Genomic DNA, 54848 nt, shown 5'->3' on the forward strand with positions numbered 1-54848 from the left:
ATGAGGCCCGCACCGTGGCCTCGCCCTTCGAGACGCACTCCTGCGGAGCGCTCCTCAGGACGAGGTCGGTCTCTATCGCCGTTGGTATGAGAGCAAAGGCGGCGCATGCGGCTCCTCCGGAAAGGGGCCGGCGGCGCGGCCGCCGGGCTGGCGGTTGTCGTCGGGCTGGGGCGCTCGGTCGGGCGCCGTGTCAGCGGTAATAGGCGCGCGGCTTCTTGCGCGACGTCTTCACCGGCGCCGGCGGCGGATAGGGGTTCGGGCTGCACGAGCCGCCGACCCCGCGCACCGTCGCGGTGCACTGGGCGAGGTTGGTGTAGACGCACTGCGTCTGCTCGGACAAGCCGTTGTTGAGATCGGCACACCAGGGATACCAGGTGGCCCAGGAGGGCGGCGACCAGATGCCCCACGGGTCGGCTTTCGCCGTCCCCGATCCGAGCCCGATGGCGACGGCCAGCGCTGCTCCGGCCATCACGGCCTTCAACGGCGCGGCGTTCGACGGCAATGCCCGCATGTCGGCTTCCTCACGACGATTCTTCGAACCTACTCCACTAACGCGGAAGGATCGAGAATTCGGTAACGCGCTGGTGCAAATCGACGTGTCACGCCTGATGTCGGGCTTGCCGCCGAAGCCGTACGTCGTCCGCCTCAGCTCTCCGTCGGCAGGCCGGCCGCCTTCCAGGCGAGCAGGCCGCCGGCGAGATGCGCGCCATAGGGCAGCCCCGCCGCCTGCGCCTTGCGCGAGGCGGTGACCGAGCGCACGCCGCTGCGGCAGGAAAAGACCACCTCGCGGCCGTGCGGATCGGGGATCTTTGCCGGGTCGAACTGCGACAGCGGCATCAGCACGGCGCCGGGGATTCGCTCCTGCGCGGTCTCGTTCGGCTCGCGCACGTCGACGAGCATGATCCTGTCGGCGGCGAGCTCGGCCGCCACCTCCTCGGCCTCGAGGTCCTTCACCGGCGTGCGCGAAAACAGCCCGAACATCGTGTTCTGTGCTCCTGATGAACGATCCGCCTCAGGTAGTGATTGTCGCGCGCTCGGCAAGGCGCCCGTCACACCACGTGGTCGGGGGCGAGCGGGCAGGTCGCGCCCTCGCGCTCGATTTGCAGCGTGACGTGGCCGATCGCGTGGTGCTCGCGCAACTCGTGGGCAATATGGCGCAGGAAGGCGTCGCCCGGATGCCCGCCGGGCATCACGAGGTGGGCGGTGAGGGCGATCTCGGTGGTGCTCATCGGCCAGATGTGCAGGTCGTGCACCGCGGCGACGCCCTCCTGCCGGCCGAGAAAGGCGCGCACCGCCTCCGGGTCGACGCCCGGCGGCACCGCGTCGAGCGACATCGCCACGCTGTCGCGCAGAAGGCCCCAGGTGCCGGCGACGATCACCGCGACGATGACGAGGCTCATCACCGGGTCGAGCCACAGCCAGCCGGTCAGCATGATCAGGAGGCCGGCCATCACCACGCCGACCGACACCGCGGCGTCGGCCGCCATGTGCAGATAGGCGCCCTTGATGTTGAGGTCGCCCTCGCGGCCGGAGAAAAAGAGCCAGGCGGTGATGCCGTTGATCACCACGCCGATGGCGGCGACGACGATGACGGTGAGGCTCGCGACCGGCTGCGGGTCGAGCAGGCGCAGCACCGATTCCCAGGCGATCGCGCCGACCGCGACCAGCAGAAACACCGCGTTGAACAGCGCCGCCATGATCGAGGAGCCGCGCAGGCCGTAGGTGTAGCGGGGCGAGGGCGGCCGCTTCGACAAGACCGCGGCGATCCAGGCGACGACGAGGCCCAGCACGTCGGAAAGATTGTGCCCGGCATCCGCCACCAGCGCGACCGAGTTCGACCAGAAGCCGAAGCCGCCCTCGATCAGCACGAAGGCGACATTGAGCGCGATGCCGATCGCGAACGCCTTTCCGAAATCCTTCGGGGCGTGGCTGTGGCCCGGCCCGTGGGCATGCGAATGGCCGTGGGAGTGGTCGTGCGCGTGGTGGTCGTGAGCGGAATCGTGCATGCGTCGGGTCCGGCTGGCGGGGGTTTTGCGGGGGGTGGCCGTGTCCGACTCGTGTGGCACGGGGCGCAATCGAAATCCACCGGCGGCGGCCGTTGCGATTCTTGAAGACCTCCAACGTCCTGCCGAAGACGTAATCGCTGCCGGTCGAATCCGTTCACCCGCCGGCTGCGATGGTGGCCTCCGCCGCGGCGAGCCGCTCCAACCCCTCCGGCGTCGAGACCTCCGGCCGCCAGCCGAGCGCGGCGAGCGCGGAGGTGTCGACCACCAAGGGCTCGGCGAGCCGGCGAAACGTCTCGGCGCGGCCGCCGAGGGCGAAGCCCGCCCGCAACAGCGGCGTCGGCACCGGAAACAGGCCGGGCGGGCGCGCAAAACCGCGGCGCAGCGCCGCCACCATCTCGCCGACCGTCAAGACCTCGCGGTCGGCGACCACGAAGGGCCGCCGCAGGGGGCCGGGCGCGGTGAGGACGGTCGCGACCGCCGCGGACAGATTGTCCAGCGCCAGCAGGGATCGCCGCGCCGCCAGCGCGCCGAGCGGCAACGGCCACGGCGAGCGCGCGAGTTTTACCAGCTCCGCCATGTTGCCGCGCACGCCGGGCCCGTAGACCAGCACCGGGCGCAGCGCCACCCAGTCGAGCGCGAGCCCATCCAGCCCCTGCTCGGCGGCGAGCTTGGAGCGCCCATAGGCGCTTTCCGGCGCTGCCGGCGCGTCTTCGGTCAGCACGGCCGCGGCCGAAGGCCCGGCCTGGGCGCGGATCGAGGAGAGAAACACGAAGCGCTTCGCCCCGGCCCGCTCGGCCGCCCGGGCGAGCGCCACCGTCGCCTCGGTGTTCATCACCCGGTAGTCGTCCTCCGGCGTGCCGGACAGAAGCCCCGGGGCGAGTGCTGCCGAATGCACCACCGCGTCGACGTCGGCGAGCGCCGCCGACATGTTCTGCGGCCGGGCGATGTCGCCGATCACCGCGCTCGCCGCGTCGAGCGGCACGCCAGCCGGCCGGCGCAGCAGCGCCCGCACCCGAAAGCCGCGCTTCGGCAAGTCCTGCAGCAGATACCGGCCGATGAAGCCGGTCGCGCCCGTCAGGGCGATCAGCGGCGCCATATCGTTCCTCGCCTTCTCGATCTCCGCCTCGCGTGATGCGAAACCCGAGGCCTCGACCATGCAATTTCTGTGGCCGACCCTTCCGTGCCGAGCGGCAAGTGCTAAACGAGAGCGTTTCCTGGTTCGCTCAAGCGGAGAGCTCCCCTTGTCCCTCGTCCATCCGTTCTGCGCGCTGCGCCCCGCGCCGGGCCGCGCCGCCGAGATTCTCGCTCCCCCCTACGACGTGCTGTCGAGCGCCGAGGCGCGGGTGCGCGCCGCCGGCAAGCCGTGGAGCTTTCTGCACGTCTCCAAGCCCGAGATCGACCTCGACCCCGGCATCGACCCCTACGACCCGGCGGTCTATGCCAAGGCCCGCGAAAACCTCGACCGGATGGTCGCCGAAGGCGTTCTGATTCGCGACACCGTGCCGAGCTACTACGTCTACCGCCTCACCTGGCGCGACCGGGTGCAGACCGGCCTCGCGGTGGCCGCCTCGGTCGCCGACTACGTCTCCAACCGCATCCGCAAGCACGAGCTGACCACCCTCGCCAAGGAGGACGACCGCGTCCGCCAGATCGAGGCGGTGAACGCCCAGACCGGCCCGGTGATGCTCGCCTATCCCGACCAGCCGGGGCTCGATGCGCTGCTCGCCCAGGTGACGGAGGGCGAGCGCGACGTCGACGTCACCGCCGACGACGGCGTGCGGCACGAGATGTGGGTGGTGAGCCGGGCCGAGACGGTCGCCCAGCTCACCCGGATGATCGACGCCTTGCCGGTGCTCTACATCGCCGACGGCCATCACCGCTCGGCGGCGGCCGCGCGGATCGCCGAGGCGCGCGGGGCGGGGGCGGCGGGCGGCGCCGGCGCGCACGACCGCTTTTTGGCGGTGATGTTCCCGCACCACCAGATGACCATCCTCGACTACAACCGCCTGATGAAAGACCTGAACGGCCGGTCGCCGGACGAGCTGCTGACGGCGCTCGCCGCCGCCGACTTCTCCGTCACGCCGAGCGAGACTGCGGTGCGGCCGGCGGCACCCAACGAGTTCGGCCTCTACGTCGCCGGGCGCTGGCACGCGCTGACGCTGAACCCCGGCAAAATCCCGGACGACCCGGTCGGCCGGCTGCCGATCACGCTGCTCACCAAGCACGCGATCGAGCCCTTGTTCGGCATCACCGACCAGCGGCGCGACAAGCGGATCGACTTCGTCGGCGGTGGCCGCGGCCTCGACGAGCTGGCCCGCCGGGTCTCCTCCGGCGAGGCGGCGGCGGCCTTCTCGCTGTTTCCGACCCGGCTCGAGGATTTGATGGCGGTCGCCGACGCCGGCGAGATCATGCCGCCGAAATCGACCTGGTTCGAGCCGAAGCTCGCCGACGGGCTGGTCAGCCACGTGCTCGACTGACCGGCTGTCTCGGAACCGACATGACCCACCCTTCCTCGACCTCCGCCGCCTCGACCTCCGGGCCGGCGACCCACGTCGCCACCGTGATCACCAGCCCGGACGATCCGGTGCTCGACGGCCGGGCCGCTGCGGCCGCCCGGCTGGTGCTGCCGCGCGGCGGCGTGCCGGACTGGCTCGCCGACGGCATCGCCGTCGACCTGCCGTTCACTCCGTCGGGCCCGCTCGACGAGCACGCGATCGCCGAATCGGTGCGGTCCGCGGTCGGCGGGCTTCCGGTCGACGTGGTGGTCCAGCCGCTCGCCGGGCGGCGGAAAAAACTTCTCCTGGCCGACATGGACTCCACCATGATCCGCCAGGAGTGCATCGACGAGATCGCCGACCTGATCGGCCGCAAGGCGCACATCGCCGCCATCACCGAGCGGGCGATGCGTGGCGAGATCGCCTTCGAGCCGGCGCTCGCCGAGCGGGTCGGGCTGCTCGCCGGCCTGCCGGTGGAGAAGATCGACGAGGTGATCGCCCACCGCATCACGCTGACGCGCGGCGGGCCGACGCTGGTGCGCACGATGGCGGCGAGCGGCGCCCACACCTGCCTGGTCTCGGGCGGCTTCACGCTGTTCACGGAGAAGATCGCCCGGGCGATCGGCTTTCACGAGCATGTCGGCAACACGCTCGAGATCGGCGCCGACGGCCGCCTGACCGGCCGGCTGGTGCCGCCGATCGTCGGCCGCGAGGCCAAGCGCATGACGCTGCACCGGCTGCGCGACGCGCGCGGCCTCGCCCAGGCCGAGACGCTGGTGGTCGGCGACGGGGCGAACGACCTCGCGATGATCGACGAGGCCGGGCTCGGTGTCGCCTTCCGGGCAAAGCCCGCGGTCGCCTCGGCGGCCGATGCGCGCATCGACCACGGCGACCTCACCGCGCTGCTCTACGCGCAGGGCTATCGGCAGAGCGAGTTCGTCACCGGCTGACCGGCGGGGCTGCGGCTGCCGCGGCAGTCGCAGCGGCCGTCCTCACTGCACGGCGGAGCGGATGTCGGCGGGCGGGGTGACGTGGCCGCCCGACAGGGCGCTCGGGAACTCGAAGAATTTTCGCAGCACGCCCGGCGCCACCGCCGAGATCGGGTTGACCCGCAGCATCGGCGCGCCGGGGGTGCCGACCACCTCGTAGGTCACGCCGACCAAGCCTTCCTTGTCGCCGCCGCCGAGGAAGAGGCCGACGATCGGGATTTGGCCGAACGCGTTGTTGAGCCCGTAGAGCGGCACGAAGGTGCCGCGCATCCGCACCGCGTTGGCGGCATAGTCGATCGTGCCTTCCAGGGTGGCGCCGATCACCGGCCCGCGCACCACGCCGTCGCGGATGGTGAGCCGCCCGGCCGACTTCATGAACTCCACCCGCATGCGGCTGAACTCGACCCCAGGATTGCCGGCGCCCGGCGCGCCCGCCGCCACCCGGTCGAGCGAGGGCTCGCCGCGCACCGCGAAGTCGCGCACGTTCAACAGGCCTTCCTTCGGCTTGGTGTCGGCGTTCGGCGGGTCCATCGCCACCCACATCTGGCCGCCGAACATGCGGGCATAGGTGTCGGTGAAGCGGAACAGGGCGCCGGCGTCGTTGCTCTCGAGATAGATCACCTGGCCGCCGCCGCCGACCCGCCCGCGCAGGTCGCCGGTCAGCGTCTGGTCGACGCCGATCTTGGCGGCGAGCTTGAACGCCTCGACCCGGCCGCGGCGCCGCACGATGTCGAGATCGACCGCGCGCAACGCCTCGCCGTTGAAGCCGGCGAGCGCGCCGATCTTCAGGTCGAGCGAGACGTCGGTCGCCGCCTCGCGCTGCTTGTGGCCGGTCGAGGAGCCGCCCATCACCGACTTGATCAGCGCCCGCCCGTCATAGACGTCACCGCGGACCGCGACGGTGAGCATGCCGTCCTGGGCGCGGTCGACCTTGAGCGTCGCCTTGTCGCCGTCGGACAGGCCGAACACCGGAAAGTTCGCCGCGGCGAGGTCGCCCTCGCCGTCGAGCTCGACGGTGCCCTTGACCGCGGCGCCCGAGCCCTCGATCGCCACGTCCTCGAAGCGGGCGGCCTTGCCGCGGCCGACATAGGTGAAGCCGACCCGGGCCGGCTTGCCGGCGGGCTTCACCCAGCTCGGCAGCAGGTTGTCGATCTTCGCGTGGGTCAGGTCGGCCTCGACGGCGAAGCGGCTGTCCTCGCCGTCGCCGACCGGCATGCGGCCGGCGACCCGCACCGGCACCGGGCCGGACAGGCCGCCGTCGGCGGCGAAGCCGAGCTTGTTGCGGGCGGCGTCGTCGATGGTGGCGGTGAGGCGCACCTCGGCGGCATTCTGGTCGGCGGCCTTGTGGTACTCGACCGCGGCCGGCACCCCGGCGATCCGCACGTTGCCGTCGAGCTGCCAGCCCTGCTTGTCGGCGGTGACCCGCAGCGTCTGCGCCTCGACCTTCTGCGACATCGCGAACTTGTCCGCGGAGAAGTTGGTGAGGTCGGCGGTCACCTCGTAGCCGAATTTTTCCGGCGGCGGGTCGGACTCGAGCGTGGTCGAGACCTGCACCTGGGCGCTGACGGTGCCGCGCACCTGGGTCGGGTCGAGCGGCGCGCCGGCGGTCTCGCGGATGCCCTCGAGGCCGAGGAACTCGGCGGCGGCCGCGGCCGGGCCGTCGACTTTTGCCCGCACCGTCGCGGCCGGCGGCTTGCCCTGCGAATCCGGCACCTCGAACACGCCGTTCGACACCGTCATGCGCCGCCCGGACGGCAGCTCGGCGACGCCGTGGCCGAGCCCGACGGTGATCCGCCGCCCGCGCACCCGCAGGAGCAGGTCGGACTCGCGGACCTCGGGCAGCATGTCGACCAGCCGCACCCGCGTGCCGGTGGTCGCCACCTCGATCGACAGGCCATCGTCAGGCACCGGCGGGCCGCCGTCGCGCAGCGTCGACATCGGCGCATTGGTGGCGATCTCGATGCGGTCGATCGACCCGCCCGCCATGTTCTTCATCACCCATTCGCGCACCGGCGGGTTCACGAAGGGCGGCCACATCCGCTTGAAGGAGGTCGCCGACAGGTTGCGGGCGGCCATGCCGACCGCGAGCTTGGGATCGGCGGTCGCGAAGTCGACGAAGCCGGACATCGCCACGTTGACGTCGCCGCCGGACGCCTCGCCGTGCTCGATGTCGAGCCGCCGGGTGGTCGGGTCGAACGCGCCGCGAATCAGCACGCGATTGATCAGCAGCGGCTTGGCGTCCTTGTGCCCGGCGCCGAGCACCACGCTGCCGCCGCGCACGCCGAGCCGCCACGGTGCGCCCGGCTCGCTCGGCACCTCGGCCTGGGCGATCAGCGTCATCCGGGTCGAGCCGGACACCAGCTGGAACGGCGACAGCACGATGCCGCGCGCGGCGTCCCATTCGAGCGTCGCCTCGAAGCGGTCGACCGCGATGCGGTTGCGCGGGTCGGCGGTGTCGACGATCTCGCCGGGGCCGACCAGCACTCGGCCGCCGGCCACCTGCGGCGTGCCGTCGGTGCCGATGTCGGCGCGCAGGCTGGCGGAGACCGGCAGGTCGGTGCGCATCGTCCCCGAATCGGCGCGCGCCGCCATCAAGAGGTCGTGCAGCGCGACCTTGCGCGCCTCGATCCGCACCGTGCGGGTGCCGTCCGGGGCGGGCTTCACCGCGCCGACCACCACCCACGGCCGCTTCGGGTCCTGCGAGCCGAGCGTCACCGACAATTCGCCCGGATGCGGGCGGGTCATGCTGAGATGGATGTTCTCGAAGCGCGAATGGCGGCCGCTGCGGGCGTCGTCGACCACCAGGTTGCCGCTCTTGAGGCCGACCTCGGCGAGCGCGCCGCCGTCCAGCCCGAGCGTGCCGAGGCTGTCGATCCAGGCGAGCAGGGCGGCGACGTTCTCGCCGACCGTGCGGGCGTGGGTGGCGGCGGTCGCCGGCGCGCCGGCCGGTGCGGCGCCGAGGGGGGGCGCGGCGGAGGAGGGGGCGCCGGAAGGGGAGGCCGAAGAGGGGGCGGAGGAGGCGGGGGCGGCGGCGTCCGGTGGCAGCGCCACCGCGGTGTCGGTGTCGGCCGAGGCGATCACCGGGGAGGTCGCGATCGGCCGCTTGTCGGCGCCGGCGAAGACGCGGACGGTGCCGTCGGTCTCCACCCGCAGCGCGATCTCGGCGCCGACCAGGTTGATGCTTTCCGCCCGCGGGTGGCCGGTCAGGAGCGAGAAGGCGGTGAAGCCCGCCTCCGCCTTCGGCGCGGTGGCGACCACCGTGCCGTCGGTGTCGCGCACCACCACGTCGCGCACCCGCACCGCCATGCGGCGGTTCTCGTCGAGCTCGATCACGGTGCCGCCGACCTCGACCTTGTAGCGGTCGCCGAGATTGTCGGCGATCGCCGCGGTCAGCCAGGGGGTGGCGATGTCGAGCGGGATCGGTCCGCTGCCGAGCCGTAGCCACAGGCCGCCGGCGATCGCCAGCACCGTCAGCGCGGTGCCGCCGCTCGCGAGGAGCCCGATGCGGACCGAGCGCCGGCGCAGGAGCCGGGCGGTGGCGCCGTGCAGCCGGAGGGCGCCGACCGCGGCGGTGCGAACGACACGATGGAGACGGGGCTTTCGAGAAGACGTCGCCGCACCGGCGGGGGCGCGCTCGCGGGCCGACGCGGCCCGCGCCGCCTCGGCGCAGCGGTGCAGATGGAGGCTCGCTTCCAGGCTCCGCAGGCCCGCGAGCTTCGGACAGTCTTCCTTGTCCCGCATGCGATCTGGACGGCCCCGTTCCCTGCCCGCACAATGCCTCGACGCACGATCCGGCGGAGCGGGCGCAGGCCCGCGTACATCACTCGATCGATCAGAGGCTTGATCCCGGTGTCCCGACTTGGAGAGAGCGCTGCGAAAGCGTCGAAAGGAAGGCATATGGCCGTGAAACCCCGCCCGGGCGAGCCCGCTCCGGACTTCCGCTTACCCCGCGACGACGGTAGCGAGGTCGCCCTCTCGGACTTCGCCGGGCGGGCGCTGGTGGTCTATTTCTACCCCAAGGCCGACACCCCCGGCTGCACCCGCGAGGCGCGCGCCTTCTCGCTGCTGAAGGACGAATTCGACGCCGCCGGCGCCGCCGTGCTCGGCGTCTCGGCCGACCCGCCGAAGAAGCAGGACGCGTTTCGCAGGAAGCACGAGCTGACCGTGCCGCTCGCCTCCGACGAGACCCATGCGATGCTCGAGGCGTATGGCGTGTGGGGCGAGAAGGCGATGTACGGCAAGACGTTTCAGGGGATCACCCGGAGCACGGTGCTGATCGGGCCGGACGGCCGGATCGCCCGGGTGTGGGACAAGGTGAAGGTCGACGGCCACGCCGACGAGGTTTTGGCGGCGGTGCGGGCCTCGTAGGCGCCCCGCGACGCCCGGACGACGGCTAGTGGTCGGATGGCGTCACGAAAACCGCGCTCGGCCACCGGCGAGCCGGCACGACAGGCGAGCGGTGCAAAAAATTTTCGCTCGGCCGTTTGCCGATTCTTTACCATGCGGCGCCTTCAATCCGTCCCCGTGCATGCCGGAGGTGTCTCCGGGCCGCCGGGGAATGGGAATGTCGCATCGGCCGAATTACGAGCCTGTCAGCCGCGAGACGCCGATCCGCGAGCATCCGCTGGCCGCCGCCGTGCAGGCCGCCGCGGCGCGGCTGCAGTCCACGCAACTATCCGCCGCCGGCGCACCGGCCGTCCGCGCCGAGGCGGCGCCGAGCCGCGCCGCGCCCGTCCGAGCTGCTCCGGCCCGTGTCGCGGCCGTGCGATCCGAGCCCGTGCGATCCGAGCCGCTCTGTCGTGAGCCGCTCCAGCCCGCCCCGGTCCGGCCTTCCATCGTCCAGCCGGCCCCCGTACGGCCCGCGCCGGTGCGGCCGGTGCACGCCCAGGCGGCCCCGTCCCGCGTCGCCCCGCACGCCGCCCCGCCTCCGGTCCGGCACGCCGCCTCGGCCGCGGCATCGGCCGCCGCCCCGCCGAGTGCCGCGTCGCGCGCCGCGGGCCATGCGGCGGTTCAGCATGTCGCGCCCCTCCATGCGGCGCCGCGCGGACCCGCCCCGCATGCCGTGGCTGCCGCCTGGCCCGAGGCACCGCAGTCCGCTGCCCCGTCCGAGGTGCAGTGCGCCGCCGAGCCGCCCGCCCCATCACGTGCAGCCGAGCCTCGTGCCGCCGCAAATCCTCGTGCCGCAGCAAGTCCCCGCACGTCCGAGCCGCCCGCCCGTCGGGCCGAGCCGCCGGCCCAGCGGGCGCCCGCACCGCCCAAACCGGCGCCGCGCAAGAAGGCCCCGGCGAGCGCCGCCCTGCCGCGCAAGGCGCTGACGCTCGCTTATGCCGGCCGCCAGCTCCGGGTCGGGCCGATCGCCTTCTGGACCGTGGTCGGCACCTTGGTGGTCATGGCCGGCTGGTCGGTCGTCACCGCGAGCTATTTCGCCTTCCACGACGACGTCGTGACCCGGATGATCGCCCGCCAGGCCGAGGTCGAGGCGGCCTATCAGGACCGCATCGCCGAGATGCGCGCAAAGGTCGACCGGGTGACCACCCGCCAGCTGCTCGACCAGGAGCAGTTCGAGCAAAAGCTCGAGCAGGTGATCCGCCGGCAGAACATGCTCGACGGCCGGGCCGGCGCGATCCGCGGCATCGACGACGACGGCCCGGCGACCACCGGCTCGGTGCCGACCCGGGTGCCGCGCCGCTCCTCCTCGCTCGAGCCGCGGGCCGAGGAGCCGGGCGACGGCTTGCCGAAGCCGACGCCGGTCGGCGACACCGTGGTGTTTCGCGCGCCCTCCGACCGCGAGGCGCGGCTCGAGTCGCGCCGTCCGGCGCGCATGATGGCGGCCCCCGGCCGCGACATCCGGCCCGGCCTCGAGGGCAAGATCGCCCGTCTCGAAACCGCGCTCGACCGGCTCGAGCAGCGCCAGGCGCATCGGCTCGGCTCGATCGAGGAGAGCTACGACGGCAAGGTGCGCCGGGTGCGCGCGGTGCTCGCCGATCTCGGGCTCGACCACGCGCTGCCGCCCGAGCGGCAGATCGGCGGGCCGTTCGTGCCGGTCAAGCTCGCCGGCCCCGCCGCCTTCGAGCGCCGCCTGCAGCGGGTGCGGCTCGCCCGCGCCCAGGCCGACCGGCTGACCAAGACGCTGTCGGTGATCCCGATCCGCAAGCCGATCACCGGCGAGGTCGATTTCAGCTCCACCTTCGGCGTGCGGCTCGATCCGTTTCTCGGCCGTCCGGCGATGCACACCGGCGTCGATTTCCGCGGCCATACCGGCGATCCGGTGCGGGTGACCGCCAACGGCACCGTCACCTCGGCCGGCTGGGCCGGCGGCTACGGCCGCATGGTCGAGGTCGACCACGGCAACGGCCTCGTCACCCGCTACGGCCACATGTCGGAAATTCTGGTGCGGGTCGGGCAGGGGGTGAAGATCGGCCAGGTGGTCGGCCGGGTCGGCTCGACCGGCCGCTCGACCGGGCCGCACCTGCACTACGAGACGCGGGTGGACGGCGAGCCGGTCGACCCGCAGAAATTCTTGCGCGCCGGCCTGCGGATCGGCTCGCTGTGAGCGGGCACTGGTCGCGGTGAGGCCGCGACCGTCTCGCGGCACCCGGTTCGAACGAAGAAAAAGGCCGGGCGAGTGTCCGGCCTTTTTCGTGTCGCGAGGGTGGTGCGACGCGAGTTACGCCTGGACCGACATGCTGCCGGTCGGCGCGCTCGCGAGCGCGTTCTGCATGGTCTGCAACAGCGTGCGCAGGCTGCTCGCCATCTCGGACACCGAGATTTGGTCGTCGCCGTCGCTGTCGAGCGACGAGAGGATCGCGCTCGCATCGTCGCTGGTGCCGCCGTTCGACGTGGCGAACGAGTCGAGCTCGCTGCTCGAGATCGAACCGTCACCGTCGCTGTCGACCGCGGAGACCAGGCTCGAGGCCATGTCGTCGATCGACGGCGGCGGGGGCGGCGGCGCACCCCCGCCGATCGCCGACACGCCGGACGTTTCGGAGGCGCCGCTGCTCGTGCTCTCGGTGCCGCTGCCGCCCGATGCCTGCTGCATCGTCATCAAGAGCGCCATCATGTCGGAGGCGAGGCTGCCGCTTCCGCCGCTGCCGCGCGCCTGCCGCTCGCCGCCGTCGTCGTCGTCCGGCGGCGGGGGCGGCATGAAGGCGTCCGCGGCGCTGGTGCTCGACGAGCTGCTCGTGCTGCTCGACTGCAGAAGCTGCATCAGCGACCAGACGCTCGACAGGTCGCTCGAACCGACACTGGAGACCATGTTTTCCCCCGAAAGAAAGCCACGCGCCGACGGTGCCGCCGTGACGGCGGCGCGGCGCGAGACGCCACGCTCCGGCGTCGTCTGTAGTACGGCCGAGGGTGGGGGAAACGGGCGCAGGAATGGCGGGGGAAGGCAGGGCAGACGTTCAGTCGGCGGCTCCCGGCATCGATGCCGGGTCGCGCGCCGCGTGCCGCACGGCGTGGATGACGATCGTGTCGGACGTGATCTCGTAAAGACGAGATAGGGAAAAGGCGCCGCCGTGAGCCGGCGGATGGCCGGATCGTCGGTCCGGCTTCCGATCCGGGGATGGCGCGCCACGAGGCCGATCACGGCGCGAAGGCGTGCTTTGACCCGCTTCGTGCCCTGCGGCGAATGGTGATCGATGTGTGCGAGGGCCGCTTCGAGATCGGCGAGTGCGGGGCGGGTGTAGCGAACCCTCAGAGGCCGTGTCGTCGCCACAGCCGCTCGACCTCGTCGTCGGTCGCGAAGTCACCTGCCGCGGCCGCCTGCTTCGAGCGCTCGACCGGCGCCTTTTCATCCTCGGAAAGCACGACCGCCTCGTCGTCGCCGGAGAAGGCGAGCACGATCCGGGCAATGTCGTCCTGCGCGTCGGGCGGCAGGGTGCGGGCGACGGCGAGAGCTCGATCCAACAGCTCGGTCATGCCGCGAGCCTATCCTCGACCCGCGAGGGGAACAACGGAGACGTGTTTCGTGGCGGCACGGCGCGGCCGAGCGCACGCGCCTCCGCGACCCATGCCTCGATCGCGTCCCGCACCCTGGCGAGCGCGTCCGGTCGGCGGGCTGCAGCGCACGCCGCGCTCGCCGCAGAGCGCCTCGATGGCGGCGATCGTCCAGTCTCCGCCGGGCTGGATCGCATGCGATCCAGCCGCCCGCGCGTCACTCCACGTCCTCGATCTCGGCCGGGCCGCCGCCGAACGCCTTTTGCGCCAGCGTCGCCTCCATGAACGGGTCGAGATCGCCGTCCAGCACGCCGCCGGTGTCGGAGGTCTGCACGCCGGTGCGCAGATCCTTCACCATCTGGTACGGCTGCAGCACGTAGGACCGGATCTGGTGGCCCCAGCCGATATCGGTCTTGGCCTCGAACTCGGCGGTGGCGGCGGCTTCGCGCTTCTTCAGCTCGATCTCGTAGAGGCGGGCGCGCAGCATGTTCCAGGCGGTGGCGCGGTTCTTGTGCTGCGAGCGCTCCGCCTGGCACACCACCGCGACGCCGCTCGGGATGTGGGTCAGCCGCACCGCCGATTCGGTCTTGTTGACGTGCTGGCCGCCGGCGCCGCCCGACCGCATGGTGTCGGTGCGCACGTCCGACTCCTTGATGTCGATGACGATGCGGTCGTCGACCACCGGATAGACGTCGACGCTGGCGAACGAGGTCTGGCGCCTGGCGTTCGAATCGAACGGCGAGATGCGCACCAGCCGGTGCACGCCGCGCTCGGTCTTCAGCCAGCCATAGGCGTTGTGGCCCTTGATCTGGATGGTGGCCGACTTGATGCCGGCCTCCTCGCCCTCGGTCTCTTCGAGATACTCGATCTTGTAGCCGTGCTGCTCGGCCCAGCGGGTGTACATCCGCAGGAGCATCGCGGCCCAGTCCTGGCTCTCGGTGCCGCCGGCGCCGGCATGCACCTCGAGGAAGGTGTCGTTGGGATCGGCCTCGCCGGAGAGCAGCGCCTCGAGCTGGCGACGGGCGACCTCGGCCTTCAGCTTGTCGAGCGAGGCTTCCGCCTCGGCGACCACCGACGCGTCGTTCTCCGCCTCGCCGAGCTCGATCAGCCCGACATTGTCGTCGAGATCCTGCTCGATCCGGCCGATCGCCTCCAGGCTGTCCTCGAGGCCGGTGCGCTCCTGCATCAGGCGCTGGGCCTGCTGCGGGTCGTTCCACAGCTCGGGGTCCTCGGCGAGCTTGTTCAGCTCCGCCAGGCGTGCACGGGCCCGATCGAAGTCAAAGATGCCTCCTCAGCAGCCCGACCGACTGCTTGATCTCTTCGACGACCGACTGAGTTTCGGCGCGCATGATTCCTCGACCCGTGATTCTGCGGGATTTTCCGTCTCCCGACCGGCCGCATGTAGCGGCCCGCGCCGGCCGGCGCAACCATCGTGGCGCCGCAGCCGTGGAAAAGGCCACGGGGGGCTGCCGCCGCTGGGCGGGGCGCCGCAGAGCCGGCCCTCGCTCAGCAGCGCAGGACGGGAGAGGGTCCTTCGCCATTTAAAAGGAATCGCGGGTCATTTCATGGCCGGGTTCGGCGGTCGCCTTTGTTGCTACACAGCGTCCCGACCGTCGTCGTCTAAGTTAAAAGGGGTGAATTCGAACGTACACGACTTTTCGGAAATCGGCTATTTTTACGTGAGTGAAGCGCAGAACTTCGCTTCATGGCTGCTGATACGCCTATATTTTCCAAAAATTCATCGATCGGCGTCCGAAGAAGTGGGTTTTTTCCGCCGCGACATCAATCATATTGAGCCCAACGGACATCGCCGAACGGCACCGACCCGAATTCGTCCGACCGAACCGATACGAAAGAGTGAACAATGTCTCGCAACGCTTCGATGAATCGCGACTCCCGTCCGCTCGGCGCGCGCGCCCGTCTGCAGAGCGCCATCGCCTCCTTCCGTGACACCATGCGGAACGTCCGCCGGCTGCAGGAAGAGGCCAAGCAGAAGTACCCCTATCTTCCTTCGCTCGACATGTGAGGCGACGGAGCTTCGATCGGCTTCGAGACCCTGCGGAAACACGTGTCCCGACCCGTCGCCCGTCGGCCCGAGCATTTCGGACCGGCGGGCGTCGGCGTTTTCGTCCCCTCTCTCGTCGGTTTGCGCTCCAGGCGGTGTCTTGCGCCCGCCGCCCGCCGCTCGTAGGCGAGGCCGACCGGCGCTCCGACCGGTCGAAGCGCCGGGATAGGGAGCCGAGCTCGTGACCTGGAGCCGGTGAGCCATGCATATGATGCGGGGCTCGACGACGACGGTCTGGTCCGGCGGGGCAACAATCGGTGTCTCAGTTGGTCCCTAATGTCGTGAGCGCCCGCACCCATATCGAGCGCGAGGACGAAATATCGGTCCCCGGACGGCCTCGCCCCCGGGAGGACAGAAGGAGGAGAGCCATGGTTCGAGCCACGACACCGATCGGCGCCGACGATCGCCACGCGCGGACCGGCATGCGCAGCGGTTTTGCCCGTGCCGTCGAGACGATGCGCGACATCGTCGGCGAGGTGGGACGGATGCGCCGCGAGGCGCGCCGGCGATTTCCGCACCTCGATCTGTGATCCGGTCGCCTGCCGGCGACACTTTTGCGGCGCAACGCCCCGGCCTCGGCCGGGGCGTTCTTCGTTGCGTGCAGTGCACCCGGCCCGCCCGCCGGATTTCAGCCGGGGGATGTTCTTTCCAGGCCGTGCGCGCGGCGCAATTTTCTTCTTGTGATAATTATTCACCAATGCCGATCCTGGCGCCCCGTTTTTCGCATGGCCCCGGAGGGTCATATTCGGTTCATCGAAACGTTCACCGGCATCCGCGCCGCGACACCGGTCACCGACCGGGTTTTCGACGGACGCTGCGGAGCCGAAGGGGAGTTGAAACAATGATTCGCACCTTGACCGCCGATCTCGCGCACGACGTCACCGGCTCGACCGAGCCGAACATCCTGGTCCGCGTCGTCCACGGCGTCGCCGACACGATCCGTCAGGTCCGCCGGATGCGCGAGGATGCACGCCGCCGGTTCCCGGAGCTCGACATCTGATCTTCTGATTCACTGGTTCCCGCTCGTTCCGGGGCGCCTCGCACCGGTCTCCCCGACTCCCGACGGGGCGACCGCAAGGGCTCGGCGAAGCCCGTGCCGGACGCCTAGTCACCGTCCATCGCTGGTGCCCCGGAACGACGGGAGGCTCTTTCCCGAAACCGCCTCCACCCGCAAGCAGTCGCCACCCCGTGGCGGCGCGGCGTGGCTCGGCCGATATTCATCGCGTCGTCCCCGACCGACATCAGCGGCGCGATCGACGAAGAGCCCCGGCCCGGCGGCCGGGGCTTTTTCGTGTCCGTGTCCGGTGGCCGATGAACGGCGCGGCCGTTCGGCGTCAGTGCTCGGTCGAGCCGATCCGGCGGGCGCCGAGGCCGGCGAGCGCGAGATGCGTCAGCCGCTCCGCCAGCCGGTCGATCATTGCCGCGTCGTAGCGCAGGTCGAACGGCGGCCCCGACAGGGTCTCCCGCCCCCGCACGAACGGCGTCGCCTGATTGATCAGCCAGACGGTGGTGATCGAGACGTCCTCGGGGCTGGTGTCGGGCGGCAGCAGCCGGCGGACGATGGTCGCCGCGGTCGACAGCACCGGCACCTGCTCGGCCGCGAGAAAATCGCGAAAGGTTCGCGTGGGCGACAAGTCCTCCCAGGCGAACAGGCGGAGATAGCGGCCGATCCGGTTGCGGCGGAGCACCGGCAGCAGCTGGTGGCGGATCATCCGGTGCAGCATCGCCTCCGGCGTCGCGTCGTCGTCGGCGATCGCCCGCAGCTCGGCGGTGTCGAACGCCGCGCCGGCCGAGCGCAGCACCTCGTGATAGAGCCCTTCCTTGCTGCCGAAATAGTACTTGATCGCCGCCGGGTTGGCGCGCGCCCGCTGGCAGATGCGGCGGACCGAGGAGCCGGCGAAGCCGCGCTCGGCGAACACTGCGAGGGCGGCGCGCAGCAGCCGCTCGCGGGTCATCGCGTCGCGACGGCGGGGAATCGTCCAGGTGTCGTCGTGCCGCGCTTTTTCCACGTCCATGATGTCACCGTCCGGTCGGGGCCCGCACGAGGCGCGGGCCCGATGGTCGATCCGCGGAGGCGGCGAGGTCCGCCGCCCTCCGCCCGCGATGGCGCATGGACCCGCGCTCCGGCCAAGACCGGGGCGGGCGACGGGTGCAGCATCGCGAAGGGTCGGGGATCGATCGGCCGCCGCCGCGGATACGCCACGGCAGGGCGGACACCGGAGCGCGACGCCGCGGAAGGCGGCATCGCGAAGACGGACGTGGTGGCGTCCGAACGGTGCGGCGGCGCATGGGCCGCCACGAGCCGAAGGACCGCTGGTCCTTCTCCCATTCCCGCTCCCCCCGAAAAATCCCCAGGAGACTGCAACAGCCGTTCGTGGCGGAGTTTGGGCTCGGGAGCGTCCGGGAGGCCCGGCGCGGAAGCTCCAGCGGATTGACGAAGCAGGCGAATTTTTCGCTCTTTTGGCGTGCGAAAGCGCACCGAAGCGGTTATCTCCGTGACGTTTTCCGGACGGATCGCAACGCGATAAAGTCGCCGGCCGGGAAAAATGTTTTTTGTCGACGGCTCGGGCAGCGAGTGGGCGAGCGAGGTCCGCGTGGCGTCACGTCTTACGGTCACCTACCGGGTTCGCGCCGAGCCCGCCGCCATCGAGGCGCGCGCCGTTGCGCTCGCGGTCGAGCAGAGCGTCGAGATGCCGGTTTCGGCGATCGACGATCCGTCGGTGCGGGACGGCATCGTCGGGCGGGTCGAGGCGATCTCGCCGATCGACGAGGCGCTGTTCGAGGTGCGGATCGGGCTCGCCGGGGCGACGGTCGGCAACGACGCCGGCCAGCTTCTCTCGATGCTGTTCGGCAACTCCTCGCTGCACGACGACGTGGTGCTCGCCGATGTCGAGCTGCCGGAGGAGGTCGCGACGGCATTCGGCGGGCCGCATCACGGAATTGCCGGGCTGCGCACGCGCCTCTCGGCGTTCGGGCGGGCGCTCACCTGCACCGCGCTCAAGCCGCAGGGCTTGCGGCCGAAGGCGCTCGCAAATCTCGCGAAACAATTCGCCGAGGGCGGGGTCGACATCGTCAAGGACGACCACGGCCTCGCCGATCAAGCCTATTCGCCGTTCGCGGAGCGGGTCGCGGCGGTCGCCGAGGCCTTGCAGGAGGTGGCGGCGCGCCGTGGCCGACACATCCTCTATGCGCCGAGCCTGTCGGGCGATCTCGACCGCTTGCGCACGCAGGTCGCGTGCGCCCGGAAGGCCGGGCTCACGACCGTGATGGTGGCGCCGATGGTGCTCGGCGTCGCCAATGTCCACACGCTGGTCGCGGAAAACCCGGACATCGCCGTGCTCGCCCATCCGAGCCTGGGCGGGGCCGCGCGGATCGCGCCGCCGCTGCTGTTCGGCAAGCTGTTTCGCCTGTTCGGTGCCGATGCGGTGGTGTTTCCGAACGCTGGTGGCCGGTTCGGCTATTCGCGCGAGACGTGCCTCGAATTGGCCGATGCGGCGCGGGGGCCGTGGCAAGACCTCAGGCCGAGCTTTCCGGTGCCGGCCGGCGGCATGACGCAGGCGCGGGTGCCGGAGCTGCTCGACACTTATGGCGCCGATGTCGTGCTGCTGATCGGCGGAGCCTTGCTCGCGGCCGGGCCGCGGCTGGTCGCGGAGACCGAAGCCTTCGTGGCGCGGGTGCACGGCCATCACTATAAAGGTGTGCCGTAAAGGTGAGCCATGAGCGAACACGACACTTCGAAAAGCCCGTCTGCCTTCCGCACGGCCGAGCCGGATTACCGGTGGCAGGGCGTCGAATGCCGTCCCTACAAGGAGGACGACCGCGCGCTGTTCAAGGCGGTCACGCGGCAGGTGCTGTTCTCCGACCAGAACCTCGCCGGCGAGCTGCGCTATTTCGAGGTGGCGCCGGGCGGCTTCTCGACGCTCGAGCGGCACGCGCACGTGCACGGGGTGATGATCTTTCGCGGCGCCGGGCACTGCCTGGTGGGCGACGAGGTGCGGGCGGTCGGCGAGCGCGATCTCGTGTCGATCCCGCCGATGACCTGGCACCAGTTCCGCGCGACCGGCGCCTCGCCGCTGGGCTTTCTCTGCCTGGTCGATGCCGTGCGCGATCGGCCGCAGCTGCCGACCGCCGACGATCTCGCGGCGCTCGAGGCCGATCCGGCGATCGCCGCTTTTCTGCGGGGCGCGCCGGCGCCGGCCGGCTGATCAGCGGCACACCGCGCGGGTGACGTGATATTCGGTGCCGCAGGCGCGGCTCGCCGAGCCGGTCGCGATCAGAGCTTGCGCCGAGCAGCTTCGGCTCGTCTCGGTGTCGACGCTGCTGCCGTCCTGGTAGCCCTTGGCCTTGCACAGGATCGTCGCGGCGGCCGCGCAGTCCGGCGCGCCGTTCGCGCCCGGCCGGCATTTCTCCCGCCCCTTCACCGTGGTGCCCGCCATCCGGCCCACCCCGATCGCCGACGCCGCGGAGCCGATCCCGTCGGCCAGCCCGGCGGCCGCCTCGAGCAGGCTTTTGCCCGGCGCCTCGGTTTTTTGCGGAGCTTGCTCGGGCACCGCCGCTGCGGTGCTTGCCGGATCGGGGACGGCGGGGGAGGGGGCTGCCGCCTCGCTCGCCGGTTCCGCCGGAGCGGGCGTCTCGCTCGCGGCGGAACGGCTCGGCCACGGCAGGCTCGGCAGAGCGAGGTTTGGCCAGGACAAAGACGGCGTCGGCAGGCTCGGTGACGGCAGGCCGTCGGTCGCGTCGCGCACCGCGTCCTGGGCGGCCCTGGTGCCGGCCTCGAGCGACTTCAGCCCGGAGCCGAACCAGCCGCCGACCTCGTCGAACAGGCCCGGCCGCCGGCTCGGCATCCCCTGCTGCGGCGCCTCTTGCGGCGGCGCCTCTTGCGGCGGCGCGGCGTAAGGCGCGGCGGGCTCGCTCGGTCCGCCGAGCGGCGCCGTCGCCGTCGCCGGCGGCACGCTTTGCGCGAAACCGCTGGTGGCGAGAGCGAGCGACGTCACCAGTCCTGCGAGGCTCGCAGTACCCGCACGGCCCGCCGGGTGGGCGATCGATCGGGCCGGCAGCAGCGCGGCGCCGGGTGGCAGAAGGCGAAAGGGCATGGAGCGGCCGTCGAGATGGTTTCGGTTCGGATGCGTTGCCGGACGTTTGGCGGCACTGTGCCCGCGGGATTTGGCGAAAACGCGATTCCCGCAAAAAACCCGTGCTCTTCCGAAGGGCGCGGCGTGCGCGCCGCGGCTCACATCACATAGAGCGCGGCGACCAGCCCGCCGATCGCCACCACGAGCAGCACCCCGAACCACAGGCCGAGCCGCTTCTCGATCGCCTCGCGCGCCTGCGGCCCGTAGCGGTTCAACAGGAACGCGCTGAGGAAGAAGCGGGCGCCGCGGGTGATGCAGGAGAACAGCAGGAACAGCCAGAAATTGTAGCCGGCGAAGCCCGAGGTGATCGTCACGATCTTGTAGGGGATCGGCGTCACGCCCTTGATCAAAATGATCAGGCTACCCCATTCGGCATAGGCTTCGCGGAACGCCTCGACCTTGTTGCCGTAGCCGTAGAGCGAGATCAGCCACAGCCCGACCGAGTCGTAGAGCAGCGCGCCGATCGCATAGCCGAGAATGCCGCCCGCGACCGAGGTGAGCGTGCAGACCAGCGCGTAGTGATACGCCCGGTCCGGCCGCGCCAGCGACATCGGGATCAGCATCGTGTCGGGGGGGATCGGGAAGAACGAGCTTTCCGCGAACGAGATTCCGCCGAGGAGCCAGGAGGCGTGGGGCTTGCCGGCCGCCTGAATGCACCAGTCGTAGGTTTTCCGCAGCATCGATGCCTGCTTTCCGGCCGCCGCCGGCCTCCCCGTGCCGTCCGCGCGCGACCCGCGGCCCCGCGCCCGAGCATCCTGCGGGAGCAGGTCCGGGCGGGCCATCGTCCAAGCCTCTCTTCGCCGAAAAAGTCGATGGCCGGCGAGCCCGGCCATCGAAAGGAAGAGTCGGTCGATTCCGTGGGGCTGCTCTTAGCCGCGCCGGGCCGGCTTGTCCATGCGGCGAATTTTTCGCACGAGGCGCCGCGTGTCGCCGGGGCGGGCGGATCAGCCGCGCCGGCTCTCGCGGGCGGCCTCGCGCGGATCGCGGTCGGCCCGGCCGTTGCGGCCGTTGCGCTTGCGGGTCGACTTCACCATCGCGTTCTTGGCGAGCTTTTCCGCGATCCCGTACAGCCGCTCGCGCCGCTCCATCTCGGCCCACACCTCGGCCGGCTTCACCCCGACCGACGCCCACAGGACGGTGAGGTTGTAGACGAGATCGGCGCTCTCGCGGACGATGTTGTCGTGATGATCGGTCATCGCCTCGATCACCACCTCGGCCGCCTCCTCGGCGACCTTCTTGGCGATCTTTCCACGCCCGGACCGAAGCAGCCGTGCGGTGCGCGATCCGGTCGGATCGGCGTCACGGGTTGCCAGCACGGCCTTGTGGAGGCGGTCGATCGAATCAGCCATGGCCCACCATACCGAACGATGCCGAGGTGAAAACCGTCGCGTGTTTCCGAAGGACGAAAAAACGTCGTCCCGGGCAGGATGCCCGACCTTCGTGAACGGACCGTCGCCGCGCCTCGTCACACGTGGCTTCACGGATGCCGGAGCGGCGTGCCGCCGGGTGGTGCCGCGACGTCGTGCCAAGTCGAGGCGAAAGGTCCTGCAATTCTGCCGACCGTCCATTCGCTCTTGGAGCTTGTAACGCCGCGGCGCTGCCTCGAATGTCGAGGCGGACAACAGCCGAGGAGTCTGGAATGCCTGCCTATTGGGTCGCCCGCTCGAAGATCAACGATCCTGTCGAATACAAGAAGTACACCGATCAGGTGCCGGGCATCATCGCGAAATTCGGCGGCAAGGTTCTCGCGCGCGGCGGGCGTTTCGAGATCATGGAGGGCCCGGACAAGTTCCAGCGGTTCGTGGTGATCGAGTTCCCGACCTTCGAGCAGGGCGTCGCCTGCTTCCGCTCGCCGGAATACGACGCCGCGGCGAAATTCCGCCGGCAGAACGGGGTGGGCGAGGTCGAGACGATCATGGTCGACGCCGGCGACGCCACCAAGTGATGCGCGCGAACGATGCGCCGATGGTCGGCTCCGGCCGTCGCCGGCCGCCCGGTCGCGCAAGAGCCCGCGTTCGCGCGGGCTTTTTCGTCCGTGCACGGGAGGCCGGCGGCACCAGGACGCGCGGCAGGACGCGACGCGCGGCGCCGAGAGGCCGTCACAATTTCGCGGCAGCCGTCATCGCGCGGTCATGACAGGATCATTGCGTTTTCGCGACACCGAACGCCGAGCCGTCGCACCGAGCCGTCGCACCAAGTCGTCGCATCGGGACGGCCGCGCCTGACGGTCGTGTGACCGTCACACGCGCCCGGCGCGGCGGGTGCGGGACTTGGGCGCCGCCGTCGCCGCCGCCGGCTCGTCTTGCCCTGCGGCCTCCGCCGCCGCCTTCTCCGCGCGGGCGGTGAAGCGCTTCATCGCGGCCAGCGTCTCGTCGCTGACATGGTGCTCGATCCCCTCCGAATCGAGCCGCGCCGTCTTCGGGCTCACGCCGAGCGCGCAGAGGAACGCCTCGACTACAGCGTGGCGCGCCCGCGAGCGGCGGGCCAGCGCCTCGCCGGCCGGGGTGAGAAACACGCCGCGATAGGGGCGCTGCTGCACCAAGCCCTCTTCCGCGAGGCGCTTCAGCATCTTGGCGACCGTCGGCTGGGCCACCCCGAGGCGCGCCGCGATGTCGACCTGGCGGGCCTCGCCGCCCCCGCGGATCAGGTCGCCGATCAGCTCGACATAGTCTTCCGACAGCTCGACCCGGCGCGCCCGGCGGGCCTGCTCGAACCCTTGCGCCCGCGCATCGGGAGAGGGGGTGGTCGTCATGCGAGGCCTCCGGACACGTCGTTCGCTCGCGGCAAAGGGGCCGGCGGCGGCGATGCCGCGCCAGGGCCCCGGGATTCGGTCGCCCGCATTCTAGTCGGTGACCGCGCCGACTTCACCCCGTGCCGGCCGATCCGCGAAAAATCGCGGAGCACCTCTGCACGGGCGGCGGTTCCGTCCCCATATAGCCACTGCTATAAAGTCGGGCATGGGGTAAATCACGCAGATGGCCATGAACCTGCCGCTCACCGAGACCTCCGCCACCGAGACCTCCGCCAAGGAGGACGCGCCGTCCGATCGGACCACCGAGGCGATCCGCAGGGTGCTGGCGGGCGGGCGCCGTGGGCGCTGGACCTTCTTGTTGTTCGCCGGGCCGGCGGTGATCTCCTCGATCGCCTACATGGACCCCGGCAACTTCGCCACCAACATTCAGGCGGGCTCGAAATACGGCTACACGCTGCTGTGGGTGGTGCTGCTCGCCAATCTGGTGGCGATGGTGTTCCAGGGCCTGTCGGCCAAGCTCGGCATCGTCACCAACCAGAACCTCGCCGAGGTGTGCCGCGACAACTTCCCGAAGCCCGTGGTGTGGGGCATGTGGGTGGTCGGCGAAATCTCCGCAATGGCCACCGACCTCGCCGAGTTTCTCGGCGGTGCGATCGGCCTGTCGATCCTGTTCGGCCTGCCGCTGATCGTCGGCATGGCGATCACCGCCGTCGTCACCTACGCCATTCTGCTGTTCGAGCGCGCCGGTTATCGCGCCATGGAGCTGATCATCGGCGCCATGGTGGGCATCATCGGCCTGTGCTACCTGATCGAGGTGTTCGTCGCGCCGGTCGACTGGAGCGCCGCCTTTCTCGGCATGATCACGCCGCGTCTGCCGGACGCCGAGGCGCTGACCATCTCGGTCGGCATCATCGGCGCGACGGTGATGCCGCACGCGATCTATCTCCATTCCGGCCTCACCCAGCACCGCGCCAGCGCCCGCAATGCCCGCGAGCGGCGCATCCTGCTGCGCTACTCGAACCGCGAGGTGGTGATCGCGCTCGCCGTCGCCGGCCTCGTCAACATGGCGATGGTGATGATGGCGTCGGCCGCCTTCCACCAGGGCCACAGCGACGTCGGCGAGATCGAGCAGGCCTACAAGACGCTGATCCCGCTGCTCGGGGTGGGCGCGGCGTGGGTGTTTCTGGTGTCGCTGATCGCGTCCGGCATCTCGAGCTCGGTGGTCGGCACCATGGCCGGCCAGCTGATCATGCAGGGCTTCGTCGGCTTCCGGATCCCGTTGTGGGTGCGGCGCGCCATCACCATGGTGCCGGCCTTCGCGGTGGTGGCGGTCGGCGCCAACGCGACCGAGGCCCTGGTGATCAGCCAGGTGATCCTCAGCCTCGCGCTGCCGGTGCCGATGATCGCGCTCGTGTGGTTCACCGGCCGGCGCGACATCATGGGCGAGCACGCCAACGGCAAGGTGCTGCAGAGCTTCGCGATCGCCGGCGCGGTGGTGGTCTCGGTGCTCAACGTCGTGCTGCTGATGCAGACCTTCGGCATGCTGAACGGCTGGGCGTGATTTTCTCGGTCGCCCCGCTCTCGGGCGGTCGCTGGAGAGCGGGGCCGGCCGTCAGATCCCGAGATAGAATTTCTTGATCAAATCGTTGTCGTTCAGCTCGGCCGCCGACCGTCCCTCGAAGGCGATGCGGCCGTGAACGATCACGTAGCCGCGGTCGGCGATGCGCAGCGCCTGCGGAAAGTTCTGCTCGGCCATCAGCACCGTCAGGCCGTAGCGCTCCTTCAGCTCGCCGATCTTGTCGATCGTCCGCCCGACCAGGATCGGCGCGAGCCCCACCGAAGGCTCGTCGACCAGCAGAATCTTCGGCGCCAGCATCAGCGCTCGGGCGAGCGCCAGCATCTGCTGCTCGCCGCCGCTCATCGAGCCGGCGAGCTGGCGGCGCCGCTCGGCGAGCCGCGGGAACGCCTCGTAGCAGAAGGCGAGGTTCTCCTTCATCGCCGCCCGCGCCTTCGGCCGGAAGGCGCCGAGCAGCAAGTTCTCCTCGACCGTGAGACGGGGAAACAGCCGCCGCCCCTCCGGCACCAGCGCGATCCCGAGATCGACGATGTCGACGGTGTCGCGGCCGCAGAGATCGTGCGCCTCGCCGTCGATCTCGGCGACGATGCGGCCGGCCCGCGGCGCCAGCAGCCCCATGATGCACTTGATCAGCGTGCTCTTGCCGTTGCCGTTGGTGCCGAGCAGCACCACGGTCTCGCCGGGCGCGACGGTGATCGACACCTGCTCCAGCACGCGCACCGACCCGTAGGCCGCGTCGACCTGCTCGATCCGGAGGCTACTGGCCAAGATACGCCCTCTCCACCTCGGGATTGCGCATCACCTCGACCGGGTCGCCGTCGGCGATCTTGCGGCCCGACACCAGCACCACGAGACGCTGCGAGAAGCGCATCACCGCGCTCATGATGTGCTCGATCAGGATGACGGTGATGCCCGCCTCGACCAGCCGGATCAGCAGCGCGACGATGTCGTCCACTTCCGATTGCGACAGGCCGGCCATCGCCTCGTCGGCGATCAGCAGGCGCGGCTCGGCGGCCAGCGCACGGGCGAGCTCGAGCTTGCGCATGTCGACCTGTGTCAGATCGCGCGGAAAACTTCTCGCACGCTCGGTGAGCGCCATGCTCTCCAGAACCGCGGCGACGCGCTCGCCGATCTCGCGCTCGGAGAGGCGCCGCCCGCGCCGCGACCCGGCGGCATAGAGCAGCGGCACGCGCACATTGTCGGCCACCGTCATGCTGGCGAACGGGCGCGGCAGCTGAAAGCTGCGGGCGAGGCCGAGCCGCGTGCGCTGGTGCGGGCCGAGGCCGGCGAGATCGCGGCCGGCGAAGCGCACCGTGCCGGTCTCGTGCACCAGCGTGCCGGAGAGGCAGTTCACCAGCGTGCTCTTGCCGGAGCCGTTCGGCCCGATCAGGCCGACCCGCTCGCCGGCGGCGATCGTCAGGCCGACCGCGTCGAGCGCGATGAATCCGCCGAACCGCTTGCCGACCTGGTCGACCTCGAGAAGCGTCTCCATCCCTGTCCGTCCCGACCGAAGAGCGATTGCCACAGGCCGACGATGCCGTTCGGGGCGACGATCACGAACCCGACCAGCAACAGGCCGACGATGAGGAGATTGACCGCCGAGGAGATGGTGACGGTCGCGATCTGCTGCAGCGAGCCGAGCAGCACGGCGCCGATCAGCGGCCCGGCCCAGTGGGTGGTGCCGCCGATCATCGGCATCGCGATGGCGTTGACGGCATAGGGCAGGCCGAACGCCGAGTGCGGCTCGATATAGCCGATGTAATAAGGAAACGGCGCGCCGGCCATGCCCATCAGGGCGCCCGACAGCGTGGTGGCGATCAGCTTGAGTCTCAGCGTCGGCACACCGACCGATTCGGCGGCGACCTCGTCGTCGCGGATCGCGGCGAGCCCGGTGCCGAGCTTGGAGCGCTCGATCGTCCGTGCGGCGATCAGCGCGCCGGCGGCCAGCACCAGCATCACCAGCACCAGATACTGAATGTAAGTGAGGCCGGGGATCGGCGCGAGCGCCGGGCGGATGATGTAGGCGCCGCGCGAACCGCCGAGAAAATGCCAGTTCACTACGACGGTCTGCAGCACCACGGCGAGCGCCAGCGTGGCGATCGAGAAGAAGGCGCCGCGCAGCCGCAACGTGAGATAGCCCATGCCGAGCCCGAGCAGCCCGGCGACCACCGCGGCGATCATCACCAGCACCGGGATCGGCAGCGGATAGGCCTTGTGAAAGAACACCGAGGTGTAGGCGCCGACCGCGAAGAACGCCGCACTGCCGAAATTCACGTAGCCGGTGTAGCCGCCGAGGATGTTCCAGGCGGTGGCGAGCACGACGAACTGCAGCACCGTGTAGCCGGCGAACAGGAGATAATCGCTGCCGGATGCCACCGCGAGTGCGAACAGCGCGGCTGCGACGGCGGCGACGAGCGTGACGAACAGCGAGGTGCGCATCGTCACCGTCCGAACAGGCCGGCGGGCCGCACGGCGAGCGTGATCAGCAACAGGCCGAAGGCGATCGCCGGCGCCCAGGAGGGACCGTAAAAGGTGGAGGTGAAGCTCTCGACGACGCCGAGCAGCACGGCGGCGGCGAGCGTGCCGGGCAGGCTGCCGAGCCCGCCGAGCACGCAGATCGCAAACACGCGGCCGATATATTCACGCCCGATCGACGGCTCGATCGGCTGGATCACGATGAGGAAGGCACCGGCCATCGCGCAGGTGGCGACCGACACCGCGAAGGCGATGCGGCGCACCCGCACCGGATCGATCGCCAACAGCTTCAACGCCAGCGGATCCTGCGCCACCGCCATCACCGCGCGGCCGAGAAAGGTGCGCGAGAGCAGGAGCTGAAGCGCGGCGAGCATGGCGAGCGAGACCAGGAACGGCACCAGCATGCGCAGCGGAAGCTGCACCGGCCCGAGATCGATCGAGCCTTCGCCATAGGCCGCGTCGACGGTGCGATAGTCGACGCCGAAGCCGAGGATCAGCCCGACCTCGGCGATGAACAAAAGGCCGAAGAAGAAGGCGAGGCCGCGCAGCGAATCCTCTCCGCGCCGCTCGAACGACGCATAATAGACCTGGTAGACGAGGGCGCCGAGCGCATAGAAGGCCGGCAGCACCAGCACGCCGGCGAGGATCGGGTCGAGGCCGAACGCGGTGTTGAGGGTGTAGGCGGCGTAGGAGCCGAGAATCACGAAGGCCGGGTGGGCGATGTTGACGATGTCGAGAATCCCGAACGAGATCGAGATGCCGGCCGTCACCGCGGCATAGAAGCCGCCGAGCAGCAGCCCGGCGGTCAGCGCGTTCAGGACCAGATCGAGCGACGGCATGCCCACCTCGCGGCGACGAGCGACGATCGCCGGGCGCACGACCGAGCGGTCGCGGCGCGGCGGACGTGATGCTGGCGAACGGATGTCGTGCCGGGCCGGTGTGCGGTCCGCCTCGCCTCTCCGAACGTTTCCTCGGGTCGCGCCGGCTTGTCAGGTCGGTCGCGACGTTATGATGTCCCCGCTCGTTATCGGCAGGGATTGTCGTATCGTGAGAAGGAGTGTGCAGGAACGGATGCGGCTTGGCTAGAGCAGATTTGCATGCAAGGCGACGTCGACGTGTTTGCGCGCCGCACGTCGCACGTCCCACCTCGCAAGTCGCTCGGCGCCGAGGGCCTCGCGGCTCGGCGACGGCCGTGTCAGGCCGCCGCTCCCTGGCGCGTCTCGGGCAGCGGCAGCGGCGGATTGGCGCTGCGCTTGCGCTCGATCGTGAGAAACACCAGATCGGCGTCGCCGATGTTCTGCAGGTCGTGCACCTTGGAGGCGCCGGCGGCATAGGTCTCGTGCCGCGTCTCGCCGGCCTCGTAGCCGTACTCCGCCGTGGTGCCGTCCATGATGTGCTGGCGTCCGTGGCCGCCGGTCACCGAGGTCCAGGAATAGTCGAGCACGTGGCGGTGGAAGCCGACCCGCTCGCCGGGCGCGAGCTTGATCATCCAGATGCGCAGCCCGTCGGTCTCGGCGAGCAGATACTGGCCGACCCGCCCGTCCGGCTGTCGCGCCTCCTGCTCGAACTCGCGCCGGATCGCGTCCGGCCACGGGCTGCGGTCGATCCGGTCGGTCGGCTTCTCGAGCATCGTCTGCCGGTCGTTCGCGTTGCTCGCATACGTTGTATTCACGGACGGCGTGTTCGTGGACGTCGTGTTCGCGGACGATGTGTTCATGGGCGACCTCCAGCGTCGAGCCGGTCCCCGTGCCCCATGGGTTCGATATAGGAACGAACGACGGAGAAAAAACGACGGCGCCGACCCGTCGGTTTTTTTCGCGACGGGCCGGCGCGGATGTCGTGCGGCGATGCAACGGGTGAAGCGCCCCACGGGCGCCGTTCGGACAGCCGTGCGGCGCTGCTGGAGAAAAGGCTCAGGCTTTCGCGGACTTGCGCCGACCCTTGCCGGCCGCTGTGCCGGACGATTTGGCTCCGGAAGTGCTTGCGGCGGACGATGTGGCAGCGGCCTTGCGGCCCTTGCGGGCGGCCGGCGTCCGCGTCACCCCCGCGAGCTTTTCGAGCACCGTGCACACCGCGGCGGTGTCCTGCAGGCCGAGCCCCATCGAGCGGGCGGCGGCATAGATCGGCAGGGTCGCGGTGAAGGTCGGGGCCGCCACGCCGAGCGTCTCGACGAACTGGCCGATCACGTCCATGTCCTTCTTGAAGAGCTGGATCTTCATGGTGGCCGGCTCGTAGCTGTCGGCCGCCATCATCGGCGCGCGCACCTCGAACATGCGCGACGTGCCGGCCCCGGCCTTGATCACGTCGCACACCATCTTCGGGTCGAGCCCGGCCTTCATGCCGAGCACCATCGCCTCCGCGCTCACCACGTTGTGCACCGCGACGAGCAGATTGGCGATGTACTTCATGCGGCTGCCGTTGCCGAACGCGCCGAGGTCGTACATCTCGCGGGCGAAGCCGAGAAACACCGGCTTCATCTTGGCGATCGCCTTGCTGTCGCCGGAGGCCAGCACGACCAGATCCTTCACCGCCGCCTGCGCGCCGGTGCCGCTCATCGGCGTGTCGAGCAGCGTGTGGCCGGCCTCGTGCAGCGCCGCTTCCGCCGCCGCCTTGTCCTCCAGCGTGAAGGTCGAGGCCTCGGCGATCACCCTCGGCGGCAGCTCGGCTGCGACGATCGCGGCGACCACGTCCTGCAGCGCCTTCGGGCTCGGCAGGCTGGTGATCAGCATCGGCGCGGCCTCCGCCACCGCGGCGATCTCGCTCACCGTGGTGACGCCGGCCCGCGCCAGCGCGCGCCGCCGGGCGGGATCGATGTCGAAGCCGACCACCTCGAAGCCGGAGCCGACCAAATTCTTGGCGAACGCGCCGCCCATGATGCCGAGGCCGATCACCCCGACCGCGCTTTTCGCCCGACCCGCCATGTGATGCTCCGTTGCTGCAGGATTTGCGACGAGATTGTGGTTCCTCGACGCTATACGGCGACTCGTCCGGCTTTCAAGGGTGCTTTCTATGCGTGAGGCGATCGCCTAACGTGCTGCATGCTCAAGGCACGGGAGAGGACACCATGACATCCGTCACGCTGGCGCAGGCGAGCATCATCGTCGACGCGGCTCTCGCCGAGGGACGCAGGACGAAGTGCGATCCGCTCACCGTCGTCGTGCTCGATGCGGGCGGCCACGTGGTGGCGGCCAAGCGCGAGGACGGTGCCGGCATCATGCGGTTCGAGGTGGCGTTCGGCAAGGCGTGGGGCGCGCTCGGCATGGGGTTCGGCTCGCGCGAATATCTGGAGCGGTCGAAGGTCAATCCGTCGTTCGTCGCGGCGCTGATGGCGGCGAGCGGCGGGCGGGTGGTGCCGGTGCCGTCCGGCGTGCTGATCCGCGACGCGGCGGGCGCGGTGATCGGCGCGGTCGGCATCTCGGGCGACACCTCCGATCGCGACGAGGCGTGCGCGATCCCGGCGGTGACGGCGGCCGGCCTGACGCCCGATCCGGGCGGCGCCCCGCGCTGACCGGCTCGCGCGAGCGCGAGCACGAACACGAGCGTGCGACGCTGCGCGTGCGGAGCTCCGGCGCCGCCGCGCACTTTCGCTTCTTCCTCTTCTTTGTCTCTTTATCTTCTTTGTCGCTTTTTTATCTGAAGGCGGGATCGCTGCGCCGCGGCATCCGCGGCGGCGCGGAAATCGTCGACAGTGCTGCTGCACCGTCGACATGCCCGCCTCCGCCCGCCTCCCCACCGCGTCGCCGGTACGGGGTGCACGATGCGGTTGCCGGTTGCCGCAGGGCGGTCTCCGGCCGGCATCGTCGCTGTGCAGTTGCGAAAGAAATCGAGCGGGGCCGGTCGGGCACCTCGTGCGGGGCGTTGCGTTTCGCAGGGGAGGCATATGCCGGAACGGGCCTTCAATTCACTTTGACGGGTGCTAGAGTTCCCCCGCTTCTCGCCGAGCGCGGCGGCTCGCTCCGGCCCGTCCGCATTGTCTCCGAAGTCCCTTCCCGGCGTCGTCGCCTTTGCAATGGAACATCGCATGCGCCCGCGGATCTTCGTCACACAACCCATCGCTCCGCACGGCCTCGACCGGATGCGTGCCGTCGCCGACGTGGAGGTTCATCCCGATGCCACCGCGCCGATCGCCAAGGCGTCGATGATCGAGGGGGTCAAGCGGGCGGACTATCTGGTCTGCCTGATGCACGACAAGGTGGATGCCGAGACGATCGCCGCCAACCCGAATCTCAAGGGCGTGATCAGCATGGCGATCCATCCGCAGCTGATCGACGTGAAGGCGCTGGAGGCGCGCAACATCCCGCTCACGGTGATCCCGCCGATGGTGAGCGAGGCGACCGCCGACATGGCGATGGCGCTGATCCTCGCCTGCGGGCGGCGCGTGCTGGAAGGCGACCGCTTGCTGCGCTCGGGCATCTATCCGGGCGGCCAGTCGAACTATCTCGCCGGCCTCGGCATCACCGGCAAGACGATCGGCCTGATCGGCGGCGGCGGCCGCATCGGCAAGCTGGTGGCCAAGCGCTGCAACGGCTTCGACATGAAGGTTTTGTACTCGACGCCGCGGCGGAAGTCGGAGGCCGAGGAGCGCGAGGCCGGCATCACCTACGCGACCATCGACGACCTGCTGCGCCAGTCCGACATCGTATCGATGCACTCGCCGCTGCGCGACGACACCTATCATCAGATCGGCGATCGCGAGTTCGGCCTGATGAAGCCGACCGCCTATTTCGTCAACACCTCGCGCGGTCCGATCGTCGACGAGACGGCGCTGGTGCGCGCGCTGCAGAACAAGACGATCGCCGGCGCCGGCCTCGACGTGTTCGAGCACGAGCCGAACGTGCCGCCGGCGCTGCTGGTGATGCCGAACGTCGTTCTGACGCCGCACCTCGGCAGCGCGGTGCTCGATCTGCGCATCGAGATGGCGGAAATCGTCGCGAGCAACGCGATCGCGCTGATCGAGGGCAGGACCCCGCCGAACCTGTTCGACTTCGCGGGGCCGGTCACCTGAGGCCGGCCCGGCCGGCCGCTCGGCACCCGCCGCGGCCGGTCTCCTGAAGCTCGAGACGCCCGGCTCGTGTCTTCCGGGCAAGCGGCCGAGCGGCCGTTCAATCCGGAGCCGATCTCATGAGCAAGACCCTGATCGTCGTCACCGACAGCCCGTTTCCCTCGCTCGATCCCGCCAAGGAGGCGCTCGCCCGCCTCGATGCCGAGGTCGTGCAGGCGAAAAGCCCGTCGGCCGAGGACATTCTCGCCGTCGCCCGCGACGCGGACGGCATCCTCGTGACCTATGCCAAGCTGACCGGCGACCTTTTGCGCCAGTGCAAGAAGCTGAAGGTGATCGGCCGGTTCGGCCTCGGCGTCGACAATATCGACACCGCGACGGCGAAGGAGCTCGGCATCGTCGTCACCTATGTGCCGGACTACTGCCTGCACGAGGTGTCCGACCACGCCGCCGCGCTGATGCTGACGCTCGCGCGAAAAATCCCGATCGCCAATGCGCGCGTGCAGTCCGGCCACTGGGAGATGCCGGTGGTGGTGCCGCTGCGCCGCTTCAACACGCAGACGGTCGGCTTGATCGGCTTCGGCGGCATTCCGCGCAACGTCGCGCCGAAGATGCAGGCGTTCGGCTTCGAGGTGATCGCCAACGATCCCTTCCTGCCGAAGGAGGTGTTCGAGAAGGCGAACGTCGAGAGCGTCTCGCTCGACGAGCTGTATGCCCGCGCCGACCTGATCTCGGTACACGCGCCGCTGCTGCCGGCGACCCGCGGTCTGGTCAACGACGACGCCTTCGCCAAGATGAAGGACGGCGTGATGATCGTGAACACCGCGCGTGGCCCGCTGATCGACGAGGCGGCGCTGGTGCGCGCGCTCGATTCCGGCAAGGTCGCGGCCGCCGGCCTCGACGTCGTCACCACCGAGCCGCTGCCGAAGGATTCGCCGCTGCTCGGCCGCCCGAACGTCGTGCTGACGCCGCACACCGGCTTCTATTCGGTCGAGGCGCTGCTCGAGCTCGAGACCAAGTGCGCCAAGGACGTCGCCTCGGTGCTCGCCGGCGAGAAGCCGGTCTATCCCGTCAAGATGTGAGTCCACCTCTCAGCCATGGGTGACTCCTCCCGCTCGTGCCCGGCCTCGCGCCGGGCACGATGCGTTTCGGGGGGACTCGTCCCCGAGGGACTCGTCCCTGCTTTTCGCGTACGGCGATGCGGATTCGCCGTGCGTTCGTCCGGCCTCATGGTGAGGTGCGAGCGCAGCGAGCCTCGAACCATGGGGACGCCAGGACCAGGACGAAACCGGATCAGTCCGCCGTCCAGCCGCCGTCGAGCATCAAGGCGGAGCCGGTCATCAGCGCCGAGGCGTCGGAGGCGAGAAACAGGATGGCGCCGGTCACGTCGTCGAGCGTGCCGATGCGGCGCAGCTTGATCTTTTTCAGCACCTCGTCACGAAAGGCGCCGTCGCTCCAGAACGATTCCGTCATCGGCGTCTCGAGAAAGGTCGGGCCGATCGAGTTGACGCGCACGCCGTGCGGACCGAGCTCGACCGCCATCGCCTTGGTGAAGCCCTCCACCGCGTGCTTGCTCGCGCAATAGACCGAGCGGCGCGCGGCGCCGACGTGACCCATCTGCGAGGAGAGGTTTATGATCGAGCCGCGCCGCTTCTCGGCGACCAGCCGCAGCCCGACCTCGCGGGCGAGGAAGAAGGCCGCGCGCACATTGAGCGAAAAAATCTGGTCGAAGTCCTCGACCGTGACGTCCTCGAGCAGCGCCGGCCGGTTCCTGCCGGCATTGTTGATCAGCACGTCGAACACCTCGCGCGCCGCGAGCGCGCGCTTCGTCGCGTCGAGGTCGGTGACGTCGAGCACCAGCGCCTCCGCCGATTGTCCGCGCTCGCAGATGGCGGCGGCCGCCGCCTCGATCTCGCCGGCGGTGCGGGCGACCAGCGTCACGTGGGCGCCGGCCTCGGCGAGCACCGAAGCGGCCGCGAGCCCGATGCCGCGCCCGGCGCCGGTGATCAGCGCGCGCTTGCCGTCGACGCGAAAGGAGGGAAGGGGAAGCAGCGGGAGGTCGGACGCGCGGGTCATGGTTTGTGGTTCGGATCGGTCGTTCGGGACGTTGTCGGTGCCGGGTTTCGGTGCCGGGTTTCGGTGCCGGATTTCGGCGCCGTGTCGGCCCGTCCGCGGACCGAACGGGCGCTTCGGCGGTGCCGTCGTCACGACGAAGCACACCACACCGGCACACCGCACGGGCCGGAGGGGCCGACCGCTCCAGGGGCTCGACGTTTGCCCGGAGCGGCCGCGATCGACGGCGCGCTCCGAGCTTCCATCATATGAAACGACGCAAGGCCCGCGGCAAGCGCGGGCACCACGGAGCAGGGTGGCGCTGCGCGCGTCTACTTGATCGCCTGCGGGTTGATCGGCGAGCCGGTGCCGCCGGTGATCACCAGTGGCGGGCCGCAGAAGAAGAACTCGTGCACGCCGTCGGCGGCGCAGTCGGCGGCGAGGTCCTTCAGGTAGAACATCTCGCCCATGGTCAGGCCCATCGCCGGGATCACCACCCAGTGCCACGGCTGGTTCGCTTCCGTCGTCTCGTTCGGCCGCACCTCGACGCCCCAGGTGTCCGAGCAGATCGCGGCGATCTGCCGGTCCTGGCACCAGTAGCAGTTCTCGAATTTCACCCCCGGCGCGTCGCCGCCGGCATAGCCGCCCCAGGCGCCCTGCGCCAGGCAGCGCTCCATCTGGCCGGTGCGGATCAGCACGAAGTCGCCGCGGCCGATCGTGACGTTCTGCGCCTTCGCGCAGGCATCGAGGTCGTCGTTGGAGATTGCCACCCCGTCGTCCAGCCAGTCGACGCCCTTGAAGCGGGCGACGTCGAGCAGCACGCCGCGGCCGACCATGCGGTTCTTGGTGTGCTCGATGCCGAGCAGGCCGACGCCGCCGGAATCGACGTTGCGGGCGTCGAAGCCGTTGTACATGCGGTCGCCGTAGAACACGTGGCCGAGCGAGTCCCAATGGGTCGCGCACTGCACCGGCATGTTGATGGCGTCGTCGGCGTAGCGGATGTTCGGCACCTCGTCCTGGCGCTCCGCCACCGCGTCGGTGCCGGTCGCGAGCATCGTGTGGATCGGGTTCCAGCGGCCGCCGAACAGTCCGGTTTGCGGGCCCGAGCGGTCGAGCGGAATGCCGAGCGCAAAAACCTTTCCGGTGCGCACCAGCGAGGCGGCGCGCACGATGTCCTCGGGCTGCACGTGATTGAGCGTGCCGATGCGGTCGTCCTTGCCCCACCGGCCCCAGTTGCCGAGCGTTCGCGAGGCCTCGGCGATCGCCTGCTTGCCGACCTTGATGTCCATTTGCGTGTCCTCGGTGTTCCTCCGGGCGGCGGCTCGTCGCGGCCACCGTCCCGTCTTCGGGCGCCGTCGGGGGAGGTGCGCCCGTTGTTGCGTCGCACACGGTTTTTCACGGGAGACGGGCGCGACGGGCGAGGAGCTTACACGTTTTTCTCACATGTCGAGACATGCGATGGTCGGACGGACTCACGGGCGGGGGATGTTCTCGAAGGGCACTCGTGCCGGGCACTCGAGCCGGGCGCGCGCGCCTATTCGGCGGCGCGATTGGTGAAGCGGGCATTGCCGAGCCCGGTGCCGATGGTGAACACGCCCCAGCGCTCGACCTCGGTGGTGAACGGCACCTGGCTCAAGCCCTGCACGACGGCGTCGTTGTGCATCACGATGGTCGTCTCGTAGGCGCCGATCTTGGGGATCTCGGCGACGATCGCGGCGGGCAGGTGAAAGCGCGAGCTCTCCCAGTTGCCCGGCAGGTTCTGCGCACCGCGCTCGATCGAGCCGTCCGGGGCGATCCGTCCCGGGCAGCCGATGCCGATGAACGGGGCGAGCCGCAGCCCGCCCTTCTCGGCGCGGGAAATCAGCTTGCGCAACATGGCGATCAGTCCTTCCACCGCCTCCTCGCGGCTCGGCCGGTCGTCGGCATGGCGCCACAGCTCGATCTTCCACACGTCGGCGCGGGCGAGGTCGGAGGCCTTGTCGAGCCTCGGCCGCACCACGCCGGCGCGGATGTTGGTGCCGCCGATGTCGACCGCGAGGATCGCGTCGTGGCCGTGAAAGATCCAGGCGGGCGCCAGATGCGCGGCGCCGATCAGCCCGGCGTCGTCCGGCGCGTGGCGGATCATCGCGATGTCGATCGCCACCTTCTCGGCCTTGAGGAGCACGGCGGCGCGGCCGATCGCCAGCTCGCCGACCCGGCTCTCGCGAAGGCCGCCGCCGATCACCAGCCGCTCGGTGTCGCGCCAGGCTTTTTGGGCGAGGAAGCGCTTCACCACGTCGGCCAGCGTGTGGGCGAACTCCTCCACCGCGCCCTGCACCACGCCGGCCGCCTCGGGATGGCCTTCGGCCATCAGCTCGTCGAGCGACTTCTTGCCGAGCTTGTCGCTCGGCTCGTCGCCGAACGGGTCGTCGCCGAGCGCCCGCAAGGGCTTGCGCCACTGCTCGATCAGCGCGCGGAAGGCGCCCTTGCTGGCGCGGTCGCCGAGGAAGCCGTCGCCGTCCGAAAGCTCGAGATTGTAGCTGTCGACCCGCACGCTCGGCAGAATCTCCGCGCCGTGCGCGGCGGGGGCGCTGCGCGCCGGCTCGTTCTTCGCGGGGCTCTTGGTCTTGGATTTGGTCTTGGTGTCTGCCGCCGTGGCCATGTTCGTCCTTCGCGCCGGCCGGCCGGCGGAAGCCGGGGAACCCGACGAGGCCCCCCGACAACCGGCCATGCGACGAAAGGTTTCATGCCCGACGCATGTGGAACGTGGCCTCAGCGCGCCGGCGCGGCCGAAATGGTTCGCACGATGTCGATCGCCCGCCGCAGCAGCTCCTCGGAGGCTTCGGGCGTGCGGAAGGCGGCATGCGCCGTCAGCGTCACGCCCTCGAGGCGGGCGAGCGGGTGATCGGCGCGCAGCGGCTCGGCGTGAAACACGTCGAGCGCCGCACGGATGCGGCCGTGCGTCAGCTCGGCGATCAGCGCCGCCTCGTCGACCAGCGCGGCGCGCGCGGTGTTGATCAGGAGCGCGCCGTCCTTCATCCGCGCGAGCTTTTCCGCCCCGATCATGCCGCGGGTGTCGTCGTTCAGCCCGAGATTGAGCGACACCACGTCGGCGGTGGAAAGCAGCGTGTCGAGATCGACCTCCGGCACGCCGGCGTCGGGCCGCGGCGTCCGGTTCCAGGCGACCACCCGCATGCCGAGCCCGGCGCCGAGCCGGGCCACCTCGCGGCCGATCCCGCCGAGCCCGACCACCCCCAAAACCTTGCCCTCGAGCTGCATCCCTTCGAGCGGCCGCCAGATGCCCGCGCGAATCGCCCGGTCCATCCGGGCGACGTCGCGCGCGCAGGCGACCATCAGCGCGATGGTGTGCTCGGCGACCGCCGTGTTCGCATAACCACGGATGGTGTGGACGGTGACGCCGAGCGCCTCCAGCGCCGAAATATCCATGTAGCTCGACGCGCCGGTGCCGAGAAACACCACGTGCCGCAGATCCGTGCAGGCGGCGATCTGCTCGGTCGGCAGGTAGGAATGGTCGTCGATGCACACCGCGCAGCCGGCCAAGAGGTGCGGCAGATCGGCGCTCGTGAACGGGGCGGCGTTCACCGCGATCGGCGGATCGTCCGGCCCGTGCACCCGCGCAAAAATCGGGGCGAGCTGGTGGTTGCAGTCGATGAACAGGGTTTTCATGCGGGCGACACCGGCGGTTTGGCGGGAGCGATCCCTCTGGATACCGCGAAACGCGAGAACGCCGAAGCGCCCCCGTCCGCCGCCGCTCGCCGGCCGAGCCCGCGTGTCGCAACCCGGACATGCCACCGCGACGCGGACCGGCCGGGGATAGCCGGGGCGGGGGGGAACCGCCAACCTTGCGCGGAGGCCACAGGCGGTGTTGTGTGCCTCCAATCGAATCGGGGGACGAGGGCATGCGACTTGCGAGCTATGTCACCCACGGCCGTGCCGGGTTCGGGGCGGTCGTCGGGACCGGGGTGGTCGACATGCGGCTGCGGATGGGGCCGCGCTTCCCGACCCTGCTCGACGTGTTGCGCGAAGGCGCGCTCGACGAGCTGCGGGAGAAGGCGACCGGTGTGCGCACCGACTACCCGCTGAGCGACATCACCTTCCTGCCGCCGGTGGTCGGCCCGGAGAAGATCATCGGGGTCGGCGTCAACTATGTCGGGCGGCCCGGCGAGTACAAGGACCCGGTCGAGGAGACCAAGTATCCGAGCCTGTTCTTCCGCGCGCCGGGGTCGCTGGTCGGCCACCTGCAGCCGCTGCTGGTGCCGCACGAATCCGAGCAGCTCGACTACGAGGGCGAGATCGCGCTGGTGATCGGCAAGAAGGGCCGCCGCATCCCGCGCGAGGCGGCGCTCGACCACCTCGCCGGCATGACCCTGTGCAACGACGGCACGGTGCGCGACTGGCTGCGCCACGGCGCGCGCAACGTCACCCAGGGCAAGAACTTCGACGCCTCCGGCAGCATCGGCCCGTGGATCGTCACGCTCGACGAGTTCGACGCGAGCGCGCCCTTGCGCCTCACCACCCGGGTGAACGGCGAGCTGCGGCAGGACGACACCACCGCCAACATGCTGTTCGGCTTCGCCGATCTGATCGCCTATATCAGCCTCTTCACCACCTTGACGCCGGGCGACGTGATCGTCACCGGAACGCCGGTCGGCGCCGGCGTGCGGTTCGAGCCGCCGCGCTGGCTGCGGCCGGGCGACGTCGTCGAGGTGGCCGTCCCCGAGCTCGGGGTTCTGTGCAACGAAGTGATCGAGGAGCCATGACCGACGCGGCTTCGGGCATGCGTGCCGCATGCGTCATCGGCTGGCCGGCCGCACATTCGCGGTCGCCGCTGATTCACCGCCACTGGCTGGAGGTTTACGAGATCGCCGGCGACTACCGCCTCGAGGCGGTGCCGCCGGCCGAGCTCGAGGCGTTCGTCGGCGATCTCGCCGGCCACGGCTATGTCGGCGCCAATGTCACGCTGCCCCACAAGGAGGCGGTGCTGGCGCTGACCGCGCCCGACGAGCGCGCCCGCGCGATCGGCGCCGCCAACACGCTGTGGCTGGAGAACGGCCGGCTGCGCTCGACCAACACCGACGCCGAGGGTTTCATCGCCAATCTCGACGCCTCCGCGCCGAAATGGGACCGCGGCATCGAGACCGCCCTGGTGCTCGGCGCCGGCGGGGCGGCGCGGGCAGTCGTCTACGGGCTGATCGAGCGCGGCGTGCCGCGCATCTATGTCGCCAACCGGACACCCGGCCGCGCCGAGACGATCGCCAACCGGTTCGGCTCGGCGGTGCATCCGATCCAGTGGGACGAGGCGCGCGGCCTGTTCGGCGCCACCCAGCTTCTCGTCAACACCACCACGCTCGGCATGTGCGGCCAGCCGCCGCTCGATTTCGGGCTCGGCCGCCTGCCCGCCAATGCGGTGGTGGCCGACATCGTCTACTCGCCGCTCGAGACCTGCCTGCTCGCCGCCGCCAAGGAGCGCGGCCTGCGCCGCGCCGACGGGCTCGGCATGCTGCTGCACCAGGCGGTGCGCGGCTTCGAGCTGTGGTTCGGGGTGAAGCCGGAGGTGACGCCGACGCTGCGCGCGCTGGTGGAGGCCGACCTCGCCTCCGGGGTCGCGGTGCCGGCGGTCGACGGCTCGGTGGCGTAAGAGCTCGCTGCCGGACGCTCGCGCCCCCGCTCTCGGCGGCCGCGGCGGGGACCCCGGAACCACCGGTTCCGGGCTCTCGCGGGCTCGGGCGTGGCGGCGTCCGGGTTGCGGAAGCGAATCCTTTTCGCCATCCTGGCTCCCCGCACCGAGGAGCCGCGAATGGCCGCATCGAAACGCGTCGGCCTGTTGGTGACCTGCCTGGTCGACCTGTTTCGGCCGAGCGTCGGCTTCGCCGCCGCGACGCTGTTGGAGGACGCCGGCTGCACCGTCGAGGTGCCGTCGCAGACCTGCTGCGGCCAGCCCGCCTTCAATTCCGGCGACCGGGCGACCGCGCGAGAGATCGCCGAGCAGGTGATCGCCGCCTTCGAGCCGTTCGACTATGTGGTGGCGCCGTCCGGCTCGTGCGCCGGGCAGGTGCGGGTGCATTATCCCGAGCTGTTCGCCGGCGATCCCGCCTGGCAGCCGCGCGCCGATGCGCTCGCCGCAAAGACCTACGAGCTGACACAGTTTCTGGTCGACGTGCTGGAGGTGAAAACGCTCGCCGCCCGCTGCGAGGCGACCACGACCTTCCACGACTCCTGCTCGTGCCTGCGCGAGCTCGGTGTACGGACTGCGCCGCGTGCGCTGCTCGCCTCGGTGGACGGCCTGACCCTCACCGAGATCGCCGACGGCGAGGCCTGCTGCGGGTTCGGCGGCACTTTTGCGATCAAGTATCCGGCGATCTCGAACGCGATGGTCGCCAAGAAAGCCGACGCGGTTTCCGCCACCGGCGCGAGCCTGCTGCTCTCCGCCGATCTCGGCTGCCTGATGAACATCGTCGGCAAGCTGCAGCGTGAAGGCCGGCCGGTCGCCGCGCGTCACGTCGCCGAGGTGTTGGCGGGCGCGCTCGACCAGCCGCCGATCGGCATGCCGGCAGCATCCGAAACGCCCTCCGACGCGAAGGCGGACGCCGAGCCGCCGGCGGAAAAGCCGCAGGCGGGCGGCGAGCGGGCCGACGTGAACACCGCCGAGGCGCAGCCGTGAGCCGGCCGCCGTCCTCGCCGACATTCAAGGAGAACGCCGCCGCGGCGCTCGCCGACCCGGCGCTGCAAGGCGCGCTGCATTTCGTCGAGACCAATTTTCCCGCCCGCCGCCGCGCGGCGGTGGAGGCGCTGCCCGAGTTCGACGCGCTGCGCGACTCCGCCCGCGCCATCAAGGACCACACGCTCGCGCATCTCGACCTCTATCTCGAGGCGTTCGAGCAGAAGGTGATCGAGAACGGCGGCCACGTGCATTTCGCGCCGACCGCGGCCGACGCCAACCGCATCGTCGTGGAGATCTGCCGCGCGAAGAATGCCCGCCTCGTCACCAAGGGAAAATCGATGGTGGGCGAGGAGATCGGCCTCAACGCCCATCTCGAGGCGGCCGGCATCCGCCCGGTCGAGACCGATCTCGGCGAGTACATCGTGCAGATCCGCGACGAGCTGCCGTCGCACATCATCATGCCGGCGGTGCATCTGAACAAGGCGCAGGTCGCCGACGATTTTCGCCGCGTCCACACCGATCTGCCGAGGGATCGCGACCTCTCCGAGCCGACCGCGCTGTTGGCCGAAGCCCGCGCGACGCTGCGCGAAAAATACTTCGAAGCCGATGTCGGCATCACCGGCGCCAATTTTCTGGTCGCCGAGACCGGCACGGCGGTGATCGTCACCAACGAGGGCAATGGCGATCTCACCGCGACGCTGCCGAAGGTGCACGTCGTGATCACGTCGATCGAGAAGCTGGTGCCGACCCTCGAGGATCTCTCTCAGCTCCTGCGCGTGCTGGCCCGCTCGGCGACCGCGCAGGAGATGTCGGTCTACACCACGCTGTTCACCGGCCCGCGCCGCAGCGACGATCCCGACGGGCCCGAAGAGTTTCACGTCGTGCTGCTCGACAACGGCCGCTCGGCGATGCTCGCCGGCGCGTTTCACGACATGCTCCGCTGCATCCGCTGCGGCGCCTGCCTCAATCACTGCCCGGTCTATCACGCGGTCGGTGGCCACGCTTATGGCTGGGTCTATCCGGGGCCGATGGGCGCGGTTCTGACGCCCGCGCTGATCGGCGTCGATCAGGCCGGGCATTTGCCGAACGCGTCGAGCTTTTGCGGGCGTTGCGAGGAGGTGTGTCCCGTCAAGATTCCGCTGCCGCGGCTGATGCGCACCTGGCGCGAGCGCGCTTTTTCACGGCACATTTCGCCGAAAACCGAGCGTGCCGGCCTCGGCCTGTGGGCGTTCTTCGCAAAACGTCCAAAACTTTACCGATTGGCGTTCGGCCTCGGCATGCGTCTGCTCGCCCGGCTCGGCCGCACGCGGGGGCGGTTCTCGTGGCTGCCGCTCGCGTCGGGCTGGACGGCGCATCGTGATCTCGCCGCGCCCCAGGGCGCGACCTTTCAGGCGCAATGGCGCAAGGCGAGGCGAAACGCATGAGCGCGCGCGAGCAAGTTTTCTCCGCGATCCGCCGCGGGCTCGGCGTCACCGGTGACGAGGCGCCGCGGCGAAAGATCGTCGCCGATCGGCTCGCCGATCATCCGACCGGCGTGGTGCCGTCGCGCGGAAAGCTCGAGGGCGACGAGCGCATCGGCCTGTTTCTGCGGATGATCGAGCGCGCCGCCGGCACCGCGATGCGGCTCGCCGGACCCGACGAGCTGCCGGGCGCGGTGCTCGACTATCTAAAGCGCGCAGGCCTGCCGCCCGCGCTCCGCCGCGGCGAGGACGCCTATCTCGCCGGCGTGCCGTGGAACCGGACGCCCGATCTCGTGATCACGATCGGGCCGTCGGACGGCCACGATCTGGTCGCGATCTCGCACGCGGTCGCCGGCATCGCCGAGACCGGCACCCTGATGCTGACGTCCGGCTCCGAGAACCCGACCACGCTGAATTTTTTGCCCGACCATCACCTCGTGGTGGTCGAGGCCGACACCGTGGTCGGCGACCTCGAGGCGGCGTTCGCGCGGCTGCGCGAGCGCGAAGGGGCCGAGCATGGGATGCCGCGCTCGGTCGATCTGATCACCGGCCCGTCGCGCTCCGCCGACATCGAGCAGACGCTGATTCTCGGCGCACACGGGCCGCGTCGGCTGCACGTGATCGTAATCGGCGATCCGCGCAAGCTGCGTGCTTCGCCCGCCGCCCGCAAGCGCCGCGCCAAGGCGGCCGCCGCCGCCGCGGAAACCTCTCCGCCCGTTGCGCGTTGAAGCGTGCGAACCCGGCCGTCCCCGGCCGGCGAGGGAGCCGTGCGCCATGGTTCCCTCGAGCTGCGAGCGGAGGTTTTCATGACGACCGAGACCAGGACCACCGAGCGGAAAGAAGGCGGCGAGACGGTCGAGAAGAAGACCGTAACGGTGAAGCATCAGGAGGCGACCAAGGAGGAGAAGCGCGAGCTCGATCAGAAGCTCGACGAGGCCTTGGAAGAAAGCTTTCCGGGCTCCGATCCGGTGTCGATCAGCCAGCCGACCCGGCACGAACCGAAGACGTGAGCATCTTGCCGAAGCAAAGCCCTGCAACCGCGAGGGGCATTTCGGTGTGCCAGTAACCCGGCATTAAGGTTAATGCCGGATCATCTCGACCGGTCGCGCAGTTCCCGCGCGACCCGGATCGAGGATGCGTCCCATGCGTTTCGCCGGATTTCGTTTTGCCGGTCTTTGCGGGCTGTGTGGATTGGTCGTCGCCCTCGCCACGCCCGCATTCGGCGCCGACATGCCGTTCCTGCGCGGCTCGCGGGGATTCCTTCCGAGCACGCCGCATTATTTCGACTGGGGCGGCGTGTATGTCGGCGGGCAGGGCGGCTACTCCTCCGGCAGCGCCGATTTCTCACAAGGCACCGGCGATCTGGTCTCCTACATCCTGCGCAACACGACCATCGAGAACGAGGCACAGGTGTCGTCCTGGACGACGCTGCCGACCAAGAACGGCATGACCAGCACGAGCTGGGGCGGCTTCGTCGGATTCAACGCGCAGTTCGACGATGCGGTGATCGGCATCGAGGCGAACTATAGCCGCGTCGACATGCAGGCCGTGGCGAGCGATTCCCTCGAACGTTCCTATCAGACGTCGGATCAGTATTTTTATAACGTCGCGCTCGGCAGCACCGCCGGCGTCAAGCTCTCCGATATCGGCACGTTGCGTGCGCGTGGTGGCTGGGCGGCGTCCTGGTACATGCCGTACGCGTTCGGTGGCCTCGCGGTCGCACGGGCCGACGTGGAGCGGTCGGCGACGGTGGAGCTGCAGGCGGTCGATCTGTCGGGCACCGGTCGACCGAATCTCGGGCTCGGCCCGGTGACGCGGATCGACAATCGCTCGGACGTCTACGCCTTCGGCTGGACGGTCGGCGCCGGTATCGACGTCGCGCTGATGGCCAATCTGTTTCTTCGCGCGGAGTACGAGTATGTGCGCTTCGGCGACATCGAAGGCACGGAAGTGTCGATCAACTCGGTGCGCGGCGGCCTCGGCCTGAAGTTCTGATACCAACGGCGGATGACTTTGATCCGTCATCCTTCGAGGCCCGGCTTCGCCGGGCGCCTCAGGGTGACGGGGAGAGTCGCTTTCAGCACCGTTGATATGATTTGTTTCCGCCGAACGCTCGGCCGGCGGTCCGGCTTTCGAACAAACAAACGGATGTCGCTTTCGACGTGATGGATGCGCGGGTCGAAGCCCGCGCATGACGGACGGAAGCCGCCCCGGCTCCGCCGGTCGCTCCCCGGTCGCCACCCGTCGCCGTGTCTGTTCCCGCCTCGTCCGCCACCCGTCATCCGAAAAATTTTCAGCGCTCATTGTCCACCGAGGGTTGACTCGGAACCCGCACTCTCATATTGCCGCGGACGGGACACCCCTCCCCACCGAGGGGCGCCTATCTGAAAGGGTAGATACAATGAGCGATATTCCCGCCGCGCGTCCGCGCGTGCCGCATTTTTCTTCCGGCCCCTGCGCCAAGCGCCCGGGCTGGACCCTCGAAAACCTGAAGGACGCGGCGCTCGGCCGCTCGCATCGCGCCAAGCTCGGCAAGGCCAAGCTGGAGCGGGCGATCACGCTCACGCGTGAGATCCTCCAAATCCCTGCCGACTATCGCATCGGCATCGTCCCGGCCTCCGATACCGGCGCGGTCGAGATGGCGATGTGGTCGCTGCTCGGCGCCCGCCCGGTCACCATGCTGGCCTGGGAGTCGTTCGGCGAAGGCTGGGTGACCGACGTCACCAAGCAGCTGAAGCTGCCGAACGTCACGGCGATGACCGCCGCCTATGGCGAGCTGCCCGATCTCACGAAGGTCGACTGGTCGAACGACGTGGTGTTCACCTGGAACGGCACGACCTCGGGCGTGCGCGTGCCGAACGCCGACTGGATCGCCGCCGACCGTGAAGGTCTTTCGATCTGCGACGCCACCTCGGCGGCGTTCGCGCAAGCGCTCGACTGGCAAAAGCTCGATGTCGTCACCTACTCCTGGCAGAAGGTGTTGGGCGGCGAGGCGGCGCACGGCATGCTGATCCTGTCGCCGCGCGCGGTCGAGCGCCTCGAGACCTACAAGCCGGCCTGGCCGCTGCCGAAGATCTTCCGGCTCACCAAGGGCGGCAAGCTGATCGAGGGCATCTTCAAGGGCGAGACGATCAACACCCCGTCGATGCTGTGCGTCGAGGATTACATCGACGCGCTCGAATGGGCGGGCTCGATCGGCGGGCTCGGCGCGCTGATGGCGCGGGCCGACGCCAATGCGGCGGCGATCGCCGAATGGGTGGCGCGCACGCCGTGGATCGATTTCCTCGCCGCCGATCCGGCGATCCGCTCCAACACCTCGGTGTGCCTGAAGGTGGTCGACTCCGACGTGACGGCGCTGCCGGCCGACCAGCAGGCGGCGTTCGCGAAAGCGCTCGCCTCGGCGGTCGAGAAGGAAGGCGCCGGCTACGACATCGGCTCGTATCGCGATGCCCCTCCGGGCCTGCGCATCTGGTGCGGCGCCACCGTCGATACCGAGGACGTCGTGCTGCTGACGCAGTGGCTCGACTGGGCGTTTGCAAAGGCCAAGGCGGCACTGCCCAAGGCGGCGTGAACCTCGCCCGCGGCATCGACCCGTCACCCTGAGGTGGCCGCCGTAGGCGGCCCTCGAAGGGCGACGGGCCCCGACCTCGATGGTTCGAGATCGTCGTAAAGATTCGTTTCAATCGGCAGACGCCGGCATCGGCCGTTCATCCTTCGAGGCTCGCTACGCTCGCACCTCAGGATGACGGTTCACCGTCACAGGACACTCACCATGGCTCCCCGCGTTCTCATTTCCGACGCGCTGTCTCCCGCCGCCGTGCAGATCTTCAAGGATCGCGGCATCGAGGTCGACTTCCAGCCGGCGCTCGGCAAGGACAAGGACAAGCTCGCCGAGATCATCGGCGACTATGACGGCCTCGCCATCCGCTCGGCCACCAAGGTGACGCCGAAGATCATCGAGAAGGCGAAGAACCTGAAGGTGATCGGCCGCGCCGGTATCGGCGTCGACAATGTCGACATTCCGGCCGCGACCGCCAAGGGCATCATCGTGATGAACACGCCCTTCGGCAACTCGATCACCACCGCCGAGCACGCGATCACCATGATGCTCTCGCTCGCGCGTGAAATCCCGCAGGCCGATGCCTCCACGCAAGCCGGCAAGTGGGAGAAGAACCGCTTCATGGGCGTCGAGATCACCGGCAAGACGCTCGGCATCATCGGCTGCGGCAATATCGGCTCGATCGTCGCCGACCGCGGCCACGGCCTGAAGATGAAGGTGATCGCCTTCGATCCGTTCCTCTCGCCGGATCGCGCGGTGGCGCTCGGGGTGGAGAAGGTCGAGCTGCCGGAGCTGTTTCGCCGCGCCGACTTCATCACGCTGCACACGCCGCTCACCGACAAGACGCGCAACATCGTCAATGCCGAGGCGATCGCCTCGATGAAGAAGGGCGTGCGCATCATCAACTGCGCGCGTGGCGGGCTGGTCGACGAGCAGGCGCTGCGGGCGGCGCTCGATTCCGGTCACGTCGCGGGCGCGGCGTTCGACGTGTTCACCGAGGAGCCGGCCACCAAGAACGTCTTGTTCGGCCATCCGCACGTGATCTGCACGCCGCATCTCGGCGCCTCCACCACGGAAGCGCAGGAGAACGTCGCGCTGCAGGTCGCCGAGCAGATGTCGGACTATCTGCTCGCGGGCGCCATCTCCAACGCGGTCAACTTCCCGTCGATCAGCGCCGAGGAGGCGCCTAAGCTCAAGCCGATGGTCGAGCTCGCGGAAAAGCTCGGCTCGTTCGCCGGCCAGCTGACCGAGACCGGGCTCGTGAAGGTGCAGCTGATCTACGAGGGTCAGGTCGCCAACATGAACACCAAGGCGCTCACCTCCGCCGCGGTCGCCGGCCTGCTGCGGCCGATGCTGCAGGACGTCAACTTCGTCTCGGCGCCGGTGATGGCCAAGGAACGCGGCATCGTCATCGAGGAGGTCACCCGCGAGGCGGAGACCGACTACGAGAGTTTGATCACCGTCACCGTGGTGACCGAGCGGCGCGAGCGCAGCGTGTCCGGCACGGTGTTCGCCGACGGCCGCCCGCGCATCGTCAACATCAAGGGCATGCGGGTCGACGCCGAGTTCGGCAAGTCGATGCTGTACGTGACGAACTTCGACAAGCCCGGCTTCATCGGCCGGTTCGCGTCGCTGCTCGGCGAGGCCGGCATCAACATCGCGACCTTCAATCTCGGCCGTGACGAGCTGGGCGGCAACGCCATCGCGCTGGTCGAGGTCGACGGCCCGGTGCCGCAGGATCTGCTCGACAAGGTGCAGGCGCTGCCGAACGTCCAGCAGGCGCGCCCGCTGAAGTTCTGAGGACGTCGCGAGCGCCGGTCCGGGGCCCCGTGCTTCGGGCCGGTGCGCCTCCGGCGCGGGGGGCCGGTGCGCCTCCGGCGCGGGGGGCCGGTGCGCCGGACGGCGAAGCAGGTGCGCCGGGCGGCGCGGGCATGCGCACTCGCGCTTACCGTTTTAGTCGCCGAAATTCACCATTCGAAAATTCATTGCGAATTATATCCGGTGGGGAAAGCTCTGCTTAAGCGTCCCCGGTCCGGAGAATATCAGATGTTTCCCTTCACCCGCTCGAGTGCGTCGGCCGCTACGCTCGCAGCGATCGATCGTTCGCACGCCGTCATCGAGTTTCAGATGGACGGCACGGTGATCACGGCCAACCAGAACTTTCTAAATCTGATGGGCTATGATCTGGCGGAGGTGAAGGGACGTCACCACCGCATGTTCGTCGATCCGGCCTTCGCCGAGAGCCCCGCCTATCGCGAGTTCTGGACGAAGCTCGCGGGCGGCGAGCCGCAGACCGGGCAGTTCGAGCGGATCGGCAAGGGCGGCCGCGAGGTGTGGCTCGAGGCCTCCTACGATCCGGTGCTCGGCGCCGGCGGCAAGCCGATGAAGGTGGTGAAGATCGCCACCGACATCACCGCGCCCAAGAGGGAGCATGCCGAGCTGCTCGCCAAGGTGAACGCCATCCAGCGCTCGCAGGCGACGATCGAGTTCGCCCTCGACGGCACGGTGATCACGGCCAACGAGAACTTCCTGAAGGTCCTGGGCTATTCGCTCGGCGAGATCGTCGGCAAGCACCATTCGATGTTCGTCGAGGAGGCCTATCGGGCGAGCGCGGACTACAGGGAGTTCTGGGCGGCGCTCAATCGCGGCGAGTACCGCGCGGCGCAGTATCTGCGGATCGGCAAGGGCGGCCGCGAGGTGTGGATCGAGGCGTCCTACAACCCGATCTTCGACACCAAGGGGCGGCCCTACAAGGTCGTCAAGTTCGCCACCGACCTGTCCGCCCGCAAGGCCGCCAACGCGAAACTCGCCGACGACTTCGAGACCGGCGTCAAGGCGCTGGTCGATCGCGTCGCGGCGGCCGCGAGCGGCATGCAGCAGGCGGCGCAATCGCTCGCCGCCTCCGCCGAGGAGACCAACGCGCAGTCCTCCACCATGGCGGCGGCGTCGGAGGAGCTGACCTGCTCGGTCGGCGAGATCTCGCGCCAGCTCGGCGAGGCGACGAAGATCATCGCCGTCGCGGTCGACGAGGCGTCGAAGTCCGATCGCACGGTCGGCGAGCTGGTGCAGGCGGCCGAGACGGTCGGCGAGGTGACCCAGACGATCGCCCAGATCGCCGCCCAGACCAACCTGCTGGCGTTGAACGCCACCATCGAGGCGGCCAGGGCCGGCGAGGCCGGCAAGGGGTTTGCCGTGGTGGCGCAGGAGGTGAAGCAGCTCGCCACCCAGACCGCGACCGCCACCGGCGAGATCGAGCAGCAGATCCACGGCATCCAGGATTCGAGCAAGACCACCGCCTCGGCGATCCAGGAGATCGCCCGCGTGATCGCCCGGATCAGCGAGGTGAACGGCTCGATCTCCGGCGCCATCCAGGAGCAGTCGTCGGCCACCCGCGAGGTCTCGGCGAACATCGGCGGCGTCCAGCAGGCGGCCGAGGAGACCGGGCGCTCGTCGGCCACGCTGCTCGAGGAATCGACCGTTCTGCGCACCCGCGCGGCCGAGCTCGGCGAGCGGGTGGACGATTTTCTGCACGCCGTCCGGGCGATGTAGCCGTCCCGGCGGTTCTCTTCCGGGTGGCGCCCCGGCTCACGGGTCGGGGCGGGGCCGGAAGGTGACCACCCGGTAGAGATAGAGGACGGCGAGGGCGGCGAGGACGGCGCTGGTGACCGGATCGAGCCAGGCCGCGACCGCCCCGTAGCGCGCGCCGAGCAGATAGCCGGCGGCGGCGAGCAGCGCCGACCACAGCCCGGTCCCGATCGCCGAGAAGGCGAGGAAGCGCGGCAGCGGCATCGCCGCGATGCCGGCCGGCACCGAGATCAGCGTCCGCACCGTCGGCACCAGCCGGCCGATCAGAACGGCCTGGCCGCAATGGCGGCGGAACCACCGGGTCGCCGCGTCGATCTCGTGCGGCGCCACCGTCAGCCATCGGCCGTGCCGGGCGGCGAGCCGCTTCAGCCGGTCCTCCCCGAGCCACCGCCCGGCAAAATACCAGACCAGCGCGCCGGCGACCGAGCCCACCGTGCCGGCCGCCACCACGCCGGCGAGGCCGAGCTCGCCGCGCGCCGCCGCAAAACCCGCGAGCGGCATGATCAGCTCGGACGGGATCGGCGGAAACACGTTCTCGAGCAGCATCAGCAGCGCGATGCCGAGATAGCCGGTGTCGCCCACGAAGGTCTCGATCCAGTCGAACACGGCGCACCTCCCGTCGTGTCCGGGAGCAACGCGCACGGCGGCCGAACGATCGAGGCGGCGCGAAAGCGCCGCAGGCGGCGGGATCGTGCGCGCGGGACGGGGAGGGCGCGGCGCGGGGCGCGGACCGCGAAAGGGACGGGCGGACGGGAAAGGCGCTCGCCCCCGCCCGTCATCCGGCCCGGACGGACCGCAGAAACGTCCCGACCTCGGTCTTGAGCCGGCTGCTTTCGCCCGACAGCGAGCGGGCGGCGTGGAGCACGTGGCTCGAGGCCGCGCCGGTGTCGCTGGCGCCGCGCTCGACCTCGGCGATGTTGCTGCTCACCTCGACGGTTCCGCGGGCGGCGCCCTGGACGTTGCGCGAAATCTCCATCGTCGCCGCGCTCTGCTGCTGCACCGCGGCGGCGATGCTCGACGAGATCTCCGACAGGCGGCCGATGGTGCCGACGATCGCCTTGATGGCGTCGACCGAGTCGCGGGTCGCCGCCTGCATGCCGGAGATCTGGGCGGCGATCTCGCCGGTCGCCTTGCCGGTCTGGGCGGCGAGCGCCTTCACCTCCTGCGCCACCACCGCAAAGCCCTTTCCCGCTTCCCCGGCCCTGGCCGCCTCGATGGTGGCGTTCAAGGCCAACAAGTTGGTCTGCTCGGCGACCGCGGTGATCAACTGCACGACGTCGCCGATCCGCTGGGCGGCGAGCGACAGCTCGGCGACCCGCGCATTGGTGCCGTGGGCCTGCTCGACCGCGCCTTCGGCGATGCGGGCGGACTCCTGCACCTGCCGGCCGATCTCGTCGATCGAGGAGGTCATCTCCTCGCTCGCCGAGGCGACCGACTGGACGTTGCCGGAGGCCCGCTCGGCGGCGGCCACCACCACCTTGGTGACGTCCTGCGACCGCTCGGCGGTTTCTGCGAGCGTGTGGGCGGCGGCCTCGAGCTCGGCTGCGGCGGCGGAGACGGTCTCGATCACCTCGCCGAGCGTGCCCTCGAAGTCGGTCGCGATCTTGTTCATCTCGCGCTTGCGCTGCTGGGTGACGCGGCGTTCCGTGTCCTCCTGCCGCTCCCGCTCGAAGCCGAGCTTCGACTGCATCGCCAGGATGTTGCGCAACGCTTGGCCGATCTCGTCGTCGCGCTTGATGACGATCCGTCCGGTCAAGTCGGCACGGGCGATCCGGTCCATCGCGGCGTTGAGGCGGGCGAGCGGGCGCAGCGTCGCCTGGATGGTGCGCAGGCCGAGCCAGCCACCATAGCCGAGGCCGGCGAGCAGCAGCACCACGACGGTGACGAGGGCGGCGCCGAATTCCTGCCGCGACGCGTCGTACTGGACCTTCGCCTCCTTCCTCTGGATCGCCACCAGCGTGTCGAGGTCCGTCTTGGCGGCGGCGAACAGCTCGGCCGCCGGGCTGGTCAGCAGCGCGGCGAGGTCGTCCCATCGCTTCGCATCCGCCAGAGCGAGGCCGGGCCTTATCGCCTGCTCGACATAGGCGGTGCGGCGCGCCGCGAAGGCGTCGGCGGTCGTCTTCTCCTCGGGGGTGAGATAAGTCAGCAGGTACTCGTTCCACACCGCGGTGATGCCGGCGATGTTGCCATCGATTCGCTCGCGCAACGACGACACCGGCTTGCCGGCGCGCCCGTCGGCGAGCGCCGTGTGGAGGGCGATCGCGCTGTCGCGCATACGGTCGTCGATCTCGTACAGCTGGCCGAGCGGCACCACCCGGTCCTCGAAGATCGACTTCATTCGAACATTGTTGGCCCAGCCGGCCCAGAGGGTGGTGGCGCCGACCATCAGGATGACGGTGGCCAGCATCACCACGAGCGTGGTGAGGCGCGCCTTCAGCGAGCGGGTGAAGAAGGAGAGCCGGTCGAACACCGAGCGCTCGCGCAGGATGCCGCCGGTCAGCGTGTAGCCGTGCGGCTCGCCGGCGTTCATTTTCGCATAGACGCGCTCCGCCTCCTCGCGCTGCTCGGCGGCGAGCCTGGTGCGGATCGACATGTAGCCGGTGATCTCGCCGTTCGCCCAGACCGGCGTCACGCTGGCGAGCACCCAATAATAGTCGCCGTTCTTGCGGCGGTTCTTCACCGCGCCGGCCCACGGCTTGCCGGCCTTCAGCGTGTCCCACAGATCGGCGAACGCCGCCGGCGGCATGTCGGGATGGCGCACGATGTTGTGCGGCTGGCCGGTCAGCTCCTCCTCGGAGAAGCCGGAGACCTCGACGAAAGTTTCGTTGAAATAGACGAGCTTGCCCTGGGTGTCGGTCCGCGAGACGATCAGCACGTCGTCGGCGATCGGGTACTCGATGGACGTCACCGGCAGATTCTTGCGCATGGTCGTTTCCGTCTGGCTTCGGGCACCTGTGGCCGGGGAGGGAGAGCGGCACGCGGTGGCCCGCCGGAACGCCGAGGCGGCGCCGGCTCGCTCGACTGTGCGGGGCGTCGCTGTCGTTTGCGTTAATTTGATTAAACGGCACGCGTAAGTAGTAACACCTCGGCGGGCGGTCGCCGCGCCATCGCGATACCGGCCGCGGCCGGGCGGTGTTTCCCGCGGCGCAAGCGCGCGCGAACGGGGCGCAAATCCGGGCCGTCCTTGCCTCCCACCGATTCCTCGAGTAAGCCGGAGGCCGATTGCCGATTGCGCCGATCCCCCGGGCGCCGAGACGTCGGCAGCGACCGTCGGACAAGGAATCTCATGGCGAACGTCGTGGTCGTCGGCTCCCAATGGGGCGACGAGGGAAAGGGAAAGATCGTCGACTGGCTGTCGGAGCAGGCCGATGTCGTGGTTCGGTTCCAGGGCGGGCACAATGCCGGCCACACGCTGGTGATCGACGGAACCACCTACAAGATGTCGCTCCTGCCCTCCGGCGTGGTGCGCGAGAAGCTGTCGGTGATCGGCAACGGCGTGGTGATGGACCCGGTGGCGCTGCTCGAGGAGATCGGCCGGCTGTCCGCCCAAGGGCTGAAGATCACCCCCGAGACGCTGCGGATCGCCGAGAACACCGTGCTGATCCTGCCGCTCCACCAGGAGCTCGACGCCAATCGCGAGGCGGCGGCGAGCGCCGAGGCGCGGATCGGCACCACCAAGCGCGGCATCGGCCCGGCCTACGAGGACAAGGTGGGGCGCCGCGCGATCCGCCTGATGGACCTCGCCGACCTCGAGACGCTGCCGGCCAAGATCGACCGCCTTCTGGTGCACCACAACGCGCTGCGCCGCGGCCTCGGCCTGCCGGAATACGAGCCGGGCCCGCTCTACGATCACCTCGCGGGCCTCGCCCCGAAGGTCTTGCCCTACATGGACTGCGTGTGGAACCTGCTCGACGCCAAGCGGCGCGAGGGAACCCGCATCCTGTTCGAGGGCGCCCAGGGCGCGCTGCTCGACATCGACCACGGCACCTATCCGTTCGTCACCTCGTCCAACACGGTGGCGGGGCAGGCGGCCACCGGCTCCGGCCTCGGCCCGTCGGCGGTCGATTACGTGCTCGGCATCTGCAAGGCCTACACGACGCGGGTGGGGGCGGGGCCGTTCCCGACCGAGCAGGACAACGAGATCGGCCGGCTGATCGGCGACCGCGGCCACGAGTTCGGCACCATCACCGGCCGGCGGCGGCGCTGCGGCTGGTTCGACGCGGTGCTGGTGCGCCAGACCGTGCGCACCTCCGGCATCAGCGGGCTGGCGCTGACCAAGCTCGACATCCTCGACGGGCTCGACGAGATCCGGGTGTGCACCGGCTATCGGTTCGACGGCCGCGACATCGACTATCTGCCGGCGGCCGAGCACGCCCAGGCCCGCGTCGAGGCGGTCTACGAGACCATCCCGGGCTGGCAGGAAAAGACCGCCGGCGCCCGGTCGTGGACCGAATTGCCGGCCCAGGCGGTGAAATACGTGCGCTGGATCGAGGAGCTGGTCGGCTGTCCGGTCGCCCTGCTCTCGACGAGCCCGGAGCGCGATGACACTATCCTGGTTCACAACCCGTTCGAGAGCTAGTGATCCGGGTCCGACATTCGCCTCCCGTCGCCGCCTTCTCGGGGGCGGATGTCGGCCTCGCAGGACCGCTGGCACCCGGAGAGTCCGAGTGGAGCTTCGAAGTCGACGGGCGAGATCTTCCGGGCGGCCGGCCAGAGCTCGACGGTCGAATTCGCTCGACGAGCGTGAGGGCGACGCGCGGCGCACTGACGGCGGGAGCCGATGGCTGATTATTACCCTCTGATCGCCAAGGCCGTCGACGGCCTCGAGAAGAACACGGGCGAAGCCCGGCGCACGCTCTACGAGCGCGCTCGCAACGCCCTGGTGACGCAGCTGCGCAGCGTCAGCCCGGCCTTGAGCGAATCCGACATCACCCGCGAGCGGCTGGCGCTCGAGGAGGCGATCCGCCGGGTCGAGGCGGATGCCGCCCGCAAGGCGCGCGCCGCCGCGCCGCCGTCGCGTCCGCCGCGACCCGAGCGGCCGAGCCTCGCCGGCCGGCTCGATCGGCCCGATCGTCCCGACCGGCCGGGGCCCCCGGGCCGGGCCCGC

The 54848-nt window shown here is 69.9% G+C and carries 50 protein-coding genes and 2 pseudogenes; 26 read left to right on the forward strand and 26 right to left on the reverse strand.

The window, feature by feature from the left end:
* Positions 1-190: 190 nt before the first annotated feature.
* The 4 genes from A33M_RS08415 to A33M_RS08430 all read right to left on the reverse strand — a co-directional run bounded on the left by A33M_RS08415 (position 191) and on the right by A33M_RS08430 (position 3162).
* Positions 191-511: a DUF3551 domain-containing protein gene (locus A33M_RS08415; RefSeq protein ID WP_008385750.1), complete on the reverse strand. Its 321-nt coding sequence runs from the start codon at positions 509-511 to the stop codon at positions 191-193.
* A 134-nt stretch (positions 512-645) separates the two neighbouring features.
* Positions 646-981, reverse strand: a complete 336-nt coding sequence (locus tag A33M_RS08420) for a rhodanese-like domain-containing protein (RefSeq protein WP_008385751.1) — start codon at positions 979-981, stop codon at positions 646-648.
* 68 nt (positions 982-1049) lie between these two features.
* Positions 1050-2006 carry a cation diffusion facilitator family transporter gene (locus A33M_RS08425; protein ID WP_008385752.1) on the reverse strand — a complete coding sequence of 319 codons (957 nt, stop codon included), beginning with the start codon at positions 2004-2006 and terminating at the stop codon, positions 1050-1052.
* A gap of 154 nt (positions 2007-2160) precedes the next feature.
* Positions 2161-3162, reverse strand: a complete 1002-nt coding sequence (locus A33M_RS08430; protein WP_008385753.1) for an NAD-dependent epimerase/dehydratase family protein — start codon at positions 3160-3162, stop codon at positions 2161-2163.
* An 85-nt stretch (positions 3163-3247) separates the two neighbouring features.
* On the opposite strand from A33M_RS08430, the gene A33M_RS08435 reads away from it, so the two are divergent.
* Together A33M_RS08435 and serB are read left to right on the forward strand one after the other, a co-directional pair.
* Complete coding sequence (locus tag A33M_RS08435; protein ID WP_008385754.1) at positions 3248-4483, forward strand: DUF1015 domain-containing protein; 1236 nt, start codon at positions 3248-3250, stop codon at positions 4481-4483.
* A gap of 20 nt (positions 4484-4503) precedes the next feature.
* Positions 4504-5451 carry a phosphoserine phosphatase SerB gene (gene serB / locus A33M_RS08440; protein ID WP_008385755.1) on the forward strand — a complete coding sequence of 316 codons (948 nt, stop codon included), beginning with the start codon at positions 4504-4506 and terminating at the stop codon, positions 5449-5451.
* A gap of 42 nt (positions 5452-5493) precedes the next feature.
* Here the strand turns inward: serB and A33M_RS08445 are convergent, their stop codons facing one another.
* Positions 5494-9231: a YhdP family protein gene (locus A33M_RS08445; protein WP_008385756.1), complete on the reverse strand. Its 3738-nt coding sequence runs from the start codon at positions 9229-9231 to the stop codon at positions 5494-5496.
* A 156-nt stretch (positions 9232-9387) separates the two neighbouring features.
* Here A33M_RS08445 and bcp point away from each other — a divergent pair, with 156 nt between their 5' ends.
* Both bcp and A33M_RS08460 read left to right on the forward strand, forming a co-directional pair.
* Complete coding sequence (bcp, locus tag A33M_RS08450; protein WP_008385757.1) at positions 9388-9858, forward strand: thioredoxin-dependent thiol peroxidase; 471 nt, start codon at positions 9388-9390, stop codon at positions 9856-9858.
* A gap of 694 nt (positions 9859-10552) precedes the next feature.
* Entirely contained in the window at positions 10553-12043 is a 1491-nt protein-coding gene (locus A33M_RS08460) for a M23 family metallopeptidase (RefSeq protein WP_202801825.1), read from the forward strand.
* A 114-nt stretch (positions 12044-12157) separates the two neighbouring features.
* Here A33M_RS08460 and A33M_RS24850 read toward each other — a convergent pair whose 3' ends face one another.
* The 4 genes and pseudogenes from A33M_RS24850 to prfB all read right to left on the reverse strand — a co-directional run bounded on the left by A33M_RS24850 (position 12158) and on the right by prfB (position 14774).
* A complete protein-coding gene (locus A33M_RS24850) occupies positions 12158-12745 on the reverse strand; it encodes an EF-hand domain-containing protein (protein ID WP_052026955.1) in 588 nt (195 codons plus the stop codon).
* A 237-nt stretch (positions 12746-12982) separates the two neighbouring features.
* Positions 12983-13204 (reverse strand): annotated as a pseudogene (locus A33M_RS25360) (type II toxin-antitoxin system RelE/ParE family toxin); the annotation flags it as partial.
* Positions 13183-13407: a hypothetical protein gene (locus A33M_RS08470; RefSeq protein WP_008385760.1), complete on the reverse strand. Its 225-nt coding sequence runs from the start codon at positions 13405-13407 to the stop codon at positions 13183-13185. The gene A33M_RS08470 and the pseudogene A33M_RS25360, both read right to left, overlap by 22 nt.
* Before the next feature lie 235 nt (positions 13408-13642).
* Positions 13643-14774 (reverse strand): peptide chain release factor 2 gene (gene prfB, locus A33M_RS08475; RefSeq protein ID WP_157223389.1). Its coding sequence is split into 2 segments (ribosomal slippage): positions 13643-14704 and positions 14706-14774, totalling 1131 coding nucleotides; the frame shifts between segments, so codons are not numbered across the junction.
* Positions 14775-15289: 515 nt separating this feature from the next.
* Here prfB and A33M_RS23785 point away from each other — a divergent pair.
* The 3 genes from A33M_RS23785 to A33M_RS23795 all read left to right on the forward strand — a co-directional run bounded on the left by A33M_RS23785 (position 15290) and on the right by A33M_RS23795 (position 16490).
* Positions 15290-15451 (forward strand): hypothetical protein, encoded by a 162-nt coding sequence (locus tag A33M_RS23785; protein ID WP_008385765.1) that lies wholly within the window; start codon positions 15290-15292, stop codon positions 15449-15451.
* A gap of 407 nt (positions 15452-15858) precedes the next feature.
* Positions 15859-16020, forward strand: a complete 162-nt coding sequence (locus A33M_RS23790; protein ID WP_008385767.1) for a hypothetical protein — start codon at positions 15859-15861, stop codon at positions 16018-16020.
* A 311-nt stretch (positions 16021-16331) separates the two neighbouring features.
* The gene (locus tag A33M_RS23795) at positions 16332-16490 is read left to right on the forward strand and encodes a hypothetical protein (protein WP_008385769.1); all 159 of its coding nucleotides are present in this window, start codon (positions 16332-16334) and stop codon (positions 16488-16490) included.
* A 334-nt stretch (positions 16491-16824) separates the two neighbouring features.
* Here the strand turns inward: A33M_RS23795 and A33M_RS08485 are convergent, their stop codons facing one another.
* Positions 16825-17505, reverse strand: a complete 681-nt coding sequence (locus tag A33M_RS08485) for a TetR/AcrR family transcriptional regulator (RefSeq protein WP_008385771.1) — start codon at positions 17503-17505, stop codon at positions 16825-16827.
* A 579-nt stretch (positions 17506-18084) separates the two neighbouring features.
* Between A33M_RS08485 and A33M_RS08490 the strand changes: the two genes are divergently transcribed.
* Both A33M_RS08490 and A33M_RS08495 read left to right on the forward strand, forming a co-directional pair.
* Positions 18085-19197, forward strand: a complete 1113-nt coding sequence (locus A33M_RS08490) for a RuBisCO large subunit C-terminal-like domain-containing protein (protein ID WP_008385774.1) — start codon at positions 18085-18087, stop codon at positions 19195-19197.
* Between the two features lie 9 nt (positions 19198-19206).
* Entirely contained in the window at positions 19207-19695 is a 489-nt protein-coding gene (locus A33M_RS08495; RefSeq protein ID WP_008385777.1) for a cupin domain-containing protein, read from the forward strand.
* On the opposite strand, the gene A33M_RS22270 is transcribed toward A33M_RS08495, so the two are convergent.
* The 3 genes from A33M_RS22270 to hisE all read right to left on the reverse strand — a co-directional run bounded on the left by A33M_RS22270 (position 19696) and on the right by hisE (position 21971).
* Entirely contained in the window at positions 19696-20583 is an 888-nt protein-coding gene (locus A33M_RS22270) for a hypothetical protein (RefSeq protein ID WP_052026959.1), read from the reverse strand. It abuts the gene before it with no gap.
* Positions 20584-20720: 137 nt separating this feature from the next.
* Positions 20721-21302 carry a YqaA family protein gene (locus A33M_RS08505; RefSeq protein WP_008385780.1) on the reverse strand — a complete coding sequence of 194 codons (582 nt, stop codon included), beginning with the start codon at positions 21300-21302 and terminating at the stop codon, positions 20721-20723.
* 264 nt (positions 21303-21566) lie between these two features.
* Positions 21567-21971: a phosphoribosyl-ATP diphosphatase gene (gene hisE / locus A33M_RS08510; RefSeq protein ID WP_008385782.1), complete on the reverse strand. Its 405-nt coding sequence runs from the start codon at positions 21969-21971 to the stop codon at positions 21567-21569.
* Positions 21972-22261: 290 nt separating this feature from the next.
* Here hisE and A33M_RS08515 point away from each other — a divergent pair, with 290 nt between their 5' ends.
* Positions 22262-22567 carry a DUF1330 domain-containing protein gene (locus A33M_RS08515; protein WP_008385784.1) on the forward strand — a complete coding sequence of 102 codons (306 nt, stop codon included), beginning with the start codon at positions 22262-22264 and terminating at the stop codon, positions 22565-22567.
* A gap of 294 nt (positions 22568-22861) precedes the next feature.
* On the opposite strand, the gene mntR is transcribed toward A33M_RS08515, so the two are convergent.
* Positions 22862-23374 (reverse strand): manganese-binding transcriptional regulator MntR, encoded by a 513-nt coding sequence (mntR, locus tag A33M_RS08520; RefSeq protein WP_008385787.1) that lies wholly within the window; start codon positions 23372-23374, stop codon positions 22862-22864.
* A gap of 223 nt (positions 23375-23597) precedes the next feature.
* Here mntR and A33M_RS08525 point away from each other — a divergent pair, with 223 nt between their 5' ends.
* Complete coding sequence (locus A33M_RS08525) at positions 23598-24935, forward strand: Nramp family divalent metal transporter (RefSeq protein ID WP_008385789.1); 1338 nt, start codon at positions 23598-23600, stop codon at positions 24933-24935.
* 51 nt (positions 24936-24986) lie between these two features.
* Here the strand turns inward: A33M_RS08525 and A33M_RS08530 are convergent, their stop codons facing one another.
* From A33M_RS08530 to A33M_RS08555, 6 genes are all read right to left on the reverse strand, one after another.
* A complete protein-coding gene (locus A33M_RS08530) occupies positions 24987-25718 on the reverse strand; it encodes an ABC transporter ATP-binding protein (RefSeq protein ID WP_008385792.1) in 732 nt (243 codons plus the stop codon).
* The gene (locus tag A33M_RS08535; RefSeq protein WP_040619776.1) at positions 25708-26442 is read right to left on the reverse strand and encodes an ABC transporter ATP-binding protein; all 735 of its coding nucleotides are present in this window, start codon (positions 26440-26442) and stop codon (positions 25708-25710) included. The genes A33M_RS08530 and A33M_RS08535 overlap by 11 nt, the downstream gene beginning before the upstream one ends.
* On the reverse strand, positions 26367-27389 hold the full coding sequence (locus tag A33M_RS08540) for a branched-chain amino acid ABC transporter permease (protein WP_008385797.1): 1023 nt from the start codon (positions 27387-27389) through the stop codon (positions 26367-26369). The genes A33M_RS08535 and A33M_RS08540 overlap by 76 nt, the downstream gene beginning before the upstream one ends.
* A 2-nt stretch (positions 27390-27391) precedes the next feature.
* A complete protein-coding gene (locus tag A33M_RS08545; protein ID WP_040619778.1) occupies positions 27392-28264 on the reverse strand; it encodes a branched-chain amino acid ABC transporter permease in 873 nt (290 codons plus the stop codon).
* Positions 28265-28620: 356 nt separating this feature from the next.
* Positions 28621-29097, reverse strand: a complete 477-nt coding sequence (locus A33M_RS08550; protein ID WP_202801827.1) for a hypothetical protein — start codon at positions 29095-29097, stop codon at positions 28621-28623.
* A 241-nt stretch (positions 29098-29338) separates the two neighbouring features.
* Positions 29339-30448, reverse strand: coding sequence for an NAD(P)-dependent oxidoreductase (locus A33M_RS08555; protein WP_337460003.1), 1110 nt, complete (start codon positions 30446-30448; stop codon positions 29339-29341).
* A gap of 41 nt (positions 30449-30489) precedes the next feature.
* Between A33M_RS08555 and A33M_RS08560 the strand changes: the two genes are divergently transcribed.
* The 3 genes from A33M_RS08560 to A33M_RS08570 all read left to right on the forward strand — a co-directional run bounded on the left by A33M_RS08560 (position 30490) and on the right by A33M_RS08570 (position 33506).
* The gene (locus A33M_RS08560; protein WP_008385807.1) at positions 30490-30933 is read left to right on the forward strand and encodes a GlcG/HbpS family heme-binding protein; all 444 of its coding nucleotides are present in this window, start codon (positions 30490-30492) and stop codon (positions 30931-30933) included.
* A 513-nt stretch (positions 30934-31446) separates the two neighbouring features.
* Entirely contained in the window at positions 31447-32430 is a 984-nt protein-coding gene (locus A33M_RS08565) for a 2-hydroxyacid dehydrogenase (RefSeq protein ID WP_008385810.1), read from the forward strand.
* Positions 32431-32546: 116 nt separating this feature from the next.
* The gene (locus A33M_RS08570; protein WP_008385813.1) at positions 32547-33506 is read left to right on the forward strand and encodes a C-terminal binding protein; all 960 of its coding nucleotides are present in this window, start codon (positions 32547-32549) and stop codon (positions 33504-33506) included.
* 211 nt (positions 33507-33717) lie between these two features.
* On the opposite strand, the gene A33M_RS08575 is transcribed toward A33M_RS08570, so the two are convergent.
* The 4 genes from A33M_RS08575 to A33M_RS08590 form a co-directional block, all read right to left on the reverse strand.
* Positions 33718-34500 (reverse strand): SDR family NAD(P)-dependent oxidoreductase, encoded by a 783-nt coding sequence (locus A33M_RS08575; RefSeq protein WP_040619782.1) that lies wholly within the window; start codon positions 34498-34500, stop codon positions 33718-33720.
* 308 nt (positions 34501-34808) lie between these two features.
* Positions 34809-35765, reverse strand: a complete 957-nt coding sequence (locus A33M_RS08580; protein ID WP_008385817.1) for a cyclase family protein — start codon at positions 35763-35765, stop codon at positions 34809-34811.
* A 245-nt stretch (positions 35766-36010) separates the two neighbouring features.
* Positions 36011-37117 carry a glucokinase gene (locus A33M_RS08585; protein ID WP_008385819.1) on the reverse strand — a complete coding sequence of 369 codons (1107 nt, stop codon included), beginning with the start codon at positions 37115-37117 and terminating at the stop codon, positions 36011-36013.
* Between the two features lie 110 nt (positions 37118-37227).
* On the reverse strand, positions 37228-38142 hold the full coding sequence (locus tag A33M_RS08590) for an NAD(P)-dependent oxidoreductase (protein ID WP_008385822.1): 915 nt from the start codon (positions 38140-38142) through the stop codon (positions 37228-37230).
* Between the two features lie 233 nt (positions 38143-38375).
* Between A33M_RS08590 and A33M_RS08595 the strand changes: the two genes are divergently transcribed.
* The 10 genes from A33M_RS08595 (at position 38376) to A33M_RS08640 (ending at position 49705) form a co-directional block, all read left to right on the forward strand.
* Positions 38376-39236, forward strand: coding sequence for a fumarylacetoacetate hydrolase family protein (locus A33M_RS08595; protein WP_008385824.1), 861 nt, complete (start codon positions 38376-38378; stop codon positions 39234-39236).
* Positions 39233-40114 (forward strand): shikimate dehydrogenase, encoded by an 882-nt coding sequence (locus A33M_RS08600; protein ID WP_040619784.1) that lies wholly within the window; start codon positions 39233-39235, stop codon positions 40112-40114. The genes A33M_RS08595 and A33M_RS08600 overlap by 4 nt, the downstream gene beginning before the upstream one ends.
* Before the next feature lie 159 nt (positions 40115-40273).
* Positions 40274-41137, forward strand: a complete 864-nt coding sequence (locus A33M_RS08605; protein ID WP_008385828.1) for a (Fe-S)-binding protein — start codon at positions 40274-40276, stop codon at positions 41135-41137.
* Positions 41134-42561 (forward strand): LutB/LldF family L-lactate oxidation iron-sulfur protein, encoded by a 1428-nt coding sequence (locus A33M_RS08610; protein ID WP_040619787.1) that lies wholly within the window; start codon positions 41134-41136, stop codon positions 42559-42561. Before A33M_RS08605 ends, A33M_RS08610 begins: the two co-directional genes overlap by 4 nt.
* Positions 42558-43325, forward strand: coding sequence for a LutC/YkgG family protein (locus tag A33M_RS08615; RefSeq protein WP_083850378.1), 768 nt, complete (start codon positions 42558-42560; stop codon positions 43323-43325). The genes A33M_RS08610 and A33M_RS08615 overlap by 4 nt, the downstream gene beginning before the upstream one ends.
* Before the next feature lie 78 nt (positions 43326-43403).
* Positions 43404-43607, forward strand: a complete 204-nt coding sequence (locus A33M_RS08620) for a hypothetical protein (RefSeq protein WP_008385830.1) — start codon at positions 43404-43406, stop codon at positions 43605-43607.
* Positions 43608-43740: 133 nt separating this feature from the next.
* Complete coding sequence (locus A33M_RS08625; RefSeq protein ID WP_008385834.1) at positions 43741-44592, forward strand: outer membrane protein; 852 nt, start codon at positions 43741-43743, stop codon at positions 44590-44592.
* 406 nt (positions 44593-44998) lie between these two features.
* Positions 44999-46168 (forward strand): phosphoserine transaminase, encoded by a 1170-nt coding sequence (locus tag A33M_RS08630; protein ID WP_008385836.1) that lies wholly within the window; start codon positions 44999-45001, stop codon positions 46166-46168.
* Positions 46169-46369: 201 nt separating this feature from the next.
* Positions 46370-47956, forward strand: a complete 1587-nt coding sequence (serA, locus tag A33M_RS08635; protein ID WP_008385838.1) for a phosphoglycerate dehydrogenase — start codon at positions 46370-46372, stop codon at positions 47954-47956.
* Between the two features lie 246 nt (positions 47957-48202).
* On the forward strand, positions 48203-49705 hold the full coding sequence (locus A33M_RS08640; protein WP_008385841.1) for a methyl-accepting chemotaxis protein: 1503 nt from the start codon (positions 48203-48205) through the stop codon (positions 49703-49705).
* Between the two features lie 36 nt (positions 49706-49741).
* Here the strand turns inward: A33M_RS08640 and A33M_RS08645 are convergent, their stop codons facing one another.
* Both A33M_RS08645 and A33M_RS24855 read right to left on the reverse strand, forming a co-directional pair.
* The gene (locus tag A33M_RS08645; protein WP_008385843.1) at positions 49742-50347 is read right to left on the reverse strand and encodes a DedA family protein; all 606 of its coding nucleotides are present in this window, start codon (positions 50345-50347) and stop codon (positions 49742-49744) included.
* A 169-nt stretch (positions 50348-50516) separates the two neighbouring features.
* Positions 50517-52667, reverse strand: a complete 2151-nt coding sequence (locus A33M_RS24855) for a methyl-accepting chemotaxis protein (protein ID WP_008385845.1) — start codon at positions 52665-52667, stop codon at positions 50517-50519.
* A 360-nt stretch (positions 52668-53027) separates the two neighbouring features.
* Between A33M_RS24855 and A33M_RS08655 the strand changes: the two genes are divergently transcribed.
* Both A33M_RS08655 and A33M_RS08660 read left to right on the forward strand, forming a co-directional pair.
* Positions 53028-54320 carry an adenylosuccinate synthase gene (locus tag A33M_RS08655; RefSeq protein WP_008385847.1) on the forward strand — a complete coding sequence of 431 codons (1293 nt, stop codon included), beginning with the start codon at positions 53028-53030 and terminating at the stop codon, positions 54318-54320.
* A gap of 201 nt (positions 54321-54521) precedes the next feature.
* Positions 54522-54848: pseudogene (locus tag A33M_RS08660) on the forward strand (hypothetical protein); the annotation flags it as partial.

It is taken from the genome of Rhodovulum sp. PH10 (genome assembly GCF_000293785.1).
Classification (GTDB): domain Bacteria; phylum Pseudomonadota; class Alphaproteobacteria; order Rhizobiales; family Xanthobacteraceae; genus Rhodoplanes.

Excerpts from the sequence above, each read along its gene's own strand:
- A33M_RS08415 (WP_008385750.1), bottom strand. The coding sequence starts at position 511 with ATGCGGGCATTGCCGTCGAACGCCGCGCCGTTGAAGGCCGTGATGGCC.
- A33M_RS08420 (WP_008385751.1), bottom strand. The coding sequence starts at position 981 with ATGTTCGGGCTGTTTTCGCGCACGCCGGTGAAGGACCTCGAGGCCGAG.
- A33M_RS08425 (WP_008385752.1), bottom strand. The coding sequence starts at position 2,006 with ATGCACGATTCCGCTCACGACCACCACGCGCACGACCACTCCCACGGC.
- A33M_RS08430 (WP_008385753.1), bottom strand. The coding sequence starts at position 3,162 with ATGGTCGAGGCCTCGGGTTTCGCATCACGCGAGGCGGAGATCGAGAAG.
- serB (WP_008385755.1), top strand. The coding sequence starts at position 4,504 with ATGACCCACCCTTCCTCGACCTCCGCCGCCTCGACCTCCGGGCCGGCG.
- A33M_RS08445 (WP_008385756.1), bottom strand. The coding sequence starts at position 9,231 with ATGCGGGACAAGGAAGACTGTCCGAAGCTCGCGGGCCTGCGGAGCCTG.
- bcp (WP_008385757.1), top strand. The coding sequence starts at position 9,388 with ATGGCCGTGAAACCCCGCCCGGGCGAGCCCGCTCCGGACTTCCGCTTA.
- A33M_RS24850 (WP_052026955.1), bottom strand. The coding sequence starts at position 12,745 with ATGGTCTCCAGTGTCGGTTCGAGCGACCTGTCGAGCGTCTGGTCGCTG.
- A33M_RS08470 (WP_008385760.1), bottom strand. The coding sequence starts at position 13,407 with ATGACCGAGCTGTTGGATCGAGCTCTCGCCGTCGCCCGCACCCTGCCG.
- A33M_RS23785 (WP_008385765.1), top strand. The coding sequence starts at position 15,290 with ATGTCTCGCAACGCTTCGATGAATCGCGACTCCCGTCCGCTCGGCGCG.
- A33M_RS23790 (WP_008385767.1), top strand. The coding sequence starts at position 15,859 with ATGGTTCGAGCCACGACACCGATCGGCGCCGACGATCGCCACGCGCGG.
- A33M_RS23795 (WP_008385769.1), top strand. The coding sequence starts at position 16,332 with ATGATTCGCACCTTGACCGCCGATCTCGCGCACGACGTCACCGGCTCG.
- A33M_RS08485 (WP_008385771.1), bottom strand. The coding sequence starts at position 17,505 with ATGGACGTGGAAAAAGCGCGGCACGACGACACCTGGACGATTCCCCGC.
- A33M_RS08495 (WP_008385777.1), top strand. The coding sequence starts at position 19,207 with ATGAGCGAACACGACACTTCGAAAAGCCCGTCTGCCTTCCGCACGGCC.
- A33M_RS22270 (WP_052026959.1), bottom strand. The coding sequence starts at position 20,583 with ATGCCCTTTCGCCTTCTGCCACCCGGCGCCGCGCTGCTGCCGGCCCGA.
- A33M_RS08505 (WP_008385780.1), bottom strand. The coding sequence starts at position 21,302 with ATGCTGCGGAAAACCTACGACTGGTGCATTCAGGCGGCCGGCAAGCCC.
- hisE (WP_008385782.1), bottom strand. The coding sequence starts at position 21,971 with ATGGCTGATTCGATCGACCGCCTCCACAAGGCCGTGCTGGCAACCCGT.
- A33M_RS08515 (WP_008385784.1), top strand. The coding sequence starts at position 22,262 with ATGCCTGCCTATTGGGTCGCCCGCTCGAAGATCAACGATCCTGTCGAA.
- mntR (WP_008385787.1), bottom strand. The coding sequence starts at position 23,374 with ATGACGACCACCCCCTCTCCCGATGCGCGGGCGCAAGGGTTCGAGCAG.
- A33M_RS08525 (WP_008385789.1), top strand. The coding sequence starts at position 23,598 with ATGGCCATGAACCTGCCGCTCACCGAGACCTCCGCCACCGAGACCTCC.
- A33M_RS08535 (WP_040619776.1), bottom strand. The coding sequence starts at position 26,442 with ATGGAGACGCTTCTCGAGGTCGACCAGGTCGGCAAGCGGTTCGGCGGA.
- A33M_RS08540 (WP_008385797.1), bottom strand. The coding sequence starts at position 27,389 with ATGCGCACCTCGCTGTTCGTCACGCTCGTCGCCGCCGTCGCAGCCGCG.
- A33M_RS08545 (WP_040619778.1), bottom strand. The coding sequence starts at position 28,264 with ATGCCGTCGCTCGATCTGGTCCTGAACGCGCTGACCGCCGGGCTGCTG.
- A33M_RS08560 (WP_008385807.1), top strand. The coding sequence starts at position 30,490 with ATGACATCCGTCACGCTGGCGCAGGCGAGCATCATCGTCGACGCGGCT.
- A33M_RS08565 (WP_008385810.1), top strand. The coding sequence starts at position 31,447 with ATGCGCCCGCGGATCTTCGTCACACAACCCATCGCTCCGCACGGCCTC.
- A33M_RS08570 (WP_008385813.1), top strand. The coding sequence starts at position 32,547 with ATGAGCAAGACCCTGATCGTCGTCACCGACAGCCCGTTTCCCTCGCTC.
- A33M_RS08575 (WP_040619782.1), bottom strand. The coding sequence starts at position 34,500 with ATGACCCGCGCGTCCGACCTCCCGCTGCTTCCCCTTCCCTCCTTTCGC.
- A33M_RS08580 (WP_008385817.1), bottom strand. The coding sequence starts at position 35,765 with ATGGACATCAAGGTCGGCAAGCAGGCGATCGCCGAGGCCTCGCGAACG.
- A33M_RS08585 (WP_008385819.1), bottom strand. The coding sequence starts at position 37,117 with ATGGCCACGGCGGCAGACACCAAGACCAAATCCAAGACCAAGAGCCCC.
- A33M_RS08590 (WP_008385822.1), bottom strand. The coding sequence starts at position 38,142 with ATGAAAACCCTGTTCATCGACTGCAACCACCAGCTCGCCCCGATTTTT.
- A33M_RS08595 (WP_008385824.1), top strand. The coding sequence starts at position 38,376 with ATGCGACTTGCGAGCTATGTCACCCACGGCCGTGCCGGGTTCGGGGCG.
- A33M_RS08600 (WP_040619784.1), top strand. The coding sequence starts at position 39,233 with ATGACCGACGCGGCTTCGGGCATGCGTGCCGCATGCGTCATCGGCTGG.
- A33M_RS08605 (WP_008385828.1), top strand. The coding sequence starts at position 40,274 with ATGGCCGCATCGAAACGCGTCGGCCTGTTGGTGACCTGCCTGGTCGAC.
- A33M_RS08615 (WP_083850378.1), top strand. The coding sequence starts at position 42,558 with ATGAGCGCGCGCGAGCAAGTTTTCTCCGCGATCCGCCGCGGGCTCGGC.
- A33M_RS08620 (WP_008385830.1), top strand. The coding sequence starts at position 43,404 with ATGACGACCGAGACCAGGACCACCGAGCGGAAAGAAGGCGGCGAGACG.
- A33M_RS08625 (WP_008385834.1), top strand. The coding sequence starts at position 43,741 with ATGCGTTTCGCCGGATTTCGTTTTGCCGGTCTTTGCGGGCTGTGTGGA.
- A33M_RS08630 (WP_008385836.1), top strand. The coding sequence starts at position 44,999 with ATGAGCGATATTCCCGCCGCGCGTCCGCGCGTGCCGCATTTTTCTTCC.
- serA (WP_008385838.1), top strand. The coding sequence starts at position 46,370 with ATGGCTCCCCGCGTTCTCATTTCCGACGCGCTGTCTCCCGCCGCCGTG.
- A33M_RS08640 (WP_008385841.1), top strand. The coding sequence starts at position 48,203 with ATGTTTCCCTTCACCCGCTCGAGTGCGTCGGCCGCTACGCTCGCAGCG.
- A33M_RS24855 (WP_008385845.1), bottom strand. The coding sequence starts at position 52,667 with ATGCGCAAGAATCTGCCGGTGACGTCCATCGAGTACCCGATCGCCGAC.
- A33M_RS08655 (WP_008385847.1), top strand. The coding sequence starts at position 53,028 with ATGGCGAACGTCGTGGTCGTCGGCTCCCAATGGGGCGACGAGGGAAAG.